General features: G+C 60.4%; 43 protein-coding genes (2 of these 43 running past the window's edge). 19 read left to right on the top strand and 24 right to left on the bottom strand.

What is annotated here, in order from left to right; translation table 11 throughout:
• The 4 genes from QO005_RS02935 to QO005_RS02920 form a co-directional block, all read left to right on the top strand.
• On the top strand, window positions 1-955 hold the 3' portion of the coding sequence (locus tag QO005_RS02935; protein ID WP_307156448.1) for a Do family serine endopeptidase. It extends 614 nt beyond the left edge of the window; only the last 955 of its 1,569 coding nucleotides appear in the window; its start codon lies off the left edge, out of view; the stop codon is at window positions 953-955.
• A 237-nt stretch (window positions 956-1,192) separates the two neighbouring features.
• On the top strand, window positions 1,193-1,939 hold the full coding sequence (locus QO005_RS02930) for a response regulator transcription factor (protein WP_370877996.1): 747 nt from the start codon (window positions 1,193-1,195) through the stop codon (window positions 1,937-1,939).
• A gap of 88 nt (window positions 1,940-2,027) precedes the next feature.
• Window positions 2,028-3,431: an ATP-binding protein gene (locus QO005_RS02925; RefSeq protein ID WP_307156447.1), complete on the top strand. Its 1,404-nt coding sequence runs from the start codon at window positions 2,028-2,030 to the stop codon at window positions 3,429-3,431.
• Window positions 3,432-3,451: 20 nt separating this feature from the next.
• Window positions 3,452-6,397, top strand: coding sequence for a bifunctional [glutamine synthetase] adenylyltransferase/[glutamine synthetase]-adenylyl-L-tyrosine phosphorylase (locus QO005_RS02920; RefSeq protein ID WP_307156446.1), 2,946 nt, complete (start codon window positions 3,452-3,454; stop codon window positions 6,395-6,397).
• Between the two features lie 149 nt (window positions 6,398-6,546).
• On the opposite strand, the gene QO005_RS02915 is transcribed toward QO005_RS02920, so the two are convergent.
• The 6 genes from QO005_RS02915 to QO005_RS02900 form a co-directional block, all read right to left on the bottom strand.
• Window positions 6,547-6,843, bottom strand: coding sequence for a hypothetical protein (locus tag QO005_RS02915; RefSeq protein WP_307156445.1), 297 nt, complete (start codon window positions 6,841-6,843; stop codon window positions 6,547-6,549).
• A gap of 36 nt (window positions 6,844-6,879) precedes the next feature.
• The gene (locus tag QO005_RS24190) at window positions 6,880-7,236 is read right to left on the bottom strand and encodes a transposase (RefSeq protein WP_370877987.1); all 357 of its coding nucleotides are present in this window, start codon (window positions 7,234-7,236) and stop codon (window positions 6,880-6,882) included.
• Window positions 7,237-7,446: 210 nt separating this feature from the next.
• The gene (locus QO005_RS24185) at window positions 7,447-7,647 is read right to left on the bottom strand and encodes a transposase (protein WP_370877986.1); all 201 of its coding nucleotides are present in this window, start codon (window positions 7,645-7,647) and stop codon (window positions 7,447-7,449) included.
• Between the two features lie 122 nt (window positions 7,648-7,769).
• A complete protein-coding gene (locus tag QO005_RS02910; RefSeq protein ID WP_307156444.1) occupies window positions 7,770-10,097 on the bottom strand; it encodes a PAS domain-containing sensor histidine kinase in 2,328 nt (775 codons plus the stop codon).
• Between the two features lie 407 nt (window positions 10,098-10,504).
• Window positions 10,505-13,153 carry an aminopeptidase N gene (pepN, locus tag QO005_RS02905; RefSeq protein WP_307156443.1) on the bottom strand — a complete coding sequence of 883 codons (2,649 nt, stop codon included), beginning with the start codon at window positions 13,151-13,153 and terminating at the stop codon, window positions 10,505-10,507.
• A 144-nt stretch (window positions 13,154-13,297) separates the two neighbouring features.
• On the bottom strand, window positions 13,298-14,407 hold the full coding sequence (locus tag QO005_RS02900; protein WP_307156442.1) for a methyl-accepting chemotaxis protein: 1,110 nt from the start codon (window positions 14,405-14,407) through the stop codon (window positions 13,298-13,300).
• A gap of 255 nt (window positions 14,408-14,662) precedes the next feature.
• Between QO005_RS02900 and QO005_RS02895 the strand changes: the two genes are divergently transcribed.
• Window positions 14,663-15,604: a DMT family transporter gene (locus QO005_RS02895; RefSeq protein ID WP_307156441.1), complete on the top strand. Its 942-nt coding sequence runs from the start codon at window positions 14,663-14,665 to the stop codon at window positions 15,602-15,604.
• Window positions 15,605-15,734: 130 nt separating this feature from the next.
• On the opposite strand, the gene QO005_RS02890 is transcribed toward QO005_RS02895, so the two are convergent.
• On the bottom strand, window positions 15,735-16,973 hold the full coding sequence (locus tag QO005_RS02890) for an MFS transporter (protein WP_307156440.1): 1,239 nt from the start codon (window positions 16,971-16,973) through the stop codon (window positions 15,735-15,737).
• Window positions 16,974-17,488: 515 nt separating this feature from the next.
• Here QO005_RS02890 and QO005_RS02885 point away from each other — a divergent pair.
• Window positions 17,489-18,367, top strand: coding sequence for a hypothetical protein (locus QO005_RS02885; RefSeq protein ID WP_307156439.1), 879 nt, complete (start codon window positions 17,489-17,491; stop codon window positions 18,365-18,367).
• Window positions 18,368-18,880: 513 nt separating this feature from the next.
• Here the strand turns inward: QO005_RS02885 and QO005_RS02880 are convergent.
• Window positions 18,881-19,021 carry a hypothetical protein gene (locus tag QO005_RS02880; RefSeq protein WP_307156438.1) on the bottom strand — a complete coding sequence of 47 codons (141 nt, stop codon included), beginning with the start codon at window positions 19,019-19,021 and terminating at the stop codon, window positions 18,881-18,883.
• 174 nt (window positions 19,022-19,195) lie between these two features.
• On the opposite strand from QO005_RS02880, the gene QO005_RS02875 reads away from it, so the two are divergent.
• Complete coding sequence (locus QO005_RS02875) at window positions 19,196-19,372, top strand: hypothetical protein (protein WP_307156437.1); 177 nt, start codon at window positions 19,196-19,198, stop codon at window positions 19,370-19,372.
• 108 nt (window positions 19,373-19,480) lie between these two features.
• Here the strand turns inward: QO005_RS02875 and QO005_RS02870 are convergent, their stop codons facing one another.
• The 3 genes from QO005_RS02870 to QO005_RS02860 form a co-directional block, all read right to left on the bottom strand.
• Window positions 19,481-20,371, bottom strand: coding sequence for a uracil-DNA glycosylase (locus QO005_RS02870; protein ID WP_307156436.1), 891 nt, complete (start codon window positions 20,369-20,371; stop codon window positions 19,481-19,483).
• Between the two features lie 39 nt (window positions 20,372-20,410).
• The gene (locus QO005_RS02865; protein ID WP_307156435.1) at window positions 20,411-21,706 is read right to left on the bottom strand and encodes an Hsp70 family protein; all 1,296 of its coding nucleotides are present in this window, start codon (window positions 21,704-21,706) and stop codon (window positions 20,411-20,413) included.
• Between the two features lie 86 nt (window positions 21,707-21,792).
• Window positions 21,793-22,896, bottom strand: coding sequence for a branched-chain amino acid aminotransferase (locus QO005_RS02860; protein ID WP_307156434.1), 1,104 nt, complete (start codon window positions 22,894-22,896; stop codon window positions 21,793-21,795).
• 193 nt (window positions 22,897-23,089) lie between these two features.
• Here QO005_RS02860 and QO005_RS02855 point away from each other — a divergent pair, with 193 nt between their 5' ends.
• Entirely contained in the window at window positions 23,090-24,625 is a 1,536-nt protein-coding gene (locus QO005_RS02855) for a tyrosinase family protein (RefSeq protein ID WP_307156433.1), read from the top strand.
• A 112-nt stretch (window positions 24,626-24,737) separates the two neighbouring features.
• Here QO005_RS02855 and QO005_RS02850 read toward each other — a convergent pair whose 3' ends face one another.
• Window positions 24,738-26,399, bottom strand: coding sequence for an electron transfer flavoprotein-ubiquinone oxidoreductase (locus QO005_RS02850; RefSeq protein WP_307156432.1), 1,662 nt, complete (start codon window positions 26,397-26,399; stop codon window positions 24,738-24,740).
• A gap of 274 nt (window positions 26,400-26,673) precedes the next feature.
• Entirely contained in the window at window positions 26,674-28,524 is a 1,851-nt protein-coding gene (gene recQ, locus QO005_RS02845) for a DNA helicase RecQ (protein ID WP_307156431.1), read from the bottom strand.
• 282 nt (window positions 28,525-28,806) lie between these two features.
• Here recQ and QO005_RS02840 point away from each other — a divergent pair, with 282 nt between their 5' ends.
• From QO005_RS02840 to QO005_RS02830, 3 genes are all read left to right on the top strand, one after another.
• A complete protein-coding gene (locus tag QO005_RS02840) occupies window positions 28,807-29,592 on the top strand; it encodes an SDR family oxidoreductase (RefSeq protein WP_307156430.1) in 786 nt (261 codons plus the stop codon).
• Between the two features lie 183 nt (window positions 29,593-29,775).
• A complete protein-coding gene (locus QO005_RS02835; protein WP_307156429.1) occupies window positions 29,776-31,035 on the top strand; it encodes an efflux RND transporter periplasmic adaptor subunit in 1,260 nt (419 codons plus the stop codon).
• Entirely contained in the window at window positions 31,032-34,163 is a 3,132-nt protein-coding gene (locus QO005_RS02830; protein WP_307156428.1) for an efflux RND transporter permease subunit, read from the top strand. The genes QO005_RS02835 and QO005_RS02830 overlap by 4 nt, the downstream gene beginning before the upstream one ends.
• A 207-nt stretch (window positions 34,164-34,370) precedes the next feature.
• Here QO005_RS02830 and mgtE read toward each other — a convergent pair whose 3' ends face one another.
• Together mgtE and QO005_RS02820 are read right to left on the bottom strand one after the other, a co-directional pair.
• Window positions 34,371-35,747, bottom strand: a complete 1,377-nt coding sequence (gene mgtE, locus QO005_RS02825) for a magnesium transporter (protein WP_307156427.1) — start codon at window positions 35,745-35,747, stop codon at window positions 34,371-34,373.
• A gap of 457 nt (window positions 35,748-36,204) precedes the next feature.
• Window positions 36,205-37,242 carry a zinc-binding alcohol dehydrogenase family protein gene (locus QO005_RS02820; protein WP_307156426.1) on the bottom strand — a complete coding sequence of 346 codons (1,038 nt, stop codon included), beginning with the start codon at window positions 37,240-37,242 and terminating at the stop codon, window positions 36,205-36,207.
• Between the two features lie 122 nt (window positions 37,243-37,364).
• Between QO005_RS02820 and QO005_RS02815 the strand changes: the two genes are divergently transcribed.
• Complete coding sequence (locus QO005_RS02815; RefSeq protein WP_307156425.1) at window positions 37,365-37,757, top strand: winged helix-turn-helix transcriptional regulator; 393 nt, start codon at window positions 37,365-37,367, stop codon at window positions 37,755-37,757.
• Here the strand turns inward: QO005_RS02815 and QO005_RS02810 are convergent.
• Window positions 37,746-38,969: an MFS transporter gene (locus QO005_RS02810; RefSeq protein WP_307156424.1), complete on the bottom strand. Its 1,224-nt coding sequence runs from the start codon at window positions 38,967-38,969 to the stop codon at window positions 37,746-37,748. The genes QO005_RS02815 and QO005_RS02810 overlap by 12 nt on opposite strands.
• A 455-nt stretch (window positions 38,970-39,424) precedes the next feature.
• On the opposite strand from QO005_RS02810, the gene QO005_RS02805 reads away from it, so the two are divergent.
• The gene (locus QO005_RS02805; protein ID WP_307156423.1) at window positions 39,425-40,330 is read left to right on the top strand and encodes a diacylglycerol/lipid kinase family protein; all 906 of its coding nucleotides are present in this window, start codon (window positions 39,425-39,427) and stop codon (window positions 40,328-40,330) included.
• Here QO005_RS02805 and QO005_RS02800 read toward each other — a convergent pair.
• From QO005_RS02800 to QO005_RS02775, 6 genes are all read right to left on the bottom strand, one after another.
• Window positions 40,325-40,927, bottom strand: a complete 603-nt coding sequence (locus QO005_RS02800; RefSeq protein ID WP_307156422.1) for a hypothetical protein — start codon at window positions 40,925-40,927, stop codon at window positions 40,325-40,327. The genes QO005_RS02805 and QO005_RS02800 overlap by 6 nt on opposite strands.
• Before the next feature lie 216 nt (window positions 40,928-41,143).
• Window positions 41,144-42,748: an ABC transporter ATP-binding protein gene (locus QO005_RS02795; protein ID WP_307156421.1), complete on the bottom strand. Its 1,605-nt coding sequence runs from the start codon at window positions 42,746-42,748 to the stop codon at window positions 41,144-41,146.
• Between the two features lie 2 nt (window positions 42,749-42,750).
• Window positions 42,751-43,887, bottom strand: coding sequence for an ABC transporter permease (locus QO005_RS02790; protein WP_307156420.1), 1,137 nt, complete (start codon window positions 43,885-43,887; stop codon window positions 42,751-42,753).
• A complete protein-coding gene (oppB, locus tag QO005_RS02785; protein ID WP_307156419.1) occupies window positions 43,880-44,803 on the bottom strand; it encodes an oligopeptide ABC transporter permease OppB in 924 nt (307 codons plus the stop codon). The genes QO005_RS02790 and oppB overlap by 8 nt, the downstream gene beginning before the upstream one ends.
• A gap of 63 nt (window positions 44,804-44,866) precedes the next feature.
• Window positions 44,867-46,465 (bottom strand): peptide ABC transporter substrate-binding protein, encoded by a 1,599-nt coding sequence (locus QO005_RS02780; protein WP_307156418.1) that lies wholly within the window; start codon window positions 46,463-46,465, stop codon window positions 44,867-44,869.
• 337 nt (window positions 46,466-46,802) lie between these two features.
• Window positions 46,803-48,158: a glutamine synthetase family protein gene (locus tag QO005_RS02775; RefSeq protein ID WP_307156417.1), complete on the bottom strand. Its 1,356-nt coding sequence runs from the start codon at window positions 48,156-48,158 to the stop codon at window positions 46,803-46,805.
• 132 nt (window positions 48,159-48,290) lie between these two features.
• On the opposite strand from QO005_RS02775, the gene QO005_RS02770 reads away from it, so the two are divergent.
• On the top strand, window positions 48,291-49,664 hold the full coding sequence (locus QO005_RS02770) for an aspartate aminotransferase family protein (protein ID WP_307156416.1): 1,374 nt from the start codon (window positions 48,291-48,293) through the stop codon (window positions 49,662-49,664).
• A 121-nt stretch (window positions 49,665-49,785) separates the two neighbouring features.
• On the opposite strand, the gene QO005_RS02765 is transcribed toward QO005_RS02770, so the two are convergent.
• Window positions 49,786-50,523 (bottom strand): GntR family transcriptional regulator, encoded by a 738-nt coding sequence (locus tag QO005_RS02765; protein WP_307156415.1) that lies wholly within the window; start codon window positions 50,521-50,523, stop codon window positions 49,786-49,788.
• Between the two features lie 134 nt (window positions 50,524-50,657).
• Between QO005_RS02765 and QO005_RS02760 the strand changes: the two genes are divergently transcribed.
• From QO005_RS02760 to QO005_RS02740, 5 genes are all read left to right on the top strand, one after another.
• The gene (locus tag QO005_RS02760) at window positions 50,658-51,665 is read left to right on the top strand and encodes an ABC transporter substrate-binding protein (RefSeq protein ID WP_307156414.1); all 1,008 of its coding nucleotides are present in this window, start codon (window positions 50,658-50,660) and stop codon (window positions 51,663-51,665) included.
• Window positions 51,666-51,727: 62 nt separating this feature from the next.
• Entirely contained in the window at window positions 51,728-52,543 is an 816-nt protein-coding gene (locus tag QO005_RS02755; RefSeq protein WP_307156413.1) for an ABC transporter ATP-binding protein, read from the top strand.
• A 26-nt stretch (window positions 52,544-52,569) separates the two neighbouring features.
• A complete protein-coding gene (locus tag QO005_RS02750; RefSeq protein WP_370877995.1) occupies window positions 52,570-53,421 on the top strand; it encodes an ABC transporter permease in 852 nt (283 codons plus the stop codon).
• A complete protein-coding gene (gene araD / locus QO005_RS02745; RefSeq protein ID WP_307156411.1) occupies window positions 53,418-55,157 on the top strand; it encodes an L-arabinonate dehydratase in 1,740 nt (579 codons plus the stop codon). The genes QO005_RS02750 and araD overlap by 4 nt, the downstream gene beginning before the upstream one ends.
• A gap of 8 nt (window positions 55,158-55,165) precedes the next feature.
• A complete protein-coding gene (locus tag QO005_RS02740; RefSeq protein ID WP_307156410.1) occupies window positions 55,166-55,891 on the top strand; it encodes a ribonuclease activity regulator RraA in 726 nt (241 codons plus the stop codon).
• Between the two features lie 423 nt (window positions 55,892-56,314).
• Here QO005_RS02740 and QO005_RS02735 read toward each other — a convergent pair whose 3' ends face one another.
• On the bottom strand, window positions 56,315-57,671 hold the 3' portion of the coding sequence (locus QO005_RS02735) for an ArnT family glycosyltransferase (protein ID WP_307156409.1). The gene runs 131 nt beyond the window's last position; only the last 1,357 of its 1,488 coding nucleotides appear in the window; the start codon falls outside the window, past its right edge; it ends in the stop codon at window positions 56,315-56,317.

Raw genomic sequence — 57,671 nt, 5'->3', positions numbered from 1 at the left:
TGACGACAAGGTGAAGGTGGGTGACTGGGTGGTTGCCGTCGGCAATCCCTTCGGTCTGGGCGGTACGGTGACGGCAGGTATCGTTTCGGCCTTCGGCCGCGATATCGGCTCCGGCCCCTATGACGATTACATCCAGATCGATGCGGCTGTGAACCGTGGGAACTCCGGTGGTCCGGACTTCAACCTGAACGGTCAGGTTGTAGGCATCAACACGGCGATCTTCTCGCCCTCCGGCGGCAGTGTGGGGATTGCCTTCGCCATTCCGGCCTCCACCGCCAAGGATGTGGTCAATTCGCTGATCAAGAACGGCTCCGTTCAGCGCGGCTGGCTGGGCGTGCAGATCCAGCCGGTGACGAAGGATATTGCCGACTCGCTTGGTCTTTCGGAAGCGCGGGGTGCGCTGGTGGCTGAACCGCAGGCCGATTCCCCCGGCGCCAAGGCCGGGATCAAGCAGGGCGATGTGATCACCGCCGTCAATGGCGAGCCGGTGAAGGATCCGCGCGATCTTGCCCGCCGCATTGCTTCCTTCGCACCGGGAACCAAGGTGGATGTCTCGGTCTGGCGTGAAGGCAAGTCCGTGTCCGTCAAGGTGGATCTGGGTAAGCTGCCGACCGAGGACAAGACCGCCGACAACAGCGGTGACGACCAGGGCAGCGAGGAGCGGAGCGCACCCGCGACCGAACAGGCGCTGGCAGGGCTGGGCGTGACGGTGCAGCCCTCCGATGATGGCAAGGGTCTGACGATTACCGATGTCGATCCCGACTCCGACGCCGCCGACAAGGGTGTGAAGCCCGGTGAGAAGATCACCTCGGTCAACAATCAGGAGGTGGCCAAGGCCGCCGATGTGAAGAAGATCATCGATCAGGCCAAGAAGGAAGGCCGCAGCAAGGCGCTGTTCCAGATCCAGACCGACAAGGGCAGCCGTTTCGTGGCGCTGCCAATCAACCAGGGCTGATCTCACGCCTTGAGATGATGGGGCGACCGGAGCAGTTCGGTCGCCCTTTTATATTTGACATGCTGGCCCCGTCTCTCGCTGGGGAGACGGAATGATACGAAGAGTCATTGAAAATGACTCATCGTATTCCTTTTTCGAATATCTCAAGCTTCTGACGCAATCGAGATATTCGAAATCTCTTCAAGGCGAGGATGCGTCAGCATCTTCGAGCCTTGGTATGATAAGGTCGATATGGCAATGGGACAAATGGTTGAAAGCGGTAAAACGGGCTGTGCAGGCGACAATGGCGCCGGTATTGTCCAGCGCATGAAGATACTTGTCATTGAAGACGATCTGGAAGCTGCCGCCTATATGGTGAAGGCCTTTCGTGAGGCGGGGATTACCGCCGACCATGCCAGCGATGGCGAGGCTGGCCTCTTCATGGCCAGCGAAAACAGCTACGACGTGCTGATTATCGACCGCATGCTGCCACGCCGGGATGGGCTTTCGGTGATTTCGGAACTGCGCAAGCGGGCCGTGAACACGCCCGTGCTGATCCTTTCGGCGTTGGGACAGGTGGATGACCGGGTGACGGGCCTGAGGGCCGGAGGCGATGACTATCTGCCGAAGCCCTATGCCTTTTCCGAGCTTCTGGCACGGGTGGAGGTGCTGGGCCGGCGCAAGGGTGCGCCCGAGCAGGACATGATGTACCGGGTGGGCGATCTGGAACTGGACCGGCTTTCCCACGAGGTGCGCCGGGGTGGCAAGGAAATCCTGCTGCAGCCACGGGAATTTCGACTGCTGGAATATCTGATGAAGAATGCCGGACAGGTGGTAACGCGCACCATGCTGCTGGAGCATGTGTGGGATTATCACTTCGATCCTCAGACCAATGTCATCGATGTGCATGTCTCGCGGCTGCGCTCGAAGATCGAGCGGGATTTCGACAAGCCGCTTTTGAAGACGGTGCGCGGTGCCGGCTATATGATCAAGGACGAGGGATGATGATCTCGTCCGGGCTTGAGTGTTTCCAGGAAAAGTGGAGACCGGTTTTCTCTCTGGAAATGCGTAAAAATGCTTTGAGCGGTGTGCGATGAGCCGGATGGGGGTGATGTTCCGCTCCACAGCGGTGCGGCTTTCGGCACTTTACATTCTGCTATTTGCGCTGTGTGCGGCCTTTCTGGTGATTTATGTGACCGCCTTGTCCGAGCGGCTGCTGAACCAGCAGACGCGGGAGGGCTTGCAGCAGGAGGTGACGGCGATCCAGGGGGCCTATGAGCGCTCCGGCGTCAACGGGCTGCTCCGGCTGATGGAGCGGCGGATGCGCCAGCCGGGGGCGAACCTCTATGTGATTGCCGGGCCGAATGGCGAGATGCTGGCGGGCAATGTGGCTTCGCTGCAGCCGGGGGTGCTGGACCGGGAGGGATGGACGGATTTTCCCTTCATGTACGACCGCTATGCCGAGACCGATGAAGGGAAGCGGCATCTGGCGGTTGCCCATGTGATTTTTCTGGATAATGGCCTGCGTATTCTGGTGGGGCGCGATCTGGGTGAGCCGACCCGGTTCCGCTATCTGGTGCGCAAGGCGCTGATGGTGGCGCTGGCGATCATGGGCGGCGGGGCGGTGGTGATCTGGTTTGCCATTGGCCGCAACGCGCTGAAACGGATCGACCGGGTTTCTGCCGCCAGCAAGAAGATCATGGCGGGCGATCTGGCGCAGCGGCTGCCGGTGACGGGCTCCGGCGACGAGTTCGACCGGCTTTCTGTTTCGCTGAACGAGATGCTGGAGCGGATCGGCAAGCTGAACGAGGGCTTGCGGCAGGTTTCCGATAACATCGCCCATGACCTGAAGACGCCGCTGACGCGGCTGCGCAACCGTGCGGCAGATGCGCTGGGCCAGGAGGATGGCGAAGCGCGGCGGCTGGCTTTGGAAGGGATCATTGCCGAATCCGATCAGTTGATCCGCACCTTCAACGCGCTGTTGATGATTTCCCGCGTGGAGGCGGGCTCCATTGCGGCCGAGTTGAGTGATCTCGATCTCTCCGCCATTGCCGCCGATACGGCGGAGCTTTACGAGCCGGTGGCGGAGGAGGCGGGCTATGTGCTGAACTGCGAGATTGCTGAGGGATGTCTGGTGCGCGGCAATCGTGAGCTGATCGGGCAGGCGATGTTCAACCTCTTGGATAATGCCATCAAATATGCTGGAGATGGTGGCAGCGAAATCAGGATTGCGCTCAAGGCCGAGCAGGGTGAGGTGCGGCTTTCTGTGAGCGATCATGGTCCCGGCATTCCGGCGGAGCGGCGCGAGGATGCGGTGAAGCGCTTCGTGCGGCTGGATGAAAGCCGCAGCAAGCCGGGCACGGGGCTGGGGCTTTCGCTGGTGGAGGCGGTGATGTCTCTGCATGGAGGACGGCTGGAACTGGCCGACACCGATGGACCGGAGGCGGCTTCACCGGGTTTGACGGCGGTGATGGTGTTTCCCGGCGGCAGGCGGTGACAGGATGAGGAGGGGGAGCAATGGTGGCTGGCGGGGAGAGTGGATCGCTTCTGGCTGAGGTGAAGGCATGCACGATCTGGCCTTTGAACAAGACCGAGGCGAAGGCGGCACAGGCCGTTTTGAAGGAGCTGTGCCGGGCAGAGCCCGAGCTTGCCGCACCGTTGGGCGAGGAAGCGGTCAATGATTTTTTGACGGCGGCGCTGTCGCTTTCGCCGTTTCTGCGGGAAACGCTGACGCTTGCGCCGCATCTTCTTCTGAGCGCCTGGCGTGAGCCGTTACCGGCGCTGCTGGCGGCGCGGGTGGAGGCGGCGCGGCAGAGCTGGAGACAGGGAGAAGGCGAAAGCCCGGCGAGTGAGGCGGAGGTGATGGCGCGGTTGCGGCTGACCAAGCGCGATGTGGCCTTTCTGCTGGCGCTGGCCGATCTGGGCCGGGTGCATGATGCCCGCACCACGACGCTGTGGCTGAGCCGGCTGGCGGATGCCGCGATTGCCGCGGCCATCGATCATCTGCTGGTGCAGGGCGCGCAGGCGGGCAAGCTTGAGCTTCAGGATCTGGATGATCCTTCGAGGGGAAGCGGGCTTGTGGTGCTGGGCATGGGCAAGCTGGGCGCGCGGGAACTGAACTACTCGTCCGATATCGATCTCGTGGTGTTTTTCGATCCCTTGGCTGGCCGGCTGAAGGCGCCGGAGGATGCCAGCGAGACCTATGGGCGGATGATGCGCCGGTTGATCCGGATTTTGCAGGACCGGACGGGGCATGGCTATGTGTTTCGCACCGATCTGAGGCTCAGGCCCGATCCGGGCTCGACGCCGCTCGCCATTCCGGTAGAGGCGGCGCTGATCTATTACGAAGGACGCGGGCAGAACTGGGAGCGGGCGGCCTTCATCAAGGCGCGGCCTGTTGCGGGGGATATCGCGGCGGGAGAGGCTTTTCTCAAGGAGTTGCAGCCCTTTATCTATCGCCGTTATCTCGATTATGCGGCGATTGCCGATATTCATTCGATCAAGCGGCAGATCCATGTGCACAAGGGGCATGGGGCGATCGCGGTGAAGGGCCACAATGTCAAGCTGGGGCGGGGCGGCATTCGCGAAATCGAGTTTTTTGCACAGACACAGCAGTTGATTGCCGGGGGACGGATGCCTGATCTGCGGCTTCGCGCCACCGAGGCAGCGCTTGCCGGATTGCAGGCGGCGGGTTGGATCGATGCCGAGACGGCGGAAGAACTGACCGAGGCCTATTGGTTTTTGCGGGATGTGGAGCACCGTATTCAGATGGTGCGGGACGAGCAGAGCCATGTGCTGCCGAGTACCGAGGCCGAGTTGAAGCGGATTGCGCTGATGATGGGCTTTGAGGGCGTGGCAGGCTTTTCCGCCGCGCTCGAAAAGCGGCTGAGGACTGTCGAGAGGCGCTATGCGCAGCTTTTCGAGCATGAGGAGGGGTTGTCCGTCGATGGCAATCTGGTTTTCACTGGCCAGAAGGATGATCCGGACACGTTGCGCACCCTGGCAAAACTGGGCTTTGCGCGGCCTGAGGATATGTCCCGGGTGATCCGGACGTGGCATTATGGACGCTACAGGGCCACGCAATCGGTGGAAGCGCGCGAGCGGCTGACGGAACTGACGCCACGTCTGCTACAGACCTTCGGCAAGAGCCGCAGGGCGGATGAGGCGCTACTGCGGTTCGACCAGTTTCTCTCCGGTCTGCCGGCGGGTATCCAGCTTTTTTCCCTGCTGTCCAACAATCCGCCGCTGCTCGATCTGCTGGTGGATGTAATGGCGGCGGCACCGCGGCTGGCGGACATTATTGCGGCGCGTCCACATGTGTTCGACGGCATGCTGGACCCGCGGCTGATGGCGGAGGTGCCGACGCGGGATTATCTTTCGGCGCGGCTGCAAAGCTTTTTGAGCGGGGCGCGGCTTTACGAGGACATTCTCGACCGATTGCGGATTTTTGCTGCAGAACAGCGGTTTCTGATCGGGATCCGGCTGTTGACCGGGGTGATTGCCGGGGCGTCGGCGGGCCGGGCCTTTACCGATCTCGCCGATCTGGTAATTGCCGAGGCCTTTGAGGCGGTGCGGCGGGAACTTGCGGCGGCGCATGGGCAGATCGCCGGTGGACGGGTGGCGCTGGTGGGCATGGGTAAGCTCGGCTCACGGGAACTGACTGCCGGTTCGGATGTCGATCTGATCCTGCTGTATGAACATGACGATGAGTCAGACGAGAGCGACGGGGCAAAGCCGCTGGATGCCGTGCGTTACTACACCCGGTTCACGCAGCGGCTGATCGCCGCCCTTTCGGCCCCCACCGCGGAGGGGGTGCTGTATGAGGTGGATATGCGGTTGCGCCCCTCCGGCAATAAAGGGCCGGTTGCGACGCGGCTCAAGGCCTTTCGCCGCTACCAGCAGGAGGAGGCTTGGACCTGGGAGCACATGGCGCTGACCCGGGCGCGGCTGATTGCTGGCGACAGGGGCCTGATTGCCGAAGCAGAGGCGATCATTGCCGATATCTTGGGGCTGAAGCGGGATGTTGGTAAGGTGAAGGCGGATGTGCGGGAGATGCGGGCGCTGATCGAGGCGGAGAAGCCTGCGCGGAATCTTTGGGATTTCAAGCTGATGGCCGGTGGGCTGATCGATCTGGAATTCATGGCGCAGACGCTGCGGTTGACGGATGCGCGACCGGTGCGGATGGGGCTGACCACGGCGGAGGCATTGGCGAGCCTGGGGACCGGGCGGACGCGTGCTGACGATCTGGATCTGGTCTGCCGGGCGCTTCACCTCTACACCGAGCTATCGCAACTGATCCGGACGTCGATAGACGGGGATTTCGAGACGGAAGCGGCGCCGGCGGGGCTGACCGACCGGCTGCTGAAACTTGCCGACTGCCCGGATATGAAGGCGCTGGAGGGAGAGATCCGGCAAATGTCCCGCGCTGTGCGGCGGGTGTTTCAGGGGCTGGTGGTGGGGTAAATCCGACCAATTATACCAAGGCTCGAAGATGCTAACGCATCCTCGTCTTGAAGAGATTTCGAATATCTCAAATGCATCAAGGGCTTGAGATATTCGAAAAGGGAATACTAGGTTCTGTTGACAAAGTAGCTTGAGGTGCTCGTTAAGAACTACTTTTCTGCGTCGCCCAAAAAGGCTTCGATGCTGACTTCTTGGAGCCTTTTACGCGCTGCTACAGAAATCAGCCTGACGTCGGGATTTTCCTCCACCGCTCTTCCATACCAATATTTTGCGGCATGCAGGTCACCAATCTTCTCATAACACTCTCCCAGCCGCTCCCCGAGATATCCGGCATCCAACGACTGGTCGCCATCTGCCATGAAAAGATAAATCTTGATCGCGTCCGCTGCCTTCCCAGTCGCGATCAGGTCTTTCGCAATGCGGTCTAAGTGATTGAAGTTATACAAGATTTACTCCTCGTTTACAGCGTGTTACCGTCTTAACTAAGGTGCACAACTCATGAAGCGGAGCAAGTGTGGCAACCATATTCTTGCGGCGACCAACACGAGAAAGGCGGCGAAGGATTTTCGGGTTTTATCGTATCGGGTGGCGACACGACGAAATTGCTTCAGCCGGTTGAACAGCCGCTCGATATGATTTCGGTCCCTGTAGGCTGTGAAGTCACAGGAGGGTTGGTCTTTGCGGTTGGCCCTCGGATGGATAACGGGCCTGATCCCGTGGATTAGCAACTCTTCGCGCAGGGCGCCGCTATCATAGACCTTATCAGCGAGAAACAGCCCCGGCTGGCAACCGGGATGGCTGGCAGATCGGGAACGGTATTTTAACCCGAAGCTTCCCACCTGTCAGGATGAACCCGAGAGGGCGTCCCTGACCGTCTGCACGAGCGCGGATTTTCGTCGAAAAGCCGCCGCGTGATCGACCAAAAGCCTCCTTATAAGTCCCCCTTTTGCGCCCGCAGCCTAAAAATGGCCGCGAACCGTGGTGCTGTCGATCATATGCTGCCAGTCATCGGTCAGGCCCAGTTCAACAAGCGTCTCCAGCAGGGCATCTCATACGCCTTGCTCTGCCCAACGGCGGAAGCGCACGTGGACGGAATTCCACTTGCCATACCGCTCATGCATGTCGCGCCAAGGGCACCCGACCCTCAGAATATGCAACATTCCGTTGAGATACTGCCGATTATGGTGAGAAGGGCGAGATTTCCTCCCGCGCTCATTGGGCAGCAGTCCTTCAACAATCCGCCATTCCAAATCCGTCAGGTCGCCGCGAGCCAGAATCGCCTCCTAAAAGGCAGCCTTGAATCATGCTCTAGCTGATTTGAGAATCCACTTTGTCAACAGAACCTAAGAGTCATCTTTGATGAATCCTAGTATTATTTTCTGGTAAAAAACGTCTTCTCGCAATCCGGGATGGCGATGCAGACGGCTGTGCCCTGGCCCTCGCGGGACCGTATTTTCAGCCTGCCGCCATGCAGCATGGTGAGCGACCGGGAAATGGCCAGCCCCAGGCCTGAGCCGCCTTTGCTTTTCGCATACTGACTTTGCACCTGCTCGAAGGGCTGGCCGATCTTGCTGATCGCCTTCTTGGGGATGCCGATCCCCGTATCCGCGATGATCAGGGAAACGCCGCCGCGCACCTTGCGGGCGCGTACGGCGATCTTGCCGCCCTCATCGGTAAATTTTACAGCATTGGAGAGAATATTGAGCAAAATCTGCTTCATAGCGCGGCGGTCTGCCGTCAGGCTTAACCCGGAGTCAATCTTCGGTTCTATGGAAATGTTTTTCCCCGTGGCGGAGACGGTGGTGAGCCTCAGCGTTTCGTCGATCAGCGGCGCGAAATCGATCCTTTCGCATTTCAGCTTCATATGCCCGGCCTCGATCTTGGACATGTCGAGGATATCGTTGATGACGTTGAGCAGATGCTTGCCGCTATCGTGAATATCACGGGCATATTCATCATATTTGCCGGAGCCGAGCGGGCCGAACATGCCGGTGCAGAGGATTTCCGAAAAGCCGAGAATGGCGTTGAGCGGCGTGCGCAACTCATGCGACATGTTGGCGAGGAATTCGGATTTGGCCTTGTTGGCGGCTTCGGCGCGCTGTTTTTCGGCGAGATATTTTTCGTTGGCGTCCGACAGTTCGGCCTTTTGCCGCTCCAGCTTTTTCTGCGAGGCAGAGAGATCGCCGATGGTGGCCATGAGCCGGCGTTCCTGTTCCCGCAGGCGCTCCTGGTGGCGCTTCAGCTGGGTGATGTCGGTGCCGACGGAGACCATGCCGCCGTCACGGGTGCGGCGTTCGTTGATCTGCAGCCAGCGTTCGTCCGCGAGCTGAATTTCCATAGTGCGGGCGCTGCCGAGTCCTGAAGGGTCGCTGACACGGCGCTGGATGATGGGGCGGGCGGCGGCGGCATTGACCACGGCGCGCTCGGTGCCCGGCACCAGCACCGAATCCGGCAGGCCGTAAACCTGCTGGAAATGGGCGTTGCACATGACCAGCCGGTCGCTCTTGTCCCAGAGCACGAAGGCTTCCGAGGTGCACTCGATGGCATCTGCCAGACGCTGATCGGCTTCGGCATAGCGCTGGGCGAGGCGATGATGCTCGGTGACATCCATGGCAATGCCGATGACATGCGGCGCACCCGAATTGCTGCGGATGACCTGGGCGCGGGCGCGCAGCCAGACATAATGGCCATTGGCATGGCGCATGCGGAAGACCTGATCGATCTGCCGGTTTTCACCGCGGCCGACAGCCTTCGCCAGCGCATAGAGATTGCCGTCATCCGGGTGCATCAATTGCGCGGCATCGGCAAAGGCCAGCGCTTCGCCGCGTGGCGAAAGGCCGAGAATGTCGTACATCGACTGCGACCAGACCAGCTTTCGGGTGGCGAGATCGAAATCCCACAGCCCGCAACGGCCACGGGAAAGGGCCGTTTCCACCCGGCGATTGGATTCCAGGAAGATGTCGGTGGTTTCCCGGGCTCGGCGCGCCTGCGCGAAATAGGCATAGAGAATGCCCATGAGGATGAGGGAAATCGCAGAAAACAGCGTGACGTTCAGGGCGATCTCTGCCCGCCAGTAATCGGCGGCGGATTTCAGTGAATGGGCGGCCAGCACCAGCGCGCCATCGGTGCCGGTGGGCACCAGGACGGCGATGTGGCTGAGGCCGTTGATATCGGTTTCGATGGCGCCGGTCTGGTCGCCATAGGTGCGGAAGGTGGCGACCTCCGGAAAAAGATCCATGACATGGGAGCCGACGAAGCCTGCGCCCGTTTCCGAGCCTGCAACAATGCGGCCATCGGGATCGAGCAGCAGCACGAAGCTTTCATTATCCAGCCGCGCCTGGGGCAGGAACTGCCGGAGCAGGGCCTCGGCACCGGGGCGATCAAGGTCGGCTGGTTTGATTGGGCCGCTGGCCAGCGCATTGGCCGCAACCGTTGCCATCATCGCAGTGGAGTGGCGAATGGCGCTTTCCATCCGCGAATATTCCGAAAGCAGGCCAAGGCCGCGCGCCATGGCAATGACGATGAGAAAGGCCACGACCAGGATGGGAATGATGTGGCGCAAGGCTGCATCGGTCTGCGTGACCGACAGCGTTTCCGCCGCCTGGAGCTTCTGACCGATTGCCCTCAATGATGATGCAAATCTCAGATATTTGAGACGCAACCGATCATCGGCTGCGGTTGCCCGCTGCACGTCCGCCATTATCCCCGCCTTGATCCTCGTGTGATTCGCCGCGCCGCTCGCCCGAATCTAAGCTAATGAATCATTGGAGATTCTTCGTGTCCAGAGGAAAAAATAACCCTTTGTTAACTCTTTGCGAAGAATCACTTTTTCCTGATCCGCTAGAGCATGTCGCGCAAAAGTGTGCAGCGGTTTTGCGAGAACGACATGCGTTAAACATGAACTTAAAGCACATTGCATGAGGCTGATAAGCCGCAACGTGGTTTAGGCGGGAGAGATGGTTCACGCGATCCTCTCGAGGGAGATTTATGTTTGATAAGCCTATTCTCATAAGCTGATTTTCTTGTTCGAGGCTTGCTGTTTAAACAGCAAAACGCCCGAAACGCGGGTTAGCGTTCCGGGCGCTGGAAAATGCTTCTGAAGGGATGTCAGCCTTCGAGGATGCGGTCCACGATATCGCGGACGTCGTTGGATAGGCCGTCCGCCGTCGAGATGGTTTCCAGTGCTGCCTTGGCATGGGCGGCACGGTTTTTCTCCAGCATGCGCCAGCTGCGCATGGAAGTGAGCAGACGGGCGGCGAGCTGCGGATTGCGCTTGTCATGGAACAGGATTTCCCCTGCCAGAAAGCGGTAACCCTCGCCATCCGGGCGATGGAAACCGGTGGGATTGCTGAAGGCGAAACTGCCGATCAGCGCGCGCACACGATTGGGGTTACCGGCGTTGAAATGCGGACCTGCCATCAGGGCGGTGATGCGTGCCAGCGCCTTTTCACCGGGAATACCAGCCTGAATGGAGAACCACTTGTCCATGACCAGCGGATTGCCGTTAAAGCGGCTTTCGAAGCTTGAAAGTGCCGCCTGGGTTTCTTCGGCATCGGGAAAATGCTGTGCCAGTACGGAGAGCGCCTGCGACAGATCCGTCATGTTATCGGCATCGGCGAAGGCCTGGGCGGCGGCGGTCGGGCTTTTCGAGGCATGGGCCAGATAGGAGAGGGCGGCATTTTTCAGGGCCCGCTTGCCGGCACTGGCGGCATCGGGACTGAAGGCGCCCTTGTCCTGCATGGACTGGTAAATCGTGGCGAAGGTGTCCGCCCCCGTAAGCGCGATGTCGCCCAGAATGGTCTGGCGGGCGCGATGGACGGCATCGGGATCGATATCGGAGCCGATGGCGCGGGCGATATCCATTTCCGAGGGGATCGTCAGCGCCTGGGCGCGGAAGGCCGGCTCCAGACTGTCGTCTGCGGCCACGGTCAGCAGCGTCTGTTTCAGCACGGCATCCGGCACGATCTCGCTTCCATTGCCAGCGGCCTTGGCCGCAGCCGTCAACACGGGCAGCGCCATATCGGTGAGCGCCTGCCAGCGGGAGAAAAGATCGTTCTCATGCCGTGCAATCAGCGACAAGGCCTCAGGGCTCTGGCTGAAATGCAGGGTGACCGGAGCGGAAAAGCCACGATTGAGCGACAGCACCGGCTGCTCTGCAATGCCGCTGAAGGTGAAGCTCTGGTTTTGCAGTGTGAGGTGCAGCACGTCTTCGCTGACATCGCCGCCGGTGATGGTGGTGGGCGCCAGGCCCGCGCCATCGGCGCCCAGCAGCGCGAATTTCAACGGGATATGCATGGGCTGCTTCACCGGCTGGCCGGGTGTGGGCGGTATGGATTGCCCAAGGTTGACCGTGAAGGTTTTTGCAGCAGCGTCGAAAGCGGTCTCCACCGAAATCTGCGGCGTGCCGGACTGATTGTACCAGAGAGAAAACTGCGTGAAATCCCGGCCCGAGACATCGGCAAAGCATTGCACGAAATCTTCGACCGTTGCCGCCTGACCGTCATGGCGCTCGAAATAGAGGTCGAGGCCTTTCTTGAAGAGGTCGGCGCCGAGGATGGTGGCGATCATCCGCGTGACTTCAGACCCCTTCTCGTAGACGGTCGTCGTGTAGAAATTGTTGATTTCCTTATAGGCCGCCGGGCGCACCGGATGGGCAAGCGGGCCTGCATCCTCGGCGAACTGTTCCGAACGCAGATGCCGGACCTCGGCAATACGCTTGACGGCGCGGGAGCGCTGGTCGGCGGAAAACTCGTGGTCGCGATAGACCGTCAGGCCTTCCTTGAGGCAGAGCTGGAACCAGTCGCGGCAGGTGATGCGGTTGCCGGTCCAGTTGTGGAAGTATTCGTGGGCGACAATCGCCTCGATATTGGCGTAGTCCTGATCGGTGGCGGTTTCCGGATCGGCCAGGATGTATTTATCGTTGAATATGTTGAGGCCCTTGTTTTCCATTGCCCCGAAATTGAAATCCGAGACGGCGACGATCATGAAAATGTCGAGATCGTATTCGCGCCCGAAAACCTCCTCGTCCCATTTCATCGAGCGCTTCAGCGCATCCATGGCATAGGCGGCGTTTGGCTCCTTGCCATGCTCGACATAGATTTTCAGCGCGACTTCGCGGCCGGACAGGGTGGTGAATGTGTCTTCCACCACGCCGAGATCACCGGCGACGAGGGCGAAGAGATAGCTGGGCTTCGGGTGCGGGTCGAACCAGGCGGCAAAATGCTTGCCTTCGCCATAGCCTGCACCGCCGAGGAAATTGCCGTTGGACAGCAAAAGCGGATTGGCGGCCTTGTCGGCGATGATGTTGACCGTATAGACCGACAGCACGTCGGGCCGGTCGGGGAAATAGGTGATGCGGCGGAAGCCTTCGGCCTCGCACTGGGTGCAATAGACGCCATTGGAGCGGTAAAGCCCCATCAATTGCGTGTTCGCCTCCGGATTGATCATCGTGGTGATGGTGATCTCGAAAGGCTCGCTCTTTGGCAGGTCGTTGATGGTCAGGCTATCCGGGGAAACATGATAGCGGCCGGGCTCCATTTCCATCTGGTCGAAGAGCAGGCTGACCAGAACCAGATCTTCCCCTGCCAGGACCAGGGGTGCGGCCGGATCGGCGTCTTCGCGCCGATGGAAGATGAGGCGCGCTTCCACTTTGGTTTCCGTCGGGTCCAGTTCGAAGGTTAGATCGACTCTTTCCAGAACGAAGTCGGTCGGGCGATAATCCGCCAGATTGATGACCTGGCCCGTTTCTGTACGCATCAATATATCCTGATCTTTTATTGCATCTTTTCGCGCGAGTGGGGTTGCGCAATGTCGGGGATCATGCCAGCAATTCCTGAACGATTGCTAAAATCCGAACTAGTTTTTCACTTGATCGCGCGAAACATCAAGAACTTGCCATTCTTATGGACGAATGCCAAGCCTTGAGCGGATATCGGCCTCATCCTCCACCTGCTGGACGATGACGCCATACCAGCCGAGCCCGTCATAATCCTCATAGCCAAGGGTGCGGGCGAAGGCGATGATGTTACCGTTACCATCGTAATAGCTGCCCTTGGGCGCGCCTTTGGCCTGAAGCGGAAAGTGCGTATAGAGCCTTTCCGGCTTGCTGCTGGCGATGACGCGCAACGTGCCGTCCAGCAGCATCACATCCGTCTTGTCCACCATGTGCGGCGGCAGGTTGGCCTCCTTCTCCACAATCGCCTGACCCTGGGCCTGCCAGTCGAAATAGACGCCTAGCGTGCCGAGAAGGTCTCCGTCGCTGCGGCCACCGCTTCGGATGCCCGTGGCATAGACCAGAACGTCCCGGTTCTCGTGCAGGCTGCTCTTCTTGACGTCATCGACTATGTAATCATCGCCGCTGCCGCATTGGCGGGCAGCCTGGAACCAGGGTTCCGAGGCCAGATTGTGATCCTTGAGGTTTCGCTGGTAGCGGGGATTGGCGGATGCCACGACCCGGCCTTTGAGATCGGTCATGACCAGATCGATATAGACGGTGTAGAAGCGGTTGATCACACCGAGCCGCTCTGCCGCATGGGCGAATTTTGCCGCATCGGGGGCTTCCAGGGCTTCCCAGAGGGCGGAATCGGTGGCCCACCAGCGCACATCCGCGGTGCGTTCGAACAAATTGCGCACAATGAACTGGACCAGCGTCAGGGAGAGGTCCGTGAGCCGGATGCCTTCCATGTCACGCACAAGACCCTCTGCCATGGCCTTGCCCGTCTGGATCCGTCCCAGCACGTTTTCCTCAAACTGCCTGGCAATGTCGCCGGCATTCTGCGCCAGACGCTGCACCTCATTCGCCACCACGGCGAAGCCCTTGCCGGCATCGCCCGCGCGCGCCGCTTCGATCAGGGCATTGATGGCCAGCAGGCGGATCTGTTTGACCACATGGCTGTTGCTGCCGCTGAATTGCTCAAGGTCTGCGCCAATGCTTTCGGTCAGAATGCGCATGGAGCGTGGTGTTGCCGCAACCGCGGCCTGGCCGGGGGAGACTGCGAGAGGCTCTTGCATAGGATCACGTCCTCAAAAACGGATGGAACAAGCAGATTCCCCATGAATGTCTGGGGATAAGCAAGCTAATTCGTTGGATGGTTAAGTAATTCTGAAGACGTCAGGCTTTGTGCGTACAAATTTCTGACCATTTATGGGGTTATTTGAATAAAAAGACCGCAAGAAAGATTTTTGCCTAATTTGTGTGCGCCCCTTGCGTTCCACGGGGTTTTTCGGGCAAAGCAAGGTGTCTGATTTTTCCCCGCTGGTTCCTTCATGCCATTCCCGCTTCCCACAGGCCCCCTTCGCGGCATCCTGTGCAAGATTTTCTCTGTGACCCTGTTCACCCTGATGCAAACGGCCATCAAGCTTGCGGGAACGGACATTGCTGCCGGGCAGATTACCTTCTATCGCTCGGCCTTCGCGCTGATCCCGATCTTCATCTACCTGGCGCTGATCGGGCAATTGCGCACGGGCTTCGTGACGGCCAATGTCTTCGGCCATGTGAAGCGGGGCGTGATCGGCATCGCCTCCATGGGTCTTTCCTTTTACGGCCTCGTGCATCTGCCCATGCCGGACGCCATTGCCATGGGTTATGCCATGCCGCTGGTGGCGGTGGTGTTCGCTGCCGTCTTCCTCAAGGAGGAGGTGCGGCTCTATCGCTGGACGGCGGTCTGTGTCGGCTTGTTCGGGGTGGTAATCCTCTCCTGGCCGAAGCTGACCTTGTTCAGCAGCGACGGTTTCGGATCGGAGGCGGCCATGGGTGCAACGGCGGTGCTGGTGGCCGCAGCTTTGGCGGCGGGCGCCATGCTGCAGGTTCGGCAACTGGTGCAGGAGGAAAAGACGGCGACCATCGTGCTCTATTTTTCCATCATCGCCGCCTTGATGTCGCTGCTCACCTTGCCCTTCGGCTGGTCGGACCTGTCATCGCGCCAGTTCGGCCTGTTGGCGCTCGCCGGGTTTCTGGGCGGGCTCGGCCAGATCTTCCTGACGGAAGGCTATCGGCATGCGGATATCTCGACGATTGCGCCGTTTGAATACAGTTCCATCCTGTTCGGCTCATTGTTGGGCTATCTGTTTTTCGCCGATCTTCCGACGATGAATACGCTGATCGGTACGGTGATCGTGGCTGGAGCCGGCATCTTCATCATTCTGCGCGAGCACAAGCTTGGGCTTGAGCGGCAGGCCGTGCGCAAGGCCGCGTCTCCTAACGGCTAATCCTCTCCACCAAGGCTCGAAGATGCTAACGCATCCTCGCCTTAAAAGAGTTTCGAATATCTCAAATGCATCAAGGGCTTGAGATATTCGAAAGGGGAATACGAACTGCCATTTTCAATGGCTCTTCGTATCACACATCTCCCGCCGGATCGTTCATCTTGGCGGAAACGGCCTCTGTTCCCTGCATGGGAAGCGAAGATGCCTGGAAGGCGCCCTTGTCGAACGGGGCGCCGGTTCTGCGGCGCATGCGCCAGGCCGCATAGGCGGCATAGAGCAGAAAGGACAGGCCGAGGCTGAGAAACAAGCCGTTCGGGCCGATGGTTTCCATGATGCTGCCGGAGATCAGCGGCCCGGTGACGGTGCCGAAGCCGTAAAGGATCATGATGGCGCTGGAGAGCGTCACATATTCATTCGGTTCGGCGAGATCATTGGCATGGGCCACGTTCAGCGAATAAACGGGATAAAGAACGGTGCCGACAAAAAAACCGCAGACATAAAGGGCAAGCGGCGAGAGGCCGCCGATGAGGATCATGGCAAGGCAGCAGCCCACGCCGAACAGGCCCGCGCCCACCATGACCTTGCGTCGATCCATGCGGTCCGACAGGCGTCCGATGGGCATCTGCGCCAGCGCACCGCCTGCGAGCACCGCTGCCAGCAAGGTGGCGCCCTCCATTGTGGAAAGCCCGATATTCTGGGTATAGACCGCGCCGAGGCTGCTCCAGGTGCCCGAAAGCGCGCCGGACAGCAGCGAGCCGATGAAGGCGATGGGCGAACGGCGATAAAGCTTGAGAAGATCGAAGCGCGCATGGCTGAGCGGTGTCGGTGATTGCGCCGACGACAGTGCCGTCGGAAAGATGGCGCTGGAGAAAATCAACGCACAGATGATGAAAAGCCCCACATTCTGCGGATCGCCAAAGGGCACGATATATTGGCCGCCTATCGAGCCGACGAGGCAGGCAATCATATAGACCGAGAAAATTGCGCCGCGATGCTCGTTATTGACCCGCTCGTTCAGCCAGCTTTCAATGATGAGATAGCTGCCGGCGATGGCAAAACCCGCAAGGCCGCGAAACAGCGTCCAGGCGCGCCAGTCGATCACCAGGGCGCAGAGCAGCACTGATACGGTGAGAAGCGTGATGAGCGCCGAAAACACCCGCACATGGCCGACCCGCTGCACCAGATGCGGCGTGACCACGCAGGAACTGGTAAAGCCGAAGGTATAGCCGGTGGCGATCACCGAAATGGTGAAGGTGGACCAGCCTTCAGCCACCGCGCGGATCGGCAGCATGTAATTCATCATTCCGAAGCCGGCCATCATCAGCAGGGTGGAAAGCATCAGGGTGGCAATGGAGGCAAGGCTGGCAAACATGGCGGGGTCCGGACGGGATTTGCAGTAACCGTTGTTTACCGCGCTCGAGCGCGGATGTCTCCGGGCGGTTTTGCATGCCGTTGCACGGCTGAAAAGAAATCGCTTTTTTCGCGGACTTTTTTCAACCCATCCAGCCACTCGCGGAAACGGGTGGAAATGGCAGGTGTTGAAAATTGTTATTCGTCAAGTTCGGTGGGATAAAGGCTTTTGCTCATTGCGGTTTGCCTCATCAGTGCCCCCCCTAAAAACAAATAGGGGTTGTGTCAGGCTGAGATCCGGCTTGTTTCAATCAGAAACCAATTTTTCTCCGATCGGACGGCTATCATAACATATTTTGATTTAAACCCACAGAATCCGTTATATTCAGATTTCTTAAATAATGTATAGACATCTTTAGTTGTGAGAAAAAATCGTGCTATAGAATTGCTATTGTTGGATTCGGTGGTGAGGTTTGCCATTTTCAGCTGCTATTCATTTCCGTTTTTGCGTTCATGCGTTTGAATTCCAGGTATGCGATGGCCTTGTCAGTTGAGAGACTTTCCGTTTCGCCGGAATTTACCAAAGCCCTTATGGTCATGGCGCAGCGTTTGCGGCAGCAGTTCGATGAAAATCCTCGACTGGCGCGTGTGTTGGGTTCCCATCAGCGATGGCTGCTCTGCCAGATCGGTTTTGCCTTGCAGATGGAGCATGAACCGGGAACGGAAAGGCACGGCCTGACGGCGGGCCGCTTCAAGCAGGTGGTGGGTGAGGCGCGCATTGCCAGCCGCAACACGGCGCTGAATTTTCTTCAGCAGATGCTGATTTACCGGTTCATTTTCATCGCCGGGCCGGAGAACATGCGCCCGCGTCGCTACGAAGCGACGGCCGCCAGCAAGGAGGCGATGCGGAACTGGTGTCTGGTCAATCTCGACGTGCTGGATGCCGTGGATGGCGGCAATCGCGTGGAAACCGCCCTGGCGCATCCTGGCCTCCTGCCCATCGTTCAGGCAGACATGGCGTGGCGCTGCATTGCCGATCCGCGCTGGCGGGAGCCGTCGCAGCGCGTGGGCCTGTTTCAGTGGACGGAGGCGGGCGGTCTGGTGATGGATGATCTGTTGATCCGTGCAGGGCATGCCTGCAAGGCCAATGGCGGCCATGCGGTCAATGGCTGGTATGATCTTGGCTTTGTGGACTTGCCCCGGCTTGCGGCGACCTTTCTGATGTCACGCACCCATCTGCAACGGCTGTGCCGCCGCGCCATGCAGGCACAGTGCCTGAGCACCAAGGAGGGCGCCAAGGGGCATCTGCTGATTTCGGCGGATTACATTCGGGAATATGCCGCCTGGCAGGCCGTGAAGTCCATCCATCTCGACGCTGCCTTTGAAGCGGCGCTGATGACGCATGGAAAAGGGTGAACTGGTGATGGATGCTGCCTGAGGTCTGTATCTCCGGGCAGTGAAGCCGTCTTTGCCGACAATAAAAAGGAGCGTCTCACTGTTTTGGTGAAACGCTCTCAGAGTGATAAGTCCACTAAAGCCCGTTGCGGCTTATCAGCCTCATGCAACGTGCTTTACCTTCTTCATTTAACGCATGTCGTTCTCGCAAAACCGCTGCACACTTTTGCGCGACATGCTTTAGGGTCAAAACTCAATCAGGATGGGTGTTCTGCAAGGCGTATTTTGTGTCTGAGTAGGAGGAAAGGTGCAGGAAATGCCGATCATTTTCAAACCTTTCCGACGCCCGCAGGCGCAAAATACGCCTTGCCCGAAGGGTTGAGCGGGATGGGCCGCCTGATTGCGAACAATGCTCGACAAGGCCTCAGGGCCTTGCCTTGCGCTTGTTCGCTGCCATTCAATCCCATCCCGTTCAACAGAACACCCATCCTGATTGAGTTTTGACCCTAGAGCAGACATGGACGAAAGAAAGATTTAGAGCGGAATGCCGCTCTTGGCTTTGCCATCATTCTGGTGACGACCGGCATTGCGATATTCGGCGGCAATGCCAACGGCGGCTCCGATCTGTTCAAAGGTCTGGCGAAGGCTGTTCAACGGCTTGAAGCGGGTTTTCATGTTTCATTCCTCGGGGCGTTACATAGTGTGTTTTTACGCATTTCCGGACGGAAAACCGGATTCCACTTTTCTCGGGACAATGCTTTAGGCGCACACCACGACAAAGCTATTCGGGAGGCGGATATTCTGAACGGGCACTCGATCAGAGCGCTATCCGGCGCGCAAGGATTGGCCATGAAGGCCGAGAAGCCGCAATTCATCAAGCTTGGCCCAGACGCGACCGGTCAATTGTTCTGTCGCGGCAAAGACGCTTCTGTGATGGCCATGGCGGCGGTGAGGCCCGGCAAGGCGGAGATTTTCAAAGTTGCTGTGCAACGGATTGCGATTGCGGCTCATCGTCCTGGTTCCTGATTCGGCTTCCTCCCAAGACGTTCCTAATATTGCAGCGCAACATCAATATTTCAATCGTTCTGATCGGATGACTGATATGCGCCAGCCGCAATTCAGGGTTAAGGCATGTTAACCCTGAATACCTCTGCTGCGCAGTTCCTGGCGGAAGGTCAGAAGATCCTGCCAGGCCAGCGCCTTGGTGGCGGGGGCCAGCAACAGTTCCTGCGGGTGAAAGGTGGCCATGACCGGGCTCGTATGGCCGCCTGCGGCGAGTTCGCGCCACTGGCCGCGCACGGCATGAATGGTAGCCTGCGGCGCGAGAAAAAACCGGGCGGTGAAATTACCGAGCAGCAGCACCGCCTTTGGCTCGGAAAGGGCAATTTGCCGTTCGATAAAGGGTCGGCAAATGTCCGCTTCGGCAGGAGAGGGGACGCGGTTGCCCGGCGGACGCCAGGGAATGGCGGTGGTCAAAAGCACATCCTGCCGGGCAAGGCCAATGGATTGCAGCATGCGGTCGAGCAACGTCCCTGCACGGCCGGAGAAAGCCAGTCCCTCGCGATCGTCATCGGCGGAGGGCATGGGGCCGATAATCATGACGCCGCTTTTGGCCGAGCCCTCGGCAAACAGAGTAGAGCGGGCGCTGGCCTTGAGATTGCACCCTGCAAAGCTTTCCAGCGCCGCCCGTAACTCTTCAAGCGAGCGGGCGCTTTCGGCGGCAAAGCGCGCATCGGCAATGGCCTTGTCATCGGGAATGACGATGGGCGTGGTGGGCTGTGGACGTGGCGGCGGGCTGCGCTCCGGCGTTGCCCGGCTCTGGGGTCCATTGGAGGATGCGGAAGGGGTAGCCTCCCTTGCGGGCGGTTGAGCCGGCTGCCGCGCGCCACGCGCCTGCTTTTCCGCAGCAAATTCCGCCACGCGATCCACCGCCACCTCTTCCAGCAGCCAGTCCACGCCAGCATCGGCGTGAAAGGCGAGAAGGGCAGCAAGTTCGGCGGCGGTCATGTCGCTCGGCTGGATCATATCGTCACTTTACAGGAGGCAGAGCGGCGTTGGAACCGGTCACTGCGCCGTCCACATGCCAATATCGTCCCGCCGCCCGATCAGGGCCAGACCATGGGCGATGGACACCAGCTCGCCGCCGGTTTCGATGCGGTCGGCCTCGAAGCGGCGGGTAAAGATGGTGCGGACGGCGGGCACGAAAGAGGTGCCGCCGGTGAGAAACACCTTGTCGATGCTGCCTGCCGGGGTGTCGGTCTTGGCCAGAACCTCATCCAGCGCTTCTTCAATGCGCGCCACGTCGGCAGCGATCCAGCCTTCGAAGTCCTGGCGCTTGACCATCTTGCGACCGGCCTTGCCCAGCGGGCTGAAATGAAACTCGGCTTCCTCCTGGGAGGATAGCGCCATCTTCGTGGCCGAGACCGCCTGATAAAGCGGATAGCCTTCATCATGCTCCACAAGATCGATGAAGAGTTCCAGCTTTTCCGGCTCCAGCGATTGCCGCAGCAATTGCTTCAGATCCTGAAACTCCCGCGAGGTCTTGAAGACGGAGAGCTGGTTCCAGCGCGAAAAGCTGGTGTAATAATTGCTCGGCACATCCAGCACCTTGTCGAAGCTCTTGAACTGGCTGCCCTTACCGATTTCCGGCGCCACCAGATGCTCGATGATGCGCGCATCGAACTGGTCGCCTGCCAGCCCCACGCCGGAATAGCCGACCGGGGTCGCCGAAAGCTTGCCCGCCTGGCGCTCGAAGCGGATCAGCGAATAGTCGGTGGTGCCGCCGCCGAAATCGGCTACCAGCACGGTCGCATCCTTTTGCAAGTGCTGGGCGAAATAGAAGGCAGCCGCCACCGGCTCATAGACATAATGGATTTCCGGGAAGCCCAGCCGCGTCAGCGCTTCATTATAACGTCTGAGCGCCAGTTCCGCATCGGGCGAAGCACCGGCAAAATGCACCGGCCGTCCCGCCACAATGCGCTTGACGGCGGTGGGCCAGCCATCGCCCGCATAGGCTTCCAGCCGCCTGAGGAACACTTCCATCAGATCCTCGAACTCGAAGCGCCGTGCATGCACCAGCGTCGCCTGGAAAAGCGGCGAGGCGGCGAAGGTCTTGATCGATTGCAGGAAGCGGCATTCGCCAGGATTGTCGATGAACTGGCGGATCGCCGCCTGGCCTGCCTCCACCTTGAGCGCGCGTGCGCCAAGCTGGGCATCTTTCATGAAGGAAAGGGCGGTGCGCATGCTGTCAGTTTCGCCCGCCGCGGACGTAAACCGCACCGAATGGGTGGAGAGCGCATCATCGGCCACGGCCAGCACGGTATTGGTGGTGCCGAAATCCAGTCCCAGGGCGTCGGACATAATTTTTATCCTCATAAAATTTCAAAAGCAGAGCGCCGATGCAGCGGTTGCCCGCTGCATCGGCGCTCGTGAAAATCCTGATTTGATCAGAGACCCGGAATGGCCTGAACCCAGTTGTGCTGGTCGTTGCTCTGGCCGCGCTGGATGCTGACCAGCTTTTCGCGCAGCTTCAGCGTGACCTCGCCGGTCTCGCCGCCATTGATCTTGAATTCTCCGCCCGGAAACTTCACCGTGCCGATGCCGGCCACCACGGCGGCGGTGCCGCAGGCGAAGGCTTCCTTTACCTTGCCGCTTTCGGCATCGGCCTTCCAGTCCTCGAAGGAATAGGGCCGTTCATGCACGGTCAGCCCTTCGTCGCGGGCCAGCGTGATCAAGGAATTGCGGGTAATGCCGGGCAGAATGGTGCCGCCGAGCGGCGGGGTGACCAGCGATCCGTCATCCATGACGAAGAAGACATTCATGCCGCCTAGTTCTTCAACCCATTTATGCTCCGCAGCGTCGAGAAACACCACCTGATCGCAGCCCTGGGCCTGGGCCTCTGCCTGGGCAACAAGGCTTGCGGCATAATTGCCGCCGCACTTGGCCGCACCCGTGCCGCCCGGCGCGGCGCGGGTGTATTTGGCCGTGGCCCAGATGGTGACGGGCTTGGCGCCACCCTTGAAATAGGGGCCGACCGGCGAGGCGATGACGCAGAAGATATACTCCCGGGCCGGGCGCACACCGAGAAAGGCTTCCGACGCAAACATGAACGGGCGAAGATAAAGGCTGCCTTCACCCGTCGGGATCCACTTGGCATCCGCCTGCACCAGCTTTTCCACCGCTTGCAGGAACAGGTCTTCCGGAAGCTCCGGCATGGACATGCGGCGGGCCGATTCATTGAAACGGCGGGCGTTCTCTTCCGGGCGGAACAGCACGGCCTTGCCCTCGGCGCTACGATAGGCCTTCATGCCCTCGAAGATTTCCTGGGCATAATGCAGCACGGCAGAAGCCGGATCGACAGGGAAGGGCGCCCGCGCCGTAATTTCCGCCCCATGCCAGCCGCGATCCATGCTCCAGCGGATCACCGCCATATGATCGGAAAACAGCGTACCAAAGCCCAGGTTCTCAAAGGCCTTGAGGCGGTCTGCCTCCGGCATGGGGTTGCTGTTCGGATGGAAAGTGAAATCTACGGATGCTGTTTCGACGGCCATGGCACTCAATTTCCGAAGCTTGATCTGTGCTGAAAAGGTCCCGCTCTACTACCTGCTTTTAAAGCGATTACAAAGGAGAAATATCTATTTACGTGCCTACGAATTTTCTGAAATACCCCTTCAAATTCAGGATTGTTTTTATAAGGAATAATGCAACTTATGGGGCGTTTTTTCTATTTGAGGTGGGGATTTCATGATCGATCGTAGAACAGTGCTTTTATCATCCATGGCCGCGGTCGCGGCATCGCTGCTGCCGGTGGATGGCGAAGCGAAGACCAAGATCAAGCGCACGCGCTATAATGTTTCCAGCGAGAAGGGCCAGAAAATGCTGGCCATCTACGCCAGGGCCGTCAACAAAATGAAAACGCTGAGCGATCAGGACCCGCTGTCCTGGACATTCCAGTGGTTCATTCATGCTGCGCCGACCGACAAGGCCGTCGTCATCAATGAAGTTTATGGCAATGTCCCTTCCAAGAACCGCGATCTGGCGCTGGCCAGTTGGTGGACATGCCAACCGCATTCCAAGGGGCAGCCGGGGGATTATTTTCTCCCCTGGCATCGGCTCTACGTCCTGCAGTTCGAGGAAATCATCCGGCAAGTTTCCGGCGTAGCGGAATTCACGCTGCCCTATTGGGATTACACCAATCCCGCCCAATATTCCATTCCGCCGCAGTTCCAGAAGGCCAGTATGAATGACCCCAAATGGGCACCGTTGTTCGTCATCGACCGGAATCTGGACAGTTCCGAAGATCAGACGGCGGATGTGAACGCTGGCGAACCGCTGAACAAGTACTATCCGGGTGATGAAAATCCGTTGGTCCTGCCGCCGATGGCAGGGGTTCCCTATTCGGAATTCTGTGATCAGCTTGACGATAATCTGCATGGCATGGTGCATGTTCTGACCGGGAATGGCGAAACCAACATGGGCGTGGTGCCTTGGGCGGCCAAGGATCCGGTATTCTGGCTTCACCACTGCAATATTGACCGTATCTGGTATAACTGGAGCGTGCTGGGAGGAAAAAATCCCTCGGAGACGGGTGGGACGAACTGGCAGGACATCCATTTTGTGTTTCCGACCCCACAGGGCACGGCGCAGAACCCGTCCTTCAGTTCCGTGGCCGATATCGCTACGCTGCCCTATGATTATGAAGACCTTCCCGAACCGCCAGCCAAGACGTCTGTGCCTGTTGCAGCGCTTGCCAAGCCGCTCCTTGTCGCGCAGGTAACACCGGAAGCCGCCGCAAAGGTCTCCACCACACAGGACGGCATTGCCTTGGGCGATCAGCCAATCACGCTGCCGCTTGCGCCAGTTGTCCAGCAGCAGGCCGAAGCGAACAGCCGTCTTCAGGCCACCGGCGGCTCCGCGCAGCGGGTTGTTATTATCCTCAAAAACATCACCGCCAATGAAAATCCCGGTGCGCTGTTCAAGGTCTATCTGGAAGTGAAAAATACCGCCGATGGTCAATCCGTCAGGCGTTATGCCGGGGTGCTGAACTTCTTCAGCCTCATCAAACACGGCTCTCACGGAGGCAGCGATCCGCATGCAGGCCACGCCATGGCAGGCGATGCATCGGAAGATGTGACCTTCGATATCAGCAGGCTCGTGCAGTCGAACGCGATCTCGGCCGACCAATTGGCTGCGGCCTCGGTCACGCTCGTGCCGGTGGGCAAGGTGAAGCTCGGCTCTGCCCCGCAGATCAAGGGCGGTATTGAGGTTCAATTGCGCTGAAAAACAGAGAGCGGTTCAGTGTTTTCGAAAAACGCTGAACCGCTCTCATTTTTGAAGGGGCAACAGCCCGATTTTGTTTGCAAATGTCCGTGCGGCCCTATTTCCCCGAATACTACATATTCGGATAAACAGGTCCTTCGCCGCCTTGGGGCGGAACCCAGGTGATGTTCTGGTTCGGGTCCTTGATGTCGCAGGTCTTGCAGTGCACGCAGTTCTGGGCGTTGATCACGAAGGTCGGCTCGCCTTCCTTTTCCACCCATTCATAGACCCCGGCGGGACAGTAGCGCGTGGACGGGCCTGCATAGATGTCGTGCTCGGAGCGTTTCTGCAACTCCATATCCTTCACCTTGAGGTGCACCGGCTGGTCTTCCTCGTGATTGGTGTTGGAGAGGAAGACGGAAGAGAGCCGGTCGAAGGTCAGCACGCCATCCGGCTTGGGATAGTCGATCTTCTTGTGCTGCGCCGCCGGTTCCAGGCTTTCGGCATCGGTCTTGCCATGCTTCAGGGTGCCGAAGAATGACGCGCCGAAAAGCTGGTTGGTCCACATGTCGAGGCCGCCCAGCGCCACGCCGATGGCGGTGCCGAAGCGTGACCAGAGCGGCTTGACATTGCGCACCCGCTTCAGATCGGTGCCGATCAGGCTGTCGCGCCACTGGTTTTCGATTTCCACCGGCTCGTCATTGGCGCGGCCCGCCGCAATCGCCTCGGCAATGCTGTTGGCGGCCATGATGCCGGAGAGTACGGCATTGTGGGAGCCCTTGATACGCGGCACGTTGACGAAACCCGCCGAACAGCCGAGCAGCGCCCCGCCGGGGAAGGAGAGCTTCGGAACCGACTGGAACCCGCCTTCGGTAATGGCGCGCGCACCGTAGGACAGGCGCTTTGCCCCCTCGAAGGTGCCGCGAATGGCCGGATGCGTCTTGAAGCGCTGGAATTCCTCGAAGGGATAGAGATAGGGGTTCTTGTAGTTGAGATGCACCACGAAGCCCACCGCCACCATATTGTCTTCCAGGTGGTAGAGGAAGGAGCCTCCGCCCGTCTTCATGTCCAGCGGCCAGCCGAAGGAGTGCTGCACCAGCCCGGGCTTATGGTTTTCCGGCCTGACCTGCCAGAGTTCCTTGATGCCGATGCCGAATTTCTGGACGTCGCTGTCCTTCGCCAGATTGAATTTGGCGATCAGTTGCTTGGCCAGCGAGCCGCGAACGCCTTCGCCGATCAGCACATATTTGCCGAGAAGCGCCATGCCGCGCGTATAGTTCGGGCCGGGTTCGCCATTGCGCTCGATGCCCATGTCGCCGGTGGCGACGCCGATCACCGCGCCTTCGTCATTATAGAGCAGTTCCGTGGCGGCAAAACCCGGATAGATTTCCACGCCCAGCGCTTCGGCATGGGCGCCCAGCCACCGACAGACATTGCCGAGCGAGACGATGTAGTTGCCGTGATTGCTCATCAGCGGCGGCATGAAGGCGTTTGGCAGGCGAATGGAGCCGGCAGGCCCCAGGAACAGGAAATGATCGTCCGTCACCGCCGTCTTGAAAGGATGGTCGGCCTCTTCACGCCAGCCGGGAATGAGCAGGTCCACGCCCACCGGATCGACCACGGCGCCAGAGAGAATATGCGCGCCGACCTCCGCGCCCTTCTCGAGAACGACGACGGAAAGCTCGGGATTGACCTGCTTCAGCCGGATCGCCGCCGAAAGACCGGCAGGACCCGCCCCGACGATCACCACGTCGAATTCCATGCTCTCGCGCTCGGGCAATTCCATCTCGCTCATCGTCATCCTCCGTTCGGCACCTGCATAATGCCTTAAATCGGAATCGATTTGAGGTGAAAATTATGCAGCAGATTTAAAGTTTTACAGCGCCCTTTGTGCGGTTGATAAAACGCACGGCGCTGTAGACCCTGCGTTTCTCCCTTCCTTGTCAAATGCTAACAGACTTGTCGAGCCGGGTTGCGACCCGTACTTGTTCGAATTTCGACAGGAGCCCATTCGGCGCAAGAATATCTTCCGTTTACGTGCACGTCAAATAACTTTCGCCGTCCCGGCGTCACGCATGCTCGTGAATGACCTCAAGAAAGGCCTCGCCAAACCGCTCGAGCTTGGAATTGCCGACGCCGGAGATGTCCAGCATGTCCTCCCGGGTCAGCGGGCGCTCGGAGGCCATGGCGATCAGCGTCGTATCCGGGAAGATGACATAGGGTGGGACGGCCAGATCCTGCGCCAGTTCGCGCCGCAGGGTGCGCAGCGCTTCGAACAGCGCCAGATCCCCCTCGTGAAGCTGTGCCTTGGCCTTGGACCCCGCGCCGGAAAAGCTTTGCCGCGCGGCTTTTCCCCGGCTGGGGCGATCCTTGCGAAAGCGGATTTCGCGTTCCCGCTTGAAGACGGCGCGGGCGCTTTCATCCAGTTTCAGCGCCCCGAAGGCAGCGTGATCCACGAAGATCAGGCCCGCCGCCAGCAATTGCCGGTAGACGGAAGACCAGGTCTTGGCGGGCAGGTCCTTTCCCGCGCCGAAAACCGGCATGTCCACATGGCCGAAACGGCTGGTCTTCTCATTCACTGTGCCGGTCAGTACATCCACCAGATGGCCCGTGCCGAAGCGCTCGCCGGTGCGGTAAATGGCGGCCAGCGCCTTGATCGCCGCCTCGGTGCCGTCCCAGGTTTCCACCGGTTTCAGGCAGGTGTCGCAATTGCCGCACTGGCCGCCATGCGCCTCGCCAAAATGCGCCAGAATCGCCTGGCGGCGGCAGCCGGGCGTTTCGCAGATGGCCAGCAGCGCGTTTAGCTTGGCGCGCTCCACCCGCTTTACGTCTTCGCTGGCGCCACCCTCATCGATCATCTTGCCGCGATGAATGACATCGGCCATGCCATAAGCCATCCACACCTCGGATGGCAGGCCGTCGCGACCGGCCCGCCCGGTTTCCTGGTAATAGGCCTCTACCGAACCCGGCAGGTCGAGATGCGCCACATAGCGCACATTCGGCTTGTCGATGCCCATGCCGAAGGCGACGGTTGCCACCAGACAAAGTTCCTCTTCCTTCAGGAAGGCATCCTGATGGGCATCGCGCTTTGCCCGGTCCATACCGGCGTGATAGGGCAGGGCGCGAATGCCCTCACCATTCAGCCAGTCTGCCGTCTCCTCCACCTTGGCGCGGGACAGGCAATAAACAATGCCGCTTTCGCCCTTGTGGCGGGAGAGAAAGCGCAAAAGCTGCTGGCGCGGCTGGTCCCGCTCCACGATCTCATAGGCAATGTTCGGGCGATCGAAGGAAGTGGTGAACACTTCCGCATCCTGCAGCCCCAAACGCTCGATAATATCATCGCGCGTATGCGGATCAGCCGTCGCCGTCAGCGCCATGCGCGGCACGCCAGGATAAAGCGTGGCCAGCTTGCCGAGTTCCCGATATTCCGGACGGAAATCATGCCCCCATTGCGAAACGCAATGGGCCTCGTCAATGGCAAACAGCGCAATCCGCACCCCGTTCATCAATTCCTGAAAGGCGGGCGTGACGATGCGTTCCGGCGTGACGTAGAGAAAATCCAGATCAACCCCCGCCAACTGGCGGCGCACCTCCAGATAATCCTCCCGCGCGAGCGAGGAATTGAGCGCCGCCGCCTTGACGCCAAGCTGCGCAAGCGCTGTCACCTGATCGCGCATCAGCGCAATCAGCGGCGAGACCACGATGCCGACCCCCGGCCTGCACAGCGCCGGGATCTGGAAGCACAGCGATTTGCCAGCACCCGTTGGAAACAGCACCACGGCATCGCCGCCCGCCACCACACGCTCCACCACCGCCGCCTGCTTGCCGCGAAAGGCGCTGTAACCATAAACGCGCTGAAGAACCTCCAGCGGCGTTGCGGGTCGGGCGTCGTTGGGTGCGGGGGCAGAGTTTTGAGGCATCGTCGTCCTTTACACTGATCTTGCAGGCTGTTTTTAAAGCATTTCCAGGAAAAGTGGAATCCGGTTTTCCGTCCGGAAATGCGTAAAAACAAAGAGTTAGAGCATGTCGCGCAAAAGTGTGCAGCGGTTTTGCGAGAACGACATGCGTTAAACCAAGAACGTAAAGCACGTTGCATGAGGCTGATAAGCCGCAACGTGCTTTTGAGCGCCGCCAAAACCATTTCACACTTTTGCGGGAAAGGTTTACCCTTTGCCGCCCCCAACAGAAAAGAGGAAACATCCATGGATTTCGGCATTTCCGGTAAGCGCGCCCTCGTTCTTGCCGCCTCGCGCGGCCTTGGGGCGGGCATTGCCCGGGCGCTGGCCGCCGAAGGGGCGCATGTGCTGATCTGCGGTCGCACGGAGGAGCGTTTGAAGGCCAATTGCGCCGAGATCGAAGCCCTTGGCGGCAAGGCCGATTACGTCGTGGCCGATCTTGCCGATGCGCATTTCGTCGATGCCATGCTGCATGCCGTCAAGGAAAAGCTCGGCGGTATCGATATTCTCGTCAACAATACCGGTGGCCCGACGCCCGGACTGGCGGAAGAGATGGATGCCGACAAGCTCTACACATTCTTCCAGACCATGGTGGTGCGCGTCATTACCCTGACCAATGCGCTTTTGCCGCTGATGAAGACGCAAGGTTTCGGCCGCATCCTGACGGTGGCCTCCTCCGGTGTCATCGAGCCCATTGCCAATCTTGCGCTCTCCAACACGCTGCGCGGCGCTCTGGTGGGCTGGAACAAGACCTTGTCTTCGGAAGTGGCCTCCTTCGGCGTCACAGCCAATCTGCTGTTGCCGGGCCGCATCCATACCGACCGGATCGATCAACTGGATGGGGCCAATGCCAAGCGGCAGGGCAAGAGCCTGGAAGAAGTACGTAGCGCATCGATCAAATCGATTCCCGCCGGGCGGCTTGGGTCTGTGGAAGAATTCGCGGCAGTTGCCGCCTTTTTATGCTCGGCTCCGGCGGCCTATGTCACGGGCGCAATGCTTCGCGTGGATGGTGGCGCCGCAAAATCGCTCTGATAGGTTTAGCATAGGCGCTTCATTACAGGAATTTAAGGGAAAGTCACCGCTTGTTGATCATTTGCGATGGCTTCCTTTATTTCCGCGTTATCCGTTTTACACGATGATGGGCCATGACGTTACGCTGCCGGCGGTCGTGCCGGATAAAACTCTACTGATCAACGCAATCGTGTCAGGCCCGATATGAAAAAACTTCTGCTCACCTCCGCACTCCTGGTGGTCATTGCCGCCAGCGGGTGGGTTTATCGAGACCGTCTCCCATTTCTGCAGCAGGGCGCGAACCAGCCCGGGGCCGAGCAGAAACAGACGGCGGACAATCAGAACGCCGGCGGTTCTGGCGATGCCGGCGGCAAGCGCAGCGGCAATCGCCGTGGCGGCGGCGGTCCGGCAGCTGTGAAAACGGTCACGGCCTCGATCACCAATCTGCCGATCGACGCCACCGCGACCGGCTGGGCTGAGGCCGATGACACGACGACGATTGCCGCCCTTCAGGCCGGTCTCGTTACCTCCATCGAGGCCAAGGATGGACAGGAGATCAAGGAAGGTGCGCTGATCGCCAAGCTGGATGACCGCGTCGCCCGCGCCACCGTCGACAAGGACCGCGCCAACATCGCTTCCGCCGAGGCGACGCTCGCCGAAGCGGAAGCCGCTTTCCAGCGCGCTGCCAGTCTTGTGAAGCAGAGCGCGCAATCGCAGCAGACCTATGAGCAGGCCAAGGCGGCACGCGATTCGGCGGCCGCCTCGCTCGATGCTTACAAGGCAACGCTGGAATCCGATCAGGTGACGCTTGAGCACATGGAAATCCGCGCCCCCTATGACGGGCGGCTCGGCAGCGTCCAGCTCAGCCCCGGCGCCTATGTCAGTGCCGGTTCCACCATCGTCACCATCACCCGCTACAATCCGATCTATGTGAAGTTCCAGATGTCGGAGCGTTACCTGCCGCATCTGCGCCGCGCCTTTGCCGACAAGACGGTGCCGGTGGATGTCGATCCGATGGCAACCGGCGGCGAGCCGGATCGCGGGGTGCTCAGCTTCTTCGACAACACGGTGGACAGCACCTCCGGGACCGTGGCCGTCAAGGCGCGGTTCGAAAACAGCAAGGGCACGCTCTGGCCCGGCCAGAGCGTCAATGTCACCGTGCGCTTCGGCACCGATGACAAGAACATCGTCGTGCCGACGGTTGCCGTGCGCCCCGGTGCCGATGGCAATTTCGTCTACACTGTCGATGACAGCCACAAGGCGCGGATGACGCCGGTCAAGGTGCTGCGCTCCAATGGCGACATGACGGCCATTGCCTCTGGCCTGAAGGAAGGCCAGCGCGTGGTGGTCGAGGGTCTCGCCCAGCTTGCCGATGGCCAGCCGGTGTCGGAACAGGTGGCCGATACGCCGAAACCCGCCTCCAAGACCGTTGCTGAAAACACCACCCAGGAGGCCAGCCCGTGATCCCGGCATTCTGCATCAACCGTCCTGTCGCCACGACGCTGCTTGCCATCGGTCTGGTGCTGGCGGGGCTGGCGGGCTACCGGCTGTTGCCGGTGGCGGCGCTGCCGAAGGTGGATTTTCCCACCATCAACGTTTCCGCCTCGCTGTCCGGCGCATCGCCGGAAACCATGGCAACCTCGGTGACAACGCCGCTGGTCAAGCAGTTCCAGACCATTCCGGGCATTACCGAAATCAGCGCCACCAACACGCTCGGCAATACCTCGATCGTCTTGCAGTTCGACCTGAACCGCGACATCGACGCTGCCGCCGCCGATGTGCAATCGGCCATTTCGCGCAGTACCCGGCAATTGCCGTCGAACATGACAAGCACGCCGAGCTACCGCAAGACCAACCCGGCAGATGCGCCGATCCTGATCCTGGCCGTGCGCAGCGATGAAATGCCGCGCAGCAAGGTGGACGATATCGCCAACAACATCATCTCGCCGCTGCTTTCCACCCTTCCGGGCGTGGCGCAGGTCAGTATCTACGGCTCCCAGACCTATGCGGTGCGCATCGGGGTCGATCCCTCGAAGCTCGAGGCGCGCGGGCTCGGCGTCGATACGCTGACCACGGCGGTGGCCAATGCCAATAGCCAGTTGCCCATCGGCACGCTGTCCAGTTCCAACCAGGAACTGACCATCGAGGCCAATACGCAGCGCATCAATGCCGACCAGTTCAAGTCGCTGGTGATCGCTACCAGCAATGGCGCACCGATCCACCTGGGCGACGTTGCCGACGTGCAGGACAGCGTGGAAAATCTCGAAGCAGGCAGCTGGTATGATGGCAAGCGCGCCATCGTGCTGGCCGTCCAGCGCCAGCCGGATGCCAATACGGTGGCCGTGGTGGACGAGATCATGGCCAAGCTGCCAGCGCTGCGCAAGCAATTGCCGCCTTCCGTCTCGATCAATGTCATGAACGACGCTTCCACCTCCATCCGCGAGGCGGTGCATGACGTGGAATTCACCCTGATGCTGACCATCGCCCTGGTCGTCATGGTGATCTATCTCTTCACCGGCCATTTGACGGCCACCGTCATTCCCGGCCTTGCGGTGCCACTGTCGCTGATATCCACCTGCGGCGCGATGTATGTCCTCGGCTACAGTATCGACAACATCTCGCTTCTGGCGCTCACCCTGTCGGTGGGGCTGGTGGTGGATGACGCCATCGTCATGCTGGAAAACATTCTCCGGCTGGTGGAAGAGGGCATGCCGGTGCGTGAGGCGGCCCTGAAAGGGGCCGCGGAAGTCAGCTATACCATTATCTCCATGTCGATTTCGCTGGTTGCGGTCTTTATTCCCATCCTGCTGATGGGCGGCGTCATCGGGCGTATTTTCAACGAATTCGGCATGGTGGTGACGCTCGCCATCCTGTCCTCGGCGGTGGTGTCGCTCACCGTCACGCCCATGCTGGGCGCACGGCTTTCGGCCCATTCCAGCAACCCGCCCTGGGTGATCCGCCAGTTCGACAAGGGCTTTGCCTGGACGCTCTCCGGTTACGACCGCTCGGTTGCCTGGTGCATCCGCCATCGCTTCACGGTGATGATGGTGTTCTTCGCTTCGGTCGCCGCCTCCGGCTGGCTGTTCTACACCCTGCCGCAGAGCTTCTTCCCGCAGGAAGACGTGGGCCGTCTCTCGATCTCGACCCGCGCCCGCGAAGACATCTCCTATGACACGATGAGCGAGTTGCAGTCGCAGGTCGCAGCCATTGTCAAGGCCAATCCGGCTGTCGAGCATGTCACCTCCATTGTCGGCGGCAATACCCGCAGCCCGCTCAACAATGGTTCGCTCAATGTGCAGCTGAAGCCCAAGGAGGAGCGTCCGCCCTTGCAGCAGACGCTCGGCGAACTGCGCCGCAGCCTCAGCAAGATCGCCGGCATCCAGAGTTATATCACCCCGCAGCAGAGCCTGCGTCTGGGTGGCAGAAGCACGGCCAGCCTCTATCAGCTGGTGGTGCAGGGCCTGGATTCCAGCGAGACCAACCATTGGTCCGACGTGATGCTCAAGGCGATGAAGTCGGATCACCTCTTCACCGATGTGACCTCGGATTCGCAGAACAACGCCATTTCCGCCACCATCGGCATCGATATGGAAAAGGCGGCAGCCTTCGGCATCACCAGCGATCAGCTGCGCAAGACGCTGGAAATGGCCTTCAGCGGCTATACGGCGGCGCAGATCCAGTCGACCGGCGACAGCTATGACGTCATCGTCGAATTCGACAAGAACCGGCAGTGGACGGATGAATTCCTGAAGGAAATCCGCATCCGCTCGGCCACGACGGGCTCGCTGGTGCCGCTCTCCAACTTCGCCAAGGTGGAGCGCCGGGAAGCACCGGTGGCGATCAACCAGAACGGCCAGCTCGTTGCCACCACCATCTCATTCAACCTGCCGGAAGGCGTATCTCTCAGCCAGGCCACCGACCGGATCGACGAGATCAAGCGGGAAGTGGGCGTGCCGGACGATGTGTTCACCACCTATGGCGGTACGGCGCAGATCTTCAAGGATTCGCAGGGCAGCACCGGCATCCTGATCCTGGCGGCGGTGCTCACCATCTATGTGGTGCTGGGCGTGCTTTATGAAAGCTTCATCCACCCGCTGACCATTCTGTCCGGTCTGCCGGCTGCGGCCTTCGGGGCGCTGCTGTCGCTGAAGCTTCTCGGCTTCGACATGTCGATCATCGCCCTGATCGGCCTGCTGATGCTGATCGGTATCGTCAAGAAGAACGCCATCATGATGATCGACGTGGCGGTGGAACTCATCCGCGACGAGGGGCAGACGGCGGCCAAGGCCATTCACGAAGCCTGCGTGCGCCGTTTCCGCCCGATCATGATGACCACCTTCTGCGCCCTTCTCGGCGCGCTGCCCATCGCCATGGGCGAGGGCGCCAGCTCCGAGCTACGCCAGCCGCTCGGCATTGCCGTGGTGGGCGGTCTGGTGGTGTCGCAGCTGCTGACGCTGTTCATCACCCCGGTGATCTTCCTGGAAATGGACCGCTTCGAGAAGTTCCTCGGCAGGCTCTTCCGCCGCAAGCACCACGACAGCGCCGCCAACAGCGATTCCGAACCGCCCCGTTCGGCTATCGCAGCGGAATAATACGAAGAGTCATTGAAAATGACGCTTCGTATTTCATTTTCGAATATCTCAAGCCTCTGACGCAATTGAGATATTCGAAACCTTTTCAAGGCGAGGATGCGTAAGCATCTTCGAGCCTTGGCATAAAAGATGCCGCACATGACAAGAAAAAGGCCCGCATTGCGCGGGCCTTTTTCGTTTCCCTTCAATGACCCTTTGTAGCCAACGTCAAAGCAGCGTCCCGCTCAGGATCAGCAGGGCTACGGTGAAATAGATCACCAGCCCGCTCACATCCACCAGCGTCGCAACGAAGGGGGCCGAGGCGCTGGCCGGGTCCAGCCGCAGCCTTTGCAGGATGAAGGGCAGCATGGAGCCCGCCATCGAGCCGAAGGTGACGATGCCGATCAGCGCGGCAAACACGGTGAGGCCGATCAGCAGCCAGTGCGGGCCGTAATCATAAAAGCCGACATGCTGCCAGATCAGGATGCGGGTAAAGCCGACAGCGCCGAGAATGGCTCCCAGCGTTACCCCGGTAGGCAGTTCGCGCAGCGCCACGCGCCACCAGTCGGAGAGCTTCAACTCACCCACCGCCAGCGCTCGAATGATCAGCGAAGTGGCCTGCGAGCCCGAATTGCCGCCGGAACTCATGATCAGCGGCACGAAGAGCGTCAGAACGATCGCCTTTTCCAGCTCGTTTTCAAAATACTGCATGGCGCTGGCCGTCAGCATTTCGCCAAGAAACAGCGCACAGAGCCAGCCGGCACGCTTCTTGATCATGCCCCCGAAGCCGATCTGCATATAGGGCTTGCCAAGCGCTTCCATGCCGCCGAACTTCTGGGCGTCTTCGGTGGTGTCGGCGATCATGGTGTCGATCACGTCGTCCACGGTGACGATGCCGAGCATCTGGCCATCGTCGTTGACCACCGGCAGCGCCAGAAGATTGTTGCGGCGGATCAGCCGCGCCACATCCTCCTGCGGCATCAGCGGTCCCACCCGGGCAATGCCCTCGCGGCGGGCGACGGAGAGAATGTCAGCCTCGCCATTGACGGTGATCAGACGGCGCAGCGTCACGACACCGATCAGCCGGTCGGTGCGGTGATCGAGCACATAGATGGCATAGACCGTCTCACTGTCGCTTTCCACGCGGCGGATATGGGCAAGCGTCTGAGCCACCGTGAAGGTGTCCGGCACGCTCACGAATTCCGTGGTCATGATCGAGCCCGCCGTGCGCTGCGGATAGGCCATCAAATGCTCGACCGCATGGGCCGTAGCCGGATCCAGCCGCGAGAAGATCAGCGCCCGCGGACGCTCCTCCATATCCTGGAAAATATCGGCCACACGGTCATGGGCCGTAGCCTTCAGCAGCTTTGCAGACTGCTCCACCGGCATGGCCGCCAGAATGCGCGCGGCATCCTGCAATTCCGGTCGGGCGATGAGGCGCAGCGCCTTTTGATGCGGCAGTTGCGAGAGGCTGGCTGCGGCCTCGTCAACGCTCAGCGCATTGAGGTGCTCCACGCGGTCAGCAATGGTGACGACGTTGAGACTTTCATTCAGAAGAACGCGGGCAGCATTGCCAGCCCGGCTTGGAAAGCGCTGGATATTCATTAGCTCGCCTTTCCGTCGATCCGCCGTAGCGACCGATCGGGCGAGCTGACGGAGGCGTCAGAGCACGATGGCCGCGTACGGCAAAGACAATCGACTGCTACTGTCGCTTGGCATCTTGACGATGACTCCGTTGATATCCGCACCCCGGAAAACCGTGTGCGTACGGATTAGCTGCGACTCTTTCTCACAAAAGTCAAGCCCCTTGCCGCAGAGCGGAAAACTTATGGTGCATTGCGCATTCACATCCGCGTGCAGGCCTGTGAGAAACCACCACAAGAGGATGATTTTACTCAACATTAACGCTGAACGGAGAGCGGGGCGAACGTGTTCGCCCCGGTTGTAAACCCATAGGGAAAAGCGCGGTCCGTTTACAGCGCCGTGCGTTTTATCAAACGCACAAAGGACGCTGTAACACTTAAAAGCTGCTGCATAATTTTCACCTTAAATCGATTCCGATTTAAGGAATTATGCAGTAGCCCCCAAAGCCTTCCAGCACCACCTTGCCACGCATGCTGCCGCTTTCCACCAGAGCGTGCGCCTTTTGAAGATTGGCGGCATTGATCGGGCCAAGGATATGGGAAAGCGTGGTGCGGATTTTGCCCGCATCCACCAGATCGGCAACATGGTTCAGCAGGCGGTGCTGTTCGATCATGTCCGGCGTTTCAAAGACCGGGCGGGCAAACATCATCTCCCAATGCACCGACACCGCCTTGCGCTTGAAGCGCATGACATTGAAGCCCTCGGCCGGGTCATCGATGATGGCGAAGCGCCCCTGTGGCGCAATGATCTCAGCAAGCGCATCCGCATGCAGATGACTTTCAGTGACGGAGAAGACAAAGCCTGGCGCGCCGAGCTCGAGAGCGGCATATTCCTCCGCCAGCGGCTTGCTGTGGTCGATCACGTGGTCGGCGCCAAGCGCCAGTACCCAATCGCGGGTTTCGGGGCGCGAGGCGGTGGCGATGACCGTCAGGTCGGTCAGTTGCTTCAGCAACTGGATGGCAATGGAGCCAACGCCGCCTGCGCCGCCGGTGATCAGCACGGCGGGAAGCGCGCCCGGCACGGGCCGGGCCACGTCCAGCCGGTGAAACAGCGCCTCATAGGCGGTGATTGCCGTCAACGGCAGGGCGGCGGCTTCGGCGTGGCTGAGCTTTGCCGGCTTGCGTCCGGCAATCCGCTCGTCGACGAGATGAAACTCGGCATTGGTGCCGGGCCGGTTGATGGCGCCTGCGTAATACACCTCATCGCCCGGCTGAAACAGCGTGACGGCGCTACCCACGGCCCTGACGATGCCGCTGGCATCATAGCCCAGAACCCGGGCCTCACCCTGTGGTGGTTGCTGGCCCCGCCGCACCTTCGTATCCACGGGATTGACCGAAACGGCCTTGATCTCAACCAGAAGATCGTGCGGACCGGGAACCGGTGTGGGACGTTCGAGATCCACCAAGGCGGTGTCCGCCGTGATCGGCTGGGGGCTGTAGAAACCAACTGCGCGCATGACCATGCTCCTTTGCGTTTGCACGCGCTCTATTAAGGGCATAGAGTTTTTGATCGCAAGAATGCACATTTACTGTTCATAGTCCCGAAAATGCGCCTCAGTACCCAAAAGGATACCGTGCTATGTCCCGCCCCCGCGCCAAGATGACCAATAACTTTCCCGGCTGCCCGGTCGAATCCACGTTGAGTTTCCTGGATGGCAAATGGAAAGGGGTGATCCTCTATCACCTGCTGAGCGACGGCACGCTGCGCTTCAATGAATTGCGCCGCCGTCTTGCTTCAGTCACGCAGCGGATGCTGACCAAGCAATTGCGGGAACTGGAGGAAAACGGCCTGATTACCCGCACGGTCTTTCCCGTTGTGCCGCCCCGGGTTGACTATGCCCTGACACCGCTGGGCGAGAGCTTGCGCCCGGTTATTGTGGCGCTGGACAGTTGGGGCAAGCAGCATGTGCGTTGCCAGGATGGACAGCGCCATGTGGTTGAGATGCCGGAGGAGGGCAAATCAGCCGCGTAAGACGGCCTTCTTCTCCACCGCCACGGAGATCAAAAATACCACGAGGCCGAGCAGCGACAGCGCCGAGCCGACATAGCCGGTGGCGCCGTAGCCATAGGTGGCCACCACGATACCGCCCAGCCACGCGCCCAGCGCATTGGCAATATTGAAGGCGGAGTGGTTAGAGGCGGCGGCCAGCGTCTGCGCGTCCGCAGCCACATCCATCAACCGGGTTTGCACGGCCGGACAGGCGGCAAAACCGCAGCCGGTGAGAAAGACGCAGATGAACAGCATCACCGGATTGGCGGCCGTCAGCGAAAAGATCGCCATCATCACCACATTGAACACCAACATGCCGCCGATCGTGCCCTTCAAGGAATAATCGGCAAGCCGGGAACCCAGAACATTGCCGACATTCATGCCGATGCCGAAGACGGCCAGAACCACGGCCACCATGGCAGCAGGCAGGCCTGCCGTATCGGTGGTGGTGCGGGCGATATAGCTGAAGATGGCAAACAGCCCGCCAAAACCGACCGCCGCCACCGCCAGATTGAGCCAGACCTGCAGCCGTGCAAAGGCGCCAAGCTCGCGGGCAATGCTTGCGCCCTCGGCCACTCTGTCTTTGCGCAGATGCAGGCCGATCAGCAGCGCCGTCAGCGCCGCAATGAAGCCGACCAGCAGGAAGGCCGAGCGCCAGCTCAGCAATTGTCCGAAAAAGGTGGCAAGCGGCGTGCCGAGCAGGGTCGCGATGGTCAGGCCCAGCATCACGCGGCCCACGGCGCGTGCCCGTTTGTTCGGTGGCACCATGGAGGCCGCCACCAGCGCCGCCACGCCGAAATAGGCCCCGTGCGGCAGGCCGGTGATGAAGCGCAGCAAGGTGAAGCTCAGGAAATCCGGGGCCATTGCGCTGGCGAGATTGCCGAGCGAAAACAGGCTCATCAGCATGATCAGCAGCGTCTTGCGCGGCAGCCTTGCCGAAAGCACGGCAATGATCGGCGCACCGACCACGACACCCAGCGCATAGGCGCTGATGACGCGGCCCGCTTCCGGCACGCTGACGCCATAGGTGTTGGCTACATCCGGCAACAGGCCCATGATGGCAAATTCGCCGGTGCCGATGCCGAAACCGCCTACGGCCAGCGCCAGTTCGATCAGCCAGGTCTTCGAGGCGGGGGCCGGGGAGACGGTGTCTGCGTGGCCGCTGGCCTGGAGGATACGCGGATTTTCGTTCATCACGATCACCTTTGGGTTTGCCGACGCAGGCCGACAGCTTCGGAGGCTCTCGTGGAGCGCCCTGTAACCTGATTAAAAAAAGCAGATGTCAGCCGCAGAGTATGTCGCGGGCCGCCGTTCTGGACTGAGGGTGTGTGAGGGGTGGTGCGATGGCGCATCGAATCGTCGCGCCATCCCTTGACCCTCAATTTGTCTATTATCATGTTTATGTGCGGTGCGGTAAGCCTTATTCTGCCTGTGCCGCCGCAAGGCAGCCATGCAGAGAGGGCTGCAACCTTAAAGGCTCTGACGCGTTGACTGCTGCATAACTCCTTAAATCGGAATCGATTTAAGGAGTTATGCAGCAGATTTAAAGCGCTACAGCGAACCTTTGTGCGCCATATATGGCGCACGGCGCTGTAGAGCTTCGAGACAGGGGTTTTGACGCAAAGGACGCATGAGGGAGTAAGGCGCGGATGCGGATCAAGGCGGTTCTCAACAAGGATGGCGGCACGTTCCGAACCACGGACATGCAGGCCTATTGCGCCCGCGCCGATGAAATTTTCAGTGCTGCCGGCCATTCGCTGTCCTGCGCGGTCGTTTCCGGCAAGGAGATTACCGATGCATTGAAGCAGGCCGCCGATGAAGACATCGAGGCCCTGATTGCCGGAGGCGGCGATGGCACGATTTCGGCGGCGGCAGGCATTGCCTGGAAGGCGGGCCTGCCGCTCGGTGTCGTGCCCGCAGGCACGATGAACCTCTTTGCCCGATCGCTGAAACTGCCGCTCGATATCTGGCAGGTGCTCGATACGCTGGCCGGTGCAGAAGTCCGTGCCGTGGACATCGCCACGGCCAATGGCCACCCCTATGTCCACCAGTTTTCCGCCGGCATGCATGCCCGCATGGTGCGGCTGCGCAACAAGATGGATTTCGCCTCGCGCATCGGCAAGATGCGGGCCAGCACCAGTGCGGCCCTCAGCGTCATGCTGAACCCGCCGCGTTTCGATGTCTCCTTCGATCTCAACGGGGATGGACGGTCGGAAACCCGCGAGGTTTCGGCGATTTCCATCTCCAACAACCCTATCGGCAGCAATCCGCTTTTCTATGCCGATGATCTCACCTCCGGCAAGCTCGGCATCTATCTGGCCGCACCGCTGGATACGGTGGGCGTCGCGGGCCTCGCCATCGATATCCTGCGTGGACGGCTTGAGGACAATGAGGCCGTCACAGCCGCCACCGCGCCGCTGGTGAAACTGCATTTTCCGAAACTGCGCCACGGCGCAGCCTGCGTCATCGATGGCGAATTGCTGCGCATGCCGCGCGACGTGGAAATCCGCCTGCATCCCGGCGCGCTGAAGGTGCTCGTCGCGCCGCAATCATGATGCACTGACATTATGGCGGGCGGCGGCCCGGCTTTTTTCAATCAGCGCTTCGCTGGCGCCCAGACACCTGAGAAAGCCTGGCAGCACGCCGTCACCCTTCGTGCAGGCATCATAATCCAGCACATGGATATGCCGCCCTGCGCCGCGTCGCAGATTGCGCACGAGCCGCTTGTAATCGAGATCGAAATATTTGATCGGCGAGAGACGGATGGCATTGGCCTCTTCCGCCTCGCGCCGGTACCAGGCCAGATCACGGCCTTCCCCGATGCGTTCATGCTGTTTTTGCAGGCTCAGAAGATAGCCCTCCCGCTCCCGCAGAAAGAGAATGACCTCGATGCGATAGCCAAGCGCCCGCAGCCTTCGGCAGAAGCCCTGCATCAGGTGCGGATGAACGGAGAGAAATTGCAGTCCTTCAGCGGAAACCACCACCTTGGGCATGTCGACCATGGTGAGTTCCGCAACCAGCGCACCGATGGCATCCTCATCTGGATCGATCCGGGGGTCCTTCAGCATCTGCCACATGAATTTGTGATGGCCGCTGATCCCCTGCGCCCGCCCGGCCTTCGGCACATGGATGCCCTGTTGCGAAAGCTCCACCTCATGCTCTTCCAGAAAATTCTGAATCGAGGTCGTGCCGGTCTTATGGGTGCCGACATGCAGAAACAGCGTTTTCCGCTTGCGGGAGAAGAACCTGAAAATGACGGCGCTCCGGTCATATCAAAGCGGTTCAGTGTTTTACTGAACCGCTCTAAATTTTTGATTTCATGCATTTCCTGGCGGAAAACCGGTTTCCACCTTTCTCAGGCCAAGGCTCTAATGCGTGAAAGCCGCTGCGATCAAGGTTTTCGTATAGTCCTCAGCCGGACTGTCGAAAATATCCTGGGTCGGGCCTTCCTCAACGATCTTGCCGTTCTTCATCACGATCACATGGTCGGAGATCGCCTTGATCACCGACAGATCGTGGCTGATGAAGACGTAGGAAAGATCGTGTTTCTGCTGCAGGTCGCGCAGCAGCTCGATCACCTGCCGCTGCACCGAACGGTCCAGCGCCGAGGTCGGCTCATCGAGGATGACCACCTTCGGCTTCAGGATCATCGAACGGGCGATGGCAATGCGCTGGCGCTGGCCGCCGGAGAACTCGTGCGGATAGCGGTTGCGTGCCGCCGGATCGAGCCCCACTTCCTTCAGCGCTTCGATGGCGCGCTGGTCACGCTCGGCCTTGGAAAGCTGCGGCTCGTGCACGTAAAGACCTTCGGTGATGATCTCGCCCACCGTCTGGCGGGGCGAAAGCGAACCATAGGGGTCCTGGAACACCAGCTGCATGCGCTTGCGGTAGGGGCGCATGCCTGCGCGGTCGAGGCCGGAAATATCCGTGGTCTCGAAGCTGAAACGGCCCTGGGCATGCAGCAACTTGAGCAGCGCCCGGCCCAAAGTCGATTTGCCTGAGCCGGATTCGCCGACAATGCCAATGGTCTGGCCCTGACGGAGCGTCAGGTTTACATGATCGACGGCGCGGAAGGTGCGGCTGCTCTTGAAGAACAGGCCGGAGCCGATATCGAAATCCACCACGACATTCTTGCCTTCCAGCACCACCGGGGCGGTGGGCGGGGGGGCTTGCTTGGCGCCGCTTGGCTCGGCGGCAAGCAGCATTTTGGTGTAGTCCGCCTGCGGGCGCTCGAAGATCTCGTCGCGGCTGCCCTGTTCCACCACTTCGCCACGGCGCATGACGATCACCCGGTCGGCAACGTGTTTCACCACGCCGAGATCGTGGGTGATCAGCACGATGGCCATGCCGAAACGCTTTTGCAGATCGGCCAGCAGGTCGAGGATCTGCGCCTGAATGGTCACATCCAGTGCTGTGGTCGGCTCATCGGCAATTAGCAGGTCCGGTTCGTTCGCCAGGGCCATGGCAATCATCACGCGCTGGCGCTGGCCACCGGAAAGCTCGTGCGGATAGCTGTTGATACGCCGCTCCGGTTCGGGAATGCCGACGAGTTTCAGAAGGTCCAGCGCCCGTGCCCGGGCCTCGGTCTTCTTCATGCCGCGATGGTGGATCAGCGGTTCGGCAATCTGCTTGCCCACCGTGTAGAGCGGGTCGAGCGAGGTCATCGGCTCCTGGAAGATCATGGTGATCTTTTCGCCGCGTACGCTGTTCAGCGTCTTGAGGCTGGCGCCCACCATTTCCGTTTCGCCGTAGCGGGCAGAGCCGGAAACCCGGCCATTGGCGGCCAGAAGGCCCATGATCGCCATCATGGTCTGGCTCTTGCCAGAGCCGGATTCGCCGACGATGGCGAGCGTCTCGCCCTTTTTCACGTCATAGCTCACGCCCTTCACCGCCTGCACCTCGCCATCCGGCGTGGCGAAGGTGACCTTGAGATCCTTGACGGAAAGCACGATGTCGTTGTTGGTCTTGTCCATGCTTATCGGTCCTTCGGGTCGAGCGCGTCACGCAGGCCGTCGCCAACGAAATTCAGCGAAAACAGCGTGAGAACGAAGAAAATCGCCGGGAAGATCAGAAGCCACGGCGCATTCTGCATGTTGCGCGCCCCTTCCGAGATCAGCGTGCCCCAGCTTGCCAGCGGCGCCTGAACGCCAAGGCCGAGGAAGGAGAGGAAGCTTTCCGTCAGGATCACATGCGGCACGACCACGGTGACGAACACGATGACCGGCCCGACCGTGTTGGGAATGATGTGACGGCGGATGATCTGCCAGTCGGTCAGCCCCAGCGCCTGTGCCGCGCCCACGAATTCGCGGCGCTTGAGGGAGAGCGTCTGGCCGCGCACGATGCGGGCCATTTCCAGCCATTGCACCGCGCCGATGACGATGAAGATCAGCCAGATCGACCGGCCGAAAAACACCACCATGACCACGACGAGGAAGACGAAGGGCAGGGAATAGAGAATTTCGACAATGCGCATCATCACATTGTCCACCCGCCCGCCAAGATAGCCGGAGGTGGCGCCATAGACCACGCCGATGCCAAGCGACACAAGGCTTGCGGCAAGGCCGACGGCAATGGAAATCTGCCCGCCGAGCATGACGCGGACCAGAAGGTCACGGCCATTGCTATCCGTGCCGAAGGGGAAATATTCCTGCGAGACATGGCCCGTCAGCACCATGGAGAGCTGATCCGGTGCCGTCTCGGCAATCTTCGTTTCCTTGAACTCGTTCACACGGTCGAAATAGCGCACGGTGCGTTCATCGATCGGGCGGTTGGAGGAAACCTTGGCGGTGAAGGTGCCGTCCTTGACCTCGAAATTTTCCAGCAGCAGCCGGGCGCGCTTGGCCGCGCTGTCGGCCACGTCATGCAGGGTGTCCGGATCGGGGAAGGGCTTCAGGCTCGGTGCCACCGCCACATAGGAGGGGAAGACCTGGTCATAGCTGTGCGGCGAAAACAGCGGCCCGACGAAGGAGAAGAGCGCGATCAGCAGCAGCATCAGGCTGCCGCCCATGGCGGCCTTGTTGCGGCGGAAGCGTAAAAGCGCCAGCTGGCCGAGGCTGCGGCCCGCAATTTCCGGCTGGGTCACGGCGGGAGAGGAGGAAGAGAGATCAGTCATGACGGACCCTCGGATCGAGAAGGCCATAGGCAATATCGACCAACAGGTTAAAGACGATGACGAACACGGCGACCAGCACCACGGTGGCCATAACCAGCGGATAGTCACGGTTCAGTGCACCGATGACGAAGAAGCGGCCAACGCCGGGAATGGTGAAAATGCTCTCCACCACGGCAGAGCCGGTGAGAAGGGCGGCTGCCGCTGGCGCCAGATAAGAGACGACCGGCAGCATGGCCCCGCGCAGCGCATGCGTCACCACCACCACCCGCGACGGCAGGCCGTAAGCCTTGGCGGTGCGGATATGGTCGGTATGCAGCGCCTCGATCATCGAGCCGCGCGTCAGGCGCGCAATCACCGCCGCCTGCGGCAGGGCCAGCACCGTGATCGGCAGCGCGAGGAAGTAGAGCGAGCCATCCCCCCAGCCGCCTGCGGGCAGCCAGGCCAGCATCAGCGCAAAGATCAGCGTCAGCACCGGCCCCATCACGAAATTGGGTACAGTGACCCCGACCGTGGCAAAGGTCATCAGCACGAAATCGACGATGCCGTTCTGACGCAAGGCGGCAATGGTGCCAAGGATCACGCCGCCGATCAGCGCCAGAAGAAGGGCTGTGCCGCCAAGCTGCACGGAATAGGGCAGGGCCTGGCCGATCAACTGCGCGACCGTATTGTCCTTGTAGATGAAGCTCGGGCCGAAATCGCCCTGCACCGCATTGGAAACATAGGTGATATATTGTTTCCACAGCGGTTGATCGAGCTGATAGGTCTTCATCAGGTTCGCCATGATGTCCGGCGGCAGCGGACGTTCCAGATCGAACGGCCCGCCCGGTGCGACGCGCATCAGGAAAAACGAGATGGTAATGACGAGAAACAGCGTGGGCACCGCGCTCGCCAGTCTTCGCAGAACGAAATTGATCATGGTCAAATAGCAGACGCGCGACACGCCCTTCGTGGCATGCCGCGCGTCCTCTCCCGTTCGCTGTTACTTGGAAACGCTCAGATACTTGGAATAATGCTCGTTGACGGCGTTGTTGCCCCAGCCGGAAACCTTGCTGGACACCAGCCACAGGTTTGCTGTGTTCATCAACGGCGCCACCGGCTGCTCGTCCACCAGGATCTGCTCGGCCTTGTGCATCAGTTCCATGCGCGCCTTCTGGTCCTTTTCGTCATAGGACTTCTTCATCAGCGCGTCGAATTCCGGATTGTTCCAGTGCGAATAGTTGAAGGTCGTATTGGTGCTCAGCGTCAGCGCCAGGAAGTTTTCCGGATCGGCATAGTCTGCACCCCAGCCGGCGCGGGCCACGGAGAACTTGCCGCCTTCCTTCAGGTAGGAATAGTGCGAGGCCACATCGAGGTTCACCAGCGACACCTTGGCGCCGAAGGTGGTCTTCCACATGTCGGCAATGGCGGTGGCCACGCGCTCATGGTTGGTGTTGGTGTTGTAGCGGATTTCCAGGTTGAGCGGCTTGCCGCCCTTGCCGTACCCGGCTTCCTTCATCAGCTCCACAGCCTTGTCTTCGCGGTCGATCTGCGAGAGCGCGGCGAAATCCGGTTGGGGCGGCTTTTCATAACCTTCCATGCCCGGAGGCACCATGGAATAGAGCGGCAGCTGCGCGCCGGAATAGATTTCGCTGGACAGGAAGTCGCGGTCGATAGCCATGGACAGCGCCTTGCGCACGCGCACGTCGCTCATCGGCTCCTGGCGCATATCGAAGGCGTAGTAATAGGTGGACAGACCCGGATCCACATGGACCTGATCCTTGTACAGCTCCCGCAGGCGTTTGATCTGGTCGGCGGAGAAGTTGTAGGTCACGTCGAGTTCGCCGGCTTCGAAGCGGCGCACGGCAGCGGCATCGTCTTCGATCGGGTAGAAGATCACCTTGTCGAGCTTGACGTTTTTGGCATCCCAGTACTGGTCGTTCTTGACGACGGTCAGGTTGTCGTTCGGCACATGCGATTGCAGCTTGAACGCGCCGTTATTGACCATATTGCCCGGCTTGACCCACTGGTCGCCGAATTTTTCAAAATTCGCCTTGTTGATCGGCAGGGCGGTGTAATGCGCCATCAGCTGCAGGAAATAGGGTGTGGAACGCTCCAGCGTGATTTCCAGCGTCTTGGCGTCAACCACCTTCACGCCCAGCTGGTCCACCGGCATCTTGCCGGTGTTCACGGCTTCGGCGTTCTTGATCGGGTAGAGGAGGTTTGCATATTCAGCGGCGTTCTTCGGGTCTTCCAGACGGCGCATGGCGAACTGGAAGTCCTCAGCCGTCACCGGCGAGCCATCGGACCACTTGGCGTTCTCGCGAATCTTGAACGTGTAGACGGTGCCGTCATCGGAGACCTTCCAGCTCTCGGCGGCACCGGGAACGATCTTGCCGTTTGCGTCATGAACGGTCAGACCTTCGAACAGGTCGTGAATGATGAAACCTTCGATATCGATGGAAATATGAGCCGGGTCGAGCGACTTCGGTTCGCCGGAATTGCCGCGATGCAGCACAGCCTCCGCGAGTGCTTGGCTTGCGCCAAACAGCAGGGAGCCAGCGATGAGAGTGGTTGCCAATCGGGTCTTGAAATAGGTCATTTTTGTTCTCCTTCCCCTTCTGGATAGGGTTCGGTGGCTGAACAAATTTGAATTCTGCACAAAAAACAAGCCCTGCCTCCGATAAACTTCTGCCACAACAAGGGCAAAACCGCCTATCTCGCCGCATTTGCAAGGCTTTTCTACGTCACTTATGCCGCATATAGGGCAGGCTTCTTCCCACCCCTGGCGGCTTATCCACAAAACTGTATACAGTCTGTAGCGCGTCAAACGAGAGATTGTCTGTCTGCTTCGCGCCGCGTGACCGGCAGCGGCAATCGCGGAAAACGGCGCCGCCATGCCCGTCGCCGGGTCCCGGGTGACACAACCAGAGCGACGGTTACAGCCGGGGCAGATAGGTGCGATAATCGAAATCGGAGACGGTGCGCAGAAAAGCGAGAGCCTCCTTGCGCTTGGTGTCGCCATAAAGCTTCTGGTAAGGCGCACCGAAGATATCGGCGATGAAGGCCGAGCTGCGGAAACGGTCCACCGCCGTCAGGAAGTCATGGGTGAGCAGGCCGCAATCGGGCTCGATACCGGGTTCCGTTGCCGGGCCGGGATCCAGCACCTCCTCCAGCCCCAGCAGCATGCCGCCCAGAATGGCAGCGAGCAGCAGATAGGGATTGGCATCGGCGCCCGCCACCCGGTGCTCAACGCGGGCGGCAGGCCCGTCGCGGTCGGGAATGCGGATGGCCGTGCCGCGATGGCCATAGCCCCAGTCGATCTTGTCCGGGGCAAAGGAGCCGGGCTGGAAACGGCGATAGGAATTGGCAAAGGGCGCAAAGACCAGCTGCGTTTCCGCCATGGTTTTCAGCATGCCCGCCGTCACGGATTTCAACATGACGGGATCGCCCCCGCCTGCGTCCAGAATGTTGCGGCCCTGTCCATCGATGATGCTGATGTGCACATGCAGGCCCGATCCGGCCTGATCCCCATAGGGCTTGGCCATGCAGGTGGATTTCAGCCCGTGTTTCTGCGCCGCAAATTCTGCCGCCCGTTTCAGATAGAGGCAATCATCGGCGGCGGCCATGGCATCGGGCCGGTGCAACAGGTTCACCTCGAACTGACCGGGCCCGAATTCCGCCGTGGTGGCATCGGCGGGCAGGCCCATGGCGTCGCAATAGGCGCGCAGGGTGGTCAGGTAATCATCCATGGCCCCGGTGGCGCGCATGTCATAGAGCTGGTAGCCGTTCGGCTCGCCGCGATAGGTCAGCGCCCTGGGCGGGTGCGGGCGGTCATGCTCGCGCCAGTCGCCGTCGATCACGTAGAATTCCAGCTCCGTCGCCACCACCGGCGTCAGGCCCTTTGCCTTGAAGCGCTCCAGCACCCGCGCCAGAATACCGCGCGGGCAGACGAAATACGGCGCGCCAGACAGCATGTGCATGCTGGCCAGCACCTGTTTCGACCCCGCCGGACCCCAGGGCAGGGCGGCAAGCGAGCGCCTGTCCGGCATGCAGATGCCATCGGGATCGCCCAGCGTCAGCGAAATGCCGGTGATGTCGTCATTATCATCCCCCCAGATATCGAGGGACTGGGTGGAGGAGGGCAGCCGCACACTGTTTTTCCAGACCTTTTCCTCGGCGGACAGCGGAATCATCTTGCCGCGCAGATCGCCGTTCATGCCCACCAGCAGCACCTCGATCCGTGCCTGTGGATCGATGTTGGAGGAAGCGTCGGAAAGGCCGGTCTGGGTCATGGAAAGGTCCGCTGGATCGTGAAGGCTGGTGCTTGCCAAATTGTGGCGCGCCCTTCATGCTCGTAAAGGATAAAATACGCCGTTTCAATTCTCCTGCCGCAAGGCGGATGATTGCGCTCAAGGAATGCCCGCATGGACCAGCGCTTCGCACACCTATCCAATCTGGCGGCCATCGATGCCGCCCATCACATTCACCCCTTTTCCAACATGCAGAAGCTGAATGCCGAGGGCACGCGCATCATCGAGCGGGGTGAGGGCGTGCACATCTGGGACAGCACCGGCAAGCAATATCTCGATGCGTTTGCCGGGCTTTGGTGTGTCAATGTCGGCTATGGCCGCAGCTCCATCGCCGAAGCGGCCTATCGGCAGATGCAGGAACTGCCTTATTATAACTGCTTCTTCGGCACCACCACGCCGCCCACCACGCTGCTGGCCCAGAAGATCGCCTCCAGGGCCGGGCCGAAGCTCAACCATGTCTTCTTCACAAATTCCGGTTCTGAGGCTTCCGATACCTGGTTCCGCATCGCCCGCGTCTATTGGAAGGCGCTGGGCCATGAAACGAAAACCCGGATCATCGCCCGCAATAACGGCTATCACGGTTCGACGGTGGCAGGTGCGTCCCTTGGCGGCATGACCTGGATGCACGAGCAGGGCAATCTGCCGATTGACGGTATCGTTCACATCAACCAGCCCTATTGGTATGCCGAGGGCGGCGAGCTTTCGCCCGAAGATTTCGGCCTCAAGGTGGCGCGTGAGCTGGAAGAGAAGATCATCGAACTGGGCGAGGAAAACGTCGCGGCCTTCGTGGCCGAGCCGATCCAGGGCGCGGGCGGCGTCATCATTCCCCCTGAGACCTATTGGCCGGAAATCAAGCGGATCTGCGCGAAATACCAGATCCTGCTCGTGGCCGATGAGGTGATTTGCGGCTTCGGGCGGCTCGGCACCTGGTTCGGGCATCAATATTACGATTTCGAACCCGATCTTGCCCCCATCGCCAAGGGCCTGTCCTCCGGCTATCTGCCGATTGGCGGCGTGCTGGTGGCCGACCGCGTGGCCGAGGTGCTGCGCGATCAGGTGGGCGATTTCTATCACGGCTACACCTATTCCGGCCATCCGGCGGCGGCGGCTGCCGCGCTGGAAAACCTGCGCATCATCGAGGAGGAAGGACTGGTGGAGCGGGTGCGCGATGATATCGGCCCCTATTTCGCCGAGGCCCTTTCCTCCCTTGCCGATCATGAGGCCGTGGGAGAGGTGGTAAGCGTCGGGCTGATGGGCGCTGTGCAGATCACCGCCGACAAGGCCAGCCGCCGCCGCTATGAAAAGCCCGACGACATCGGCACGGCGGTGCGCAATCACTGCGTTTCCAACGGCGTCATCGTCCGCGCCACCGGCGACCGCATGCTGTTTTCCCCGCCACTGATCATCGCCCGCAAAGAGGTGGATCAGGCCGTGGACACGCTGCGCAACGCCCTGGACTGGCTGCGCGATGGCCAGCGCCAGCGTTGATAATGAGGTTCCAGCGCCTCATCCCCCTCCCAGGCTTGCGCTAGAGTGCTTCCGTGTTTCATAGAACCACGGAAGCACTCTAGCTCTTTGTTTTTACGCATTTCCGGACGGAAAACCGCAACTACACTTTTCCTGGAAATGCTCTAGGCGGCGGACTGTTGGCGGCTTCGTTCAGGATGAAATCCGGAAAGCGTGTGCGAATTTCCTCTATGATCGACAGGGTGCCGGAAAGATGGGTACGCATGGCCGCTTCGGCGGCCTGCCCGTCGCCCCGGGCAATGGCGGTGACGATGGCCCGGTGTTCGATGAGAAGCGATTGCATCTTGCCCGGCATCGGCAGGTTCAGCCGCCGCAGCCGGTCGAGATGGACGCTCTGGCGGCGCATGACCTTCCAGAGCATCAGGCTGCGGCTGCGCTCGTAAAGCACCCGGTGAAATTCCCGGTCCAGCGCGTCGAACCGGTCATAGGTCGCGGGATCGGCGAATCGTTCCTGTTCGTTCAGCACGGCCTCCAGTGCCGCTGCGGTTTCTTTCGGACTTTCCACCGAAAGCCGCCTGAGCGCCTCCACCTCCACCGACAGCCGCAGGAACTGCGCCTGCCGGGCGTGATCGATATCGATGCGGGAAACCCGCGTGGCATATTGCGGGAAGATATCCACAAGCCCGTCTTCCTGCAGCCTGAGCAGGGCATCGCGCACCGGCGTCTGGCTGACCCCGAACTCATCCTGCAAGGCAGCGCGTGACAGCACGCTTCCTGGCTCCAGGCTGACCGAGAGGATTCTTTCCTTCAGGATTTCATGGATTTGCACCGCAACCTGACGCGAGCGGTCAAGCAGCAGAAGGCCGGTCTTACTGGGCATGCGGGGTTACTCCGTGGCAGTCTGGCGCAGTCTATCGGATTTTTGGCATTGATGCACTGATGTTTTAGTGTATTAATGCACGCACCGCGCCGGGGAGAGGTTGCGGTGCAATCATCGGTTTGGAGGAGGAGACGATGAAGACAGTATTTGGTGGCCTGGCCGCTCTCTTGGGTCTTGCCGGGATGGTGCTGCCGGCACAGGCGGCGGAAAAAACCGCCATTTCCATTACGCGCCAACCGGGCATTCTCTATCTGGCCAGCCATGTGATGGAGACTGAGAAGCTCATCGAAAAGCAGGCCGAAGCCGATGGTCTGAAGGGTGTGACGGTCGAATGGCGCACCTTCTCCGGCGGCGGCGCGCAGACGGATGCGCTGCTGGCGGGCAATGTCGATATCGTCAATACCGGCACCGGCAATCTGCTGCTGCTGTGGGATCGCACCAAGGGGCGGGTCAAGGGCATCATTCCCAGCTCCGCCCAACCGGTGATCATGGTCAGCAACGATCCGCGGATCAAGACGCTGGACGACATCGGCCCGTCCGACAAGATCGCCGTGCCCACCGTCGGCGTCTCCACCCAGGCCATTCTGCTGCAGATGGCGGCGGCGGAAAAATATGGCGAGAAGAATATCCGCAAATTCGATCCGAACACGGTGCAGCTCGGCCATCCCGATGCGGTTGCGGCCATCGCCAATCCCCAGCATGAGGTGAAATCGCACTTCTCCGCGCCGCCCTTCCAGTATCTGGAGCTGAAGCAGCCCGGCGTGCACCGCGTTATTGACTCCCGCGAAATCATCGGCGGGGCGCTGACCCAGTCGACCTTCTTCACCACCACGGATTTCGCCGAAAAGAACCCGACCATCATCAAGGCCGTGCGCGATGCCACGCGCGAGGCGGTGGCGATGATCCGCAAGGATCCGAAGGCAGCGCTTCAAGCCTACAAGACCGTGACCGGCGACAAATCCTCCGTCGAGGATCTGATGGCGATCATGAACGAGCCGGGATTTCTCGACGATTATCGCACCGATCCGCAGGGCACGATGAAATTTGCCACCCATCTCAACCGGATCGGCACGCTGAAAACCATGCCCAAGGCCTGGACGGATTATTACCTGCCGGTCTCGGCCGATCTCAACGGCAATTGACGGCATGTTTGCCGGAGCGGTCCGCCTTGGCGGATCGCTTCTCACCCTTTGAGGACGAACACATGTTACAGACAATCTCAACCTCGGCAGGGCAGGCGGCCGATCCGCAAAGGGCGGAACCGCTGCTCAGCGTCGACAAGGTCACCCTGCGCTACAAGACGCCGAGCCTCTTGGTGACGGCGACGGAAAATGTCAGTTTCAAGGTCTATCAATCCGACCGTTTTGTGCTGCTCGGCCCCTCGGGCTGTGGCAAATCCACGCTGCTCAAGGCCGTGGGCGGCTATATGAAGCCGGTGGGCGGCACGATCAGCATCCATGGGCGGACGGTGACGAGACCGGGGCCGGACCGGATGATGGTCTTCCAGGAGTTCGACCAGCTCATGCCCTGGAAAACCGTATTGCAGAATGTGATGTTTCCGCTGGTCACCGCCCGCAAGCTGCCGGAGCGCGAGGCCGAGGACATCGCCCGCACCTATATCGACAAGGTCAAGCTCACCCGCGCGGTCGACAGCTACCCGCATACGCTGTCGGGCGGCATGAAGCAGCGCGTGGCCATAGCCCGTGGCATGGCCATGCAGCCCGATATTCTGCTGATGGACGAGCCCTTTGCCGCACTCGATGCGCTGACCCGGCGGCAGATGCAGGATGAATTGCTGCAATTGTGGGAAGATACCCGCTTCACGGTGATCTTCGTCACCCATTCCATCGCCGAGGCGATCAAGATTTCCAATCGTATCCTGCTTTTGTCGCCGCATCCGGGCCGGGTCAAGGCGGAAGTGGTGGATGTCGACAAGGCCTCCACGGCCGACGGCACGGCGCAGGCGCTGGAGCACGAAATCCATAACCTGTTGTTTTCCGAACCTGGCCATCGGGAGTAACCGCCATGACGTCACCGCATATTCTGATGGCCGAGGGCAATGGCGATGCACGGCCTGCCCATGCCAATCTTGCCGTGGTCGAGCAGAAGCTCGGCATGCTGGAACTGATCTGGGGCATCGGCGCGCTGCGCAAGGCGCTGATCATCCTGCTGCTGGCCGCCATCTGGCAGGCCTATGCCGTCTATCTCGATAATCCGCTGCTCTTTCCCACGCTTAGCGATACGCTGACGACGCTGGTGGACCGCTTTGCCGATGGCACGTTACCGGCGCGCATCGGCACGACGCTTAAAATCCTGCTGATGGGCTATGCGGCGGGCACCGTGCTGGCGGCGCTGCTGACGGTGCTGGCCATCAATACCCGCATCGGCACGGATTTTCTGGAAACCATGACGGCGATGTTCAACCCGCTGCCGGCCATTTCGCTGCTGCCGCTGGCGCTGATCTGGTTCGGGCTCGGCGCCTCCAGCCTTGTCTTCGTGCTGGTGCATTCGGTGCTGTGGGCCGTAGCGCTCAATACGCATTCCGGCTTTCTCGGCGTCTCGCGCACGCTGCGCATGGTGGGGGCGAATTACGGGCTCACCGGCTTTTCCTATGTCACGAAAATCCTCATTCCGGCAGCCTTTCCTTCCATCCTCACTGGCCTGAAGATTGGCTGGGCCTTTGCCTGGCGCACGCTGATTGCCGCCGAACTGGTGTTTGGCGTGTCTTCCGGCCAGGGCGGCCTTGGCTGGTTCATCTTTGAAAATCGCAACCTTCTCGACATTCCGGCGGTGTTTGCCGGTCTCGTCACCGTCATCGTCATCGGCCTCGTGGTGGAAAATCTGGTGTTCCAGACCCTCGAGCGTCACACGATTCAGAAGTGGGGAATGAAGGAATGAATGAGACGCGCAAGACGCCTGCGGATCTGCGCTCGGCCCGCTGGTTTTCCCCCGATGACCTGCGCAGCTTCGGTCATCGCTCGCGCATGATGCAGCTTGGCTATGGTGAAGAGGACTTTCGCAACAGGCCGATCATCGGCGTACTCAACACCTGGTCCGAGCTCAACACCTGTCACGCGCATTTTCGCGAGCGGGTGCAGGATGTGAAGCGCGGCGTGCTGCAGGCCGGCGGCTTTGCCGTGGAAATGCCCTCGCTTTCCGTGGATGAAAGCTTCACCAAGCCCACCTCCATGCTTTACCGCAACCTGCTGGCGATGGAGACGGAAGAGATGATCCGCTCCCATCCGCTGGATGGTGTGGTGCTGATGGGCGGCTGCGACAAGACCACGCCCGGCCTTGTCATGGGGGCGCTGTCGGCCGGTGTGCCGATGATCTATCTGCCGGCTGGCCCCATGCTGCGCGGCAATTATGCCGGCAAGATCCTGGGCTCCGGTTCCGATGCCTGGAAATACTGGGACGAGCGCCGCGCCGGCAATATTTCCGATGCCGAATGGCTGGGCATTCAAGGCGGCATTGCCCGTTCTGCCGGGACCTGCATGACCATGGGCACCGCCTCGACCATGACGGCGATTGCCGATGCCATGGGGCTGACGCTGCCCGGCGCCTCGTCCATCCCCGCTGTGGATGCCGAGCATCAGCGCATGTCGGCGGCCTGTGGGCGGCGGATTGTCGAGATGGTGTGGGAGGATCTGACGCCTGACCGGATCGTCACCGATGCCGCCTGCCGCAACGCCGCCATCGTCGCCATGGCCACCGGCTGTTCGACCAATGCCGTGGTGCATCTCATCGCCATGGCGCGCCGTGCCGGTGTGTCGCTGACGCTGGACGATCTCGATGCCCTGGGCCGGGTCACGCCGCTGATCGCCAATGTCCGCCCCTCCGGCAAGGATTATCTGATGGAGGATTTCTACTATGCCGGCGGGCTTCGGGCGCTGATGCGGCAATTGCAGGACCGGCTGGACCTCTCTGCCCTCACGGTCACGGGCCGCAGCATGGGCGAAAATCTTAAGGGCGCGGAGGTCTATAACGACGACGTCATCCGTCCGCTGTCCAACCCCGTCTATCATGAGGGGTCGCTTGCGGTGCTGCGCGGCAATCTCTGCCCGGACGGGGCGGTGATCAAGCCTGCCGCCTGCGATCCGAAATTCCACGTGCATGAAGGCCCGGCGCTGGTTTTCGACAGCTACCCGGAGATGAAGCAGGCAATCGACGACGAAAATCTGGCGGTGACGCCCGATCACGTGCTGGTGCTGCGCAATGCCGGGCCGCAGGGCGGGCCGGGCTTTCCCGAATGGGGCATGCTGCCCATTCCCAAGGCGCTGATCAAGCAGGGCTATCGCGATATGCTGCGCATTTCCGATGCCCGCATGTCCGGCACGTCCTACGGGGCCTGCGTGCTGCATGTCGCGCCGGAAAGCTATATCGGCGGGCCGCTGGCGCTGCTCAAAACGGGCGATATCGTCCGTCTCGACCTGCCTGCACGGCGTCTCGACATGCTGGTGGATGCGGAGGAACTGGCGCGCCGCAAGGCGGCCTGGGTGCCGCCGCAACCGCGCTACGAGCGTGGCTATGGCCACCTCTTCTCCCGCCATGTGCGTCAGGCCGATCAGGGCTGCGATTTCGATTTTCTGGAAACCGATTACGGCCGCAAGGCCGGTGAACCCGATATTTTCTGAGGTCCATCATGACAGATTACGTTCTCTCCGAGGAAACGCGCGGCAAATACAAGCGCATCTCCACCGCCTCCATCGCCACGGCGCTCTATAAGCGCGGCCTGCGCAACCAGTTCATCCAGGGCGTGCTGCCGGTCTCGCCCAAGGCGGAAAACATGGTGGGTCAGGCCTTTACCCTGCGCTACATCGTGGCGCGGGAGGACCGCAACCCCATCACCATCTTCCGCAATGCCGATCACCCGCAGCGCGTGGCCATGGAAACCTGCCCGCCCGGCCATGTGCTGGTGATGGATGCCCGCAAGGACGCCCGCGCCGCCACCGCCGGCTCCATTCTCATCACCCGGCTGGCGCTCAGAGGGGCGGCAGGCGTCGTGTCCGATGGCGGTTTCCGCGATGTCACCGGCATTGGCGAACTGGATATGCCGGCCTATTGCGCCGGTCCATCCGCTCCCACCAATCTCACCCTGCATGAGGCCATGGACATCAACGTACCGATCTCCTGCGGCGATGCCCCGGTCTTTCCCGGCGACGTGCTGGTGGGCGACCGCGACGGCGTCATGGTCATCCCCGCCCATCTGGCGGAAGAACTGGCCGATGAATGCCTCGGCATGGAAAGCTACGAGGATTTCGTGCTGGAACAGGTGAAGGCCGGAACGCCGATCATCGGCCTCTACCCCTGCACAAAGGAAGAGCACCAGAAGCGCTATGAAGAGTGGCGCAAGGAAAACGGGCGATAAGGCGTACACTACTGCATAATTCCTTAAATCGGAATCGGTTTAAGGTAAAATTATGCAGCAGCTTCAAAGTGTTACGGCATCCTTTGTATGTTTGTTTTCAGTACACGACACGAAGCCTTGAGTGCGCGGCGTACCCCCCTCTGTCCTGCCGGACATCTCCCCCTCAAGGGGGGAGACCGCTTTGTAGCCCGCTCCTCAAACTCCAGAAATCTCTCCGATACAGGCAATTGCCGTGAGTTGAGAAAGTTTAGGATGGGTTTATCTTGCCGATCTCCCCCCTTGAGGGGGAGATGCCTGGCAAGGCAGAGGGGGGTGAGCGGCAGGCTCAAACCTTAGTGTCGTGTACTGTGGTGTTTGTTAAAACGCACGGCGCTGTACAGCATTTCAAGGAAAACCGGATTCCACTTTTCTCAGAACAATCCGTTACCGCCCATAAACGGCATAGCTGAAGTGATAGAGATCACCCTGCTTGCCGTAGAGATAGGGAAGCGAGATCTGCCCGACGGATTGCTGGGAAAGGCCGGGTTGGCTGTTTACCCAGTCGCGCATTGGCTGTGGCAATTCCGGCTCCGGGCGGCCCTTGTCGCGCCAGATCAGCATGACCGGCCGGTCGGGGGAAAGCGGCTGAGGCATCATGGCGCTGCCGGGTGCAACGCCCACCGGCAGGTCTGGCGCTGAAAGCCGGACATTGCCGGCAAGCTGCTGGTCAGAGGTCAGCACGAAGCCCGGGCGTTCCGGCATGGATTTCAGCATGGCCGTGATGGCGCGCGCGTAAGGAACGCTCTGTTTCTGGTATTCGATATAGGTCCCGGCCAGAAACACGCGCAGCGTCAGCGCCAGCGGCACCAGCACCATGATGACCAGCGCCACCGGCAGGAAGCGGTTCAGCGCCTTTTCCGGCCAGTGGCCGGAAGCCTCCACCTTCAAGGCGATGTAAAGCGGCAGCATCAGGAAGGAGGGAGCAAGCCAGCGATCCTTGATAAAGCTGACCCCGCCGAAGATCACCATCAGCGCCAGCATGACCACCACGAACGCCATGCTGCGGCCAAGCAGCCTGCTCCATTCATTGCCGCTCTTCAGCGTCTGGCGAACACCTTTGCCGAAGGGAATGAGCAGCAGCAGCACGGTCAGCGCCGCACTGGCCAGCGTTGCCGCCGTCAGCGAGCGCAGGCCGACGGCGATCTGGCCGGTCAGGGTCTTGAGCTTTTCATCGGTCATCTTGCCGATGGTGTTGCGGGTCGCTTCCTCCATATGGTCGAGAAACCACAGGCCGTGCGGCAGCACCACGGCAACGGCAATGGCCAGCGTCACCAGAAGCCGCCAGTCGAAAAGGCGGCGGCGGAAGGCAGGCTCAAGGCTAAGCGCGATCAGCGTGGCAAGCGGGATGAGCACGAAATTATATTTCGAGATCGTGCCGATGCCGATGGCAAGGCCCGTGAGGGCATAGAAGCCGAGGCTCGGCTGTTTCAGTGTCCTGATCAGGGCAAAGAAGAAGAGCGCGGTGGAGAAGATCAGCGCCACGGTATGGGTCAGGTCGCGCTGCGCCTCGAAGCTCACCTGCGGCATGGTGAGAATGGCGAGCGTGGCGATGACGGCGAGATCCCGGCTTTTCAGCAGCGTGAACCCCGTGGCCGCCATCAGCGCATAGCTGGTGAACAGCATGAGGTTCTTGAGCAGCGTCAGCGATAAAAGGCTCGGCCCCAGAAGCTCAACCACGCCATACTGTATCCAGTTGTAGAAGGGCGGCTGGCTGTCATAGCCGAGCGACAGAAATTGCGCG

The sequence above is a fragment of the Allorhizobium paknamense genome (assembly GCF_030815125.1).
GTDB classification, from domain to species: domain Bacteria; phylum Pseudomonadota; class Alphaproteobacteria; order Rhizobiales; family Rhizobiaceae; genus Allorhizobium; species Allorhizobium paknamense.
This window is presented reverse-complemented; position numbering and strand designations above follow the sequence as displayed.

What these genes read in the sequence shown, in the direction of transcription:
- QO005_RS02855 (WP_307156433.1), top strand. Translation starts at nt 23,090, where the DNA reads ATGATCGATCGTAGAACAGTGCTTTTATCATCCATGGCCGCGGTCGCG.
- mgtE (WP_307156427.1), bottom strand. Translation starts at nt 35,747, where the DNA reads ATGAATATCCAGCGCTTTCCAAGCCGGGCTGGCAATGCTGCCCGCGTT.
- QO005_RS02930 (WP_370877996.1), top strand. Translation starts at nt 1,193, where the DNA reads ATGGGACAAATGGTTGAAAGCGGTAAAACGGGCTGTGCAGGCGACAAT.
- QO005_RS02770 (WP_307156416.1), top strand. Translation starts at nt 48,291, where the DNA reads ATGGACCAGCGCTTCGCACACCTATCCAATCTGGCGGCCATCGATGCC.
- QO005_RS02870 (WP_307156436.1), bottom strand. Translation starts at nt 20,371, where the DNA reads ATGATCCAGCCGAGCGACATGACCGCCGCCGAACTTGCTGCCCTTCTC.
- QO005_RS02880 (WP_307156438.1), bottom strand. Translation starts at nt 19,021, where the DNA reads ATGAAAACCCGCTTCAAGCCGTTGAACAGCCTTCGCCAGACCTTTGAA.
- QO005_RS02780 (WP_307156418.1), bottom strand. Translation starts at nt 46,465, where the DNA reads ATGACCTATTTCAAGACCCGATTGGCAACCACTCTCATCGCTGGCTCC.
- QO005_RS02755 (WP_307156413.1), top strand. Translation starts at nt 51,728, where the DNA reads ATGTTACAGACAATCTCAACCTCGGCAGGGCAGGCGGCCGATCCGCAA.
- QO005_RS02910 (WP_307156444.1), bottom strand. Translation starts at nt 10,097, where the DNA reads ATGGCGGACGTGCAGCGGGCAACCGCAGCCGATGATCGGTTGCGTCTC.
- QO005_RS02740 (WP_307156410.1), top strand. Translation starts at nt 55,166, where the DNA reads ATGACAGATTACGTTCTCTCCGAGGAAACGCGCGGCAAATACAAGCGC.
- pepN (WP_307156443.1), bottom strand. Translation starts at nt 13,153, where the DNA reads ATGCGTACAGAAACGGGCCAGGTCATCAATCTGGCGGATTATCGCCCG.
- QO005_RS02885 (WP_307156439.1), top strand. Translation starts at nt 17,489, where the DNA reads ATGGCCTTGTCAGTTGAGAGACTTTCCGTTTCGCCGGAATTTACCAAA.
- QO005_RS02775 (WP_307156417.1), bottom strand. Translation starts at nt 48,158, where the DNA reads ATGACCCAGACCGGCCTTTCCGACGCTTCCTCCAACATCGATCCACAG.
- QO005_RS02835 (WP_307156429.1), top strand. Translation starts at nt 29,776, where the DNA reads ATGAAAAAACTTCTGCTCACCTCCGCACTCCTGGTGGTCATTGCCGCC.
- QO005_RS02750 (WP_370877995.1), top strand. Translation starts at nt 52,570, where the DNA reads ATGGCCGAGGGCAATGGCGATGCACGGCCTGCCCATGCCAATCTTGCC.
- araD (WP_307156411.1), top strand. Translation starts at nt 53,418, where the DNA reads ATGAATGAGACGCGCAAGACGCCTGCGGATCTGCGCTCGGCCCGCTGG.
- QO005_RS02890 (WP_307156440.1), bottom strand. Translation starts at nt 16,973, where the DNA reads ATGTTTGCCAGCCTTGCCTCCATTGCCACCCTGATGCTTTCCACCCTG.
- oppB (WP_307156419.1), bottom strand. Translation starts at nt 44,803, where the DNA reads ATGATCAATTTCGTTCTGCGAAGACTGGCGAGCGCGGTGCCCACGCTG.
- QO005_RS02795 (WP_307156421.1), bottom strand. Translation starts at nt 42,748, where the DNA reads ATGGACAAGACCAACAACGACATCGTGCTTTCCGTCAAGGATCTCAAG.
- recQ (WP_307156431.1), bottom strand. Translation starts at nt 28,524, where the DNA reads ATGCCTCAAAACTCTGCCCCCGCACCCAACGACGCCCGACCCGCAACG.
- QO005_RS02815 (WP_307156425.1), top strand. Translation starts at nt 37,365, where the DNA reads ATGTCCCGCCCCCGCGCCAAGATGACCAATAACTTTCCCGGCTGCCCG.
- QO005_RS02760 (WP_307156414.1), top strand. Translation starts at nt 50,658, where the DNA reads ATGAAGACAGTATTTGGTGGCCTGGCCGCTCTCTTGGGTCTTGCCGGG.
- QO005_RS02765 (WP_307156415.1), bottom strand. Translation starts at nt 50,523, where the DNA reads ATGCCCAGTAAGACCGGCCTTCTGCTGCTTGACCGCTCGCGTCAGGTT.
- QO005_RS02810 (WP_307156424.1), bottom strand. Translation starts at nt 38,969, where the DNA reads ATGAACGAAAATCCGCGTATCCTCCAGGCCAGCGGCCACGCAGACACC.
- QO005_RS02900 (WP_307156442.1), bottom strand. Translation starts at nt 14,407, where the DNA reads ATGCAAGAGCCTCTCGCAGTCTCCCCCGGCCAGGCCGCGGTTGCGGCA.
- QO005_RS02865 (WP_307156435.1), bottom strand. Translation starts at nt 21,706, where the DNA reads ATGTCCGACGCCCTGGGACTGGATTTCGGCACCACCAATACCGTGCTG.
- QO005_RS02790 (WP_307156420.1), bottom strand. Translation starts at nt 43,887, where the DNA reads ATGACTGATCTCTCTTCCTCCTCTCCCGCCGTGACCCAGCCGGAAATT.
- QO005_RS02805 (WP_307156423.1), top strand. Translation starts at nt 39,425, where the DNA reads ATGCGGATCAAGGCGGTTCTCAACAAGGATGGCGGCACGTTCCGAACC.
- QO005_RS02840 (WP_307156430.1), top strand. Translation starts at nt 28,807, where the DNA reads ATGGATTTCGGCATTTCCGGTAAGCGCGCCCTCGTTCTTGCCGCCTCG.
- QO005_RS02860 (WP_307156434.1), bottom strand. Translation starts at nt 22,896, where the DNA reads ATGGCCGTCGAAACAGCATCCGTAGATTTCACTTTCCATCCGAACAGC.
- QO005_RS02820 (WP_307156426.1), bottom strand. Translation starts at nt 37,242, where the DNA reads ATGCGCGCAGTTGGTTTCTACAGCCCCCAGCCGATCACGGCGGACACC.
- QO005_RS02925 (WP_307156447.1), top strand. Translation starts at nt 2,028, where the DNA reads ATGAGCCGGATGGGGGTGATGTTCCGCTCCACAGCGGTGCGGCTTTCG.
- QO005_RS02895 (WP_307156441.1), top strand. Translation starts at nt 14,663, where the DNA reads ATGCCATTCCCGCTTCCCACAGGCCCCCTTCGCGGCATCCTGTGCAAG.
- QO005_RS02875 (WP_307156437.1), top strand. Translation starts at nt 19,196, where the DNA reads ATGAAGGCCGAGAAGCCGCAATTCATCAAGCTTGGCCCAGACGCGACC.
- QO005_RS02850 (WP_307156432.1), bottom strand. Translation starts at nt 26,399, where the DNA reads ATGAGCGAGATGGAATTGCCCGAGCGCGAGAGCATGGAATTCGACGTG.
- QO005_RS02920 (WP_307156446.1), top strand. Translation starts at nt 3,452, where the DNA reads ATGGTGGCTGGCGGGGAGAGTGGATCGCTTCTGGCTGAGGTGAAGGCA.